48 protein-coding genes (1 of these 48 only partly in view) are annotated in these 56,412 nt (G+C 73.2%); 18 read left to right on the top strand and 30 right to left on the bottom strand.

The annotated features are described in order from the left end of the window. A protein-coding gene (locus ACN6LM_RS10400; protein WP_445065027.1) for a fatty acid desaturase family protein crosses the window boundary here: on the bottom strand, nt 1-662 show its 5' portion. The gene continues 382 nt to the left of window position 1, outside the view; the window shows 662 of its 1,044 coding nt (coding positions 1-662); it begins with the start codon at nt 660-662; the stop codon falls past the left edge of the window. 253 nt (nt 663-915) lie between these two features. On the opposite strand from ACN6LM_RS10400, the gene ACN6LM_RS10395 reads away from it, so the two are divergent. The 3 genes from ACN6LM_RS10395 to ACN6LM_RS10385 all read left to right on the top strand — a co-directional run bounded on the left by ACN6LM_RS10395 (nt 916) and on the right by ACN6LM_RS10385 (nt 5,880). Beyond that, a complete protein-coding gene (locus tag ACN6LM_RS10395; RefSeq protein WP_445065026.1) occupies nt 916-3,804 on the top strand; it encodes a DEAD/DEAH box helicase in 2,889 nt (962 codons plus the stop codon). After that, nucleotides 3,801-5,138, top strand: coding sequence for an SWIM zinc finger family protein (locus ACN6LM_RS10390; protein WP_445065025.1), 1,338 nt, complete (start codon nt 3,801-3,803; stop codon nt 5,136-5,138). Before ACN6LM_RS10395 ends, ACN6LM_RS10390 begins: the two co-directional genes overlap by 4 nt. Nucleotides 5,139-5,289: 151 nt before the next feature. Beyond that, nucleotides 5,290-5,880 carry an N-acetylmuramoyl-L-alanine amidase gene (locus tag ACN6LM_RS10385; protein ID WP_445065024.1) on the top strand — a complete coding sequence of 197 codons (591 nt, stop codon included), beginning with the start codon at nt 5,290-5,292 and terminating at the stop codon, nt 5,878-5,880. Here ACN6LM_RS10385 and ACN6LM_RS10380 read toward each other — a convergent pair. After that, complete coding sequence (locus ACN6LM_RS10380) at nt 5,858-6,397, bottom strand: helix-turn-helix domain-containing protein (RefSeq protein WP_445065023.1); 540 nt, start codon at nt 6,395-6,397, stop codon at nt 5,858-5,860. The genes ACN6LM_RS10385 and ACN6LM_RS10380 overlap by 23 nt on opposite strands. A 116-nt stretch (nt 6,398-6,513) precedes the next feature. On the opposite strand from ACN6LM_RS10380, the gene ACN6LM_RS10375 reads away from it, so the two are divergent. Both ACN6LM_RS10375 and ACN6LM_RS10370 read left to right on the top strand, forming a co-directional pair. Beyond that, nucleotides 6,514-7,743, top strand: coding sequence for a benzoate/H(+) symporter BenE family transporter (locus tag ACN6LM_RS10375; RefSeq protein WP_445065022.1), 1,230 nt, complete (start codon nt 6,514-6,516; stop codon nt 7,741-7,743). Between the two features lie 85 nt (nt 7,744-7,828). Beyond that, nucleotides 7,829-9,622, top strand: a complete 1,794-nt coding sequence (locus ACN6LM_RS10370) for an ABC transporter ATP-binding protein (RefSeq protein WP_445065021.1) — start codon at nt 7,829-7,831, stop codon at nt 9,620-9,622. Between the two features lie 36 nt (nt 9,623-9,658). Here ACN6LM_RS10370 and manD read toward each other — a convergent pair whose 3' ends face one another. Beyond that, nucleotides 9,659-10,873: a D-mannonate dehydratase ManD gene (gene manD / locus ACN6LM_RS10365; RefSeq protein WP_445065020.1), complete on the bottom strand. Its 1,215-nt coding sequence runs from the start codon at nt 10,871-10,873 to the stop codon at nt 9,659-9,661. Between the two features lie 79 nt (nt 10,874-10,952). Here manD and ACN6LM_RS10360 point away from each other — a divergent pair, with 79 nt between their 5' ends. Next, complete coding sequence (locus ACN6LM_RS10360) at nt 10,953-12,155, top strand: MFS transporter (RefSeq protein ID WP_445065057.1); 1,203 nt, start codon at nt 10,953-10,955, stop codon at nt 12,153-12,155. A 126-nt stretch (nt 12,156-12,281) separates the two neighbouring features. Further along, nucleotides 12,282-12,683, top strand: coding sequence for a hypothetical protein (locus ACN6LM_RS10355; protein WP_445065019.1), 402 nt, complete (start codon nt 12,282-12,284; stop codon nt 12,681-12,683). A 6-nt stretch (nt 12,684-12,689) separates the two neighbouring features. Here ACN6LM_RS10355 and ACN6LM_RS10350 read toward each other — a convergent pair whose 3' ends face one another. Continuing rightward, nucleotides 12,690-15,095, bottom strand: coding sequence for a glycoside hydrolase family 9 protein (locus ACN6LM_RS10350; RefSeq protein ID WP_445065018.1), 2,406 nt, complete (start codon nt 15,093-15,095; stop codon nt 12,690-12,692). 274 nt (nt 15,096-15,369) lie between these two features. Here ACN6LM_RS10350 and ACN6LM_RS10345 point away from each other — a divergent pair, with 274 nt between their 5' ends. From ACN6LM_RS10345 to ACN6LM_RS10330, 4 genes are read left to right on the top strand one after another with little or no spacing between them, the layout of a single operon-like run. Then, nucleotides 15,370-16,836, top strand: coding sequence for an APC family permease (locus tag ACN6LM_RS10345; RefSeq protein ID WP_445065017.1), 1,467 nt, complete (start codon nt 15,370-15,372; stop codon nt 16,834-16,836). Beyond that, a complete protein-coding gene (locus tag ACN6LM_RS10340) occupies nt 16,833-17,270 on the top strand; it encodes a hypothetical protein (protein WP_445065016.1) in 438 nt (145 codons plus the stop codon). Before ACN6LM_RS10345 ends, ACN6LM_RS10340 begins: the two co-directional genes overlap by 4 nt. Beyond that, nucleotides 17,270-18,625, top strand: a complete 1,356-nt coding sequence (locus ACN6LM_RS10335) for a dipeptidase (RefSeq protein WP_445065015.1) — start codon at nt 17,270-17,272, stop codon at nt 18,623-18,625. Before ACN6LM_RS10340 ends, ACN6LM_RS10335 begins: the two co-directional genes overlap by 1 nt. A 4-nt stretch (nt 18,626-18,629) precedes the next feature. After that, nucleotides 18,630-19,880 carry a threonine/serine ThrE exporter family protein gene (locus ACN6LM_RS10330; RefSeq protein ID WP_445065014.1) on the top strand — a complete coding sequence of 417 codons (1,251 nt, stop codon included), beginning with the start codon at nt 18,630-18,632 and terminating at the stop codon, nt 19,878-19,880. A gap of 20 nt (nt 19,881-19,900) precedes the next feature. On the opposite strand, the gene ACN6LM_RS10325 is transcribed toward ACN6LM_RS10330, so the two are convergent. Together ACN6LM_RS10325 and ACN6LM_RS10320 are read right to left on the bottom strand one after the other, a co-directional pair. Further along, nucleotides 19,901-21,736 carry an ATP-binding SpoIIE family protein phosphatase gene (locus ACN6LM_RS10325; RefSeq protein ID WP_445065056.1) on the bottom strand — a complete coding sequence of 612 codons (1,836 nt, stop codon included), beginning with the start codon at nt 21,734-21,736 and terminating at the stop codon, nt 19,901-19,903. A gap of 206 nt (nt 21,737-21,942) precedes the next feature. After that, nucleotides 21,943-22,104 (bottom strand): hypothetical protein, encoded by a 162-nt coding sequence (locus ACN6LM_RS10320; protein ID WP_164402861.1) that lies wholly within the window; start codon nt 22,102-22,104, stop codon nt 21,943-21,945. A gap of 199 nt (nt 22,105-22,303) precedes the next feature. Between ACN6LM_RS10320 and ACN6LM_RS10315 the strand changes: the two genes are divergently transcribed. Continuing rightward, a complete protein-coding gene (locus tag ACN6LM_RS10315) occupies nt 22,304-24,205 on the top strand; it encodes an ABC transporter ATP-binding protein (protein WP_445065013.1) in 1,902 nt (633 codons plus the stop codon). Nucleotides 24,206-24,256: 51 nt separating this feature from the next. Here ACN6LM_RS10315 and ACN6LM_RS10310 read toward each other — a convergent pair whose 3' ends face one another. After that, nucleotides 24,257-25,048 (bottom strand): PepSY domain-containing protein, encoded by a 792-nt coding sequence (locus ACN6LM_RS10310; protein ID WP_445065012.1) that lies wholly within the window; start codon nt 25,046-25,048, stop codon nt 24,257-24,259. Nucleotides 25,049-25,249: 201 nt separating this feature from the next. Here ACN6LM_RS10310 and ACN6LM_RS10305 point away from each other — a divergent pair, with 201 nt between their 5' ends. Further along, the gene (locus tag ACN6LM_RS10305) at nt 25,250-25,558 is read left to right on the top strand and encodes a hypothetical protein (RefSeq protein ID WP_445065011.1); all 309 of its coding nucleotides are present in this window, start codon (nt 25,250-25,252) and stop codon (nt 25,556-25,558) included. 51 nt (nt 25,559-25,609) lie between these two features. Here the strand turns inward: ACN6LM_RS10305 and ACN6LM_RS10300 are convergent, their stop codons facing one another. The 6 genes from ACN6LM_RS10300 to ACN6LM_RS10275 all read right to left on the bottom strand — a co-directional run bounded on the left by ACN6LM_RS10300 (nt 25,610) and on the right by ACN6LM_RS10275 (nt 32,977). Further along, the gene (locus ACN6LM_RS10300) at nt 25,610-25,804 is read right to left on the bottom strand and encodes a hypothetical protein (RefSeq protein ID WP_164402877.1); all 195 of its coding nucleotides are present in this window, start codon (nt 25,802-25,804) and stop codon (nt 25,610-25,612) included. 188 nt (nt 25,805-25,992) lie between these two features. Beyond that, the gene (locus ACN6LM_RS10295; RefSeq protein ID WP_445065010.1) at nt 25,993-27,126 is read right to left on the bottom strand and encodes an acyl-CoA dehydrogenase family protein; all 1,134 of its coding nucleotides are present in this window, start codon (nt 27,124-27,126) and stop codon (nt 25,993-25,995) included. Beyond that, entirely contained in the window at nt 27,123-28,310 is a 1,188-nt protein-coding gene (locus tag ACN6LM_RS10290; RefSeq protein WP_445065009.1) for an acyl-CoA dehydrogenase family protein, read from the bottom strand. Before ACN6LM_RS10290 ends, ACN6LM_RS10295 begins: the two co-directional genes overlap by 4 nt. After that, nucleotides 28,307-29,275: an NADPH:quinone oxidoreductase family protein gene (locus ACN6LM_RS10285; RefSeq protein WP_445065008.1), complete on the bottom strand. Its 969-nt coding sequence runs from the start codon at nt 29,273-29,275 to the stop codon at nt 28,307-28,309. The genes ACN6LM_RS10290 and ACN6LM_RS10285 overlap by 4 nt, the downstream gene beginning before the upstream one ends. Before the next feature lie 164 nt (nt 29,276-29,439). Further along, the gene (locus tag ACN6LM_RS10280) at nt 29,440-32,103 is read right to left on the bottom strand and encodes a beta-N-acetylglucosaminidase domain-containing protein (protein ID WP_445065007.1); all 2,664 of its coding nucleotides are present in this window, start codon (nt 32,101-32,103) and stop codon (nt 29,440-29,442) included. Nucleotides 32,104-32,245: 142 nt separating this feature from the next. Then, complete coding sequence (locus ACN6LM_RS10275) at nt 32,246-32,977, bottom strand: PIG-L deacetylase family protein (protein WP_445065006.1); 732 nt, start codon at nt 32,975-32,977, stop codon at nt 32,246-32,248. Nucleotides 32,978-33,117: 140 nt separating this feature from the next. Here ACN6LM_RS10275 and ACN6LM_RS10270 point away from each other — a divergent pair, with 140 nt between their 5' ends. Next, nucleotides 33,118-33,690, top strand: coding sequence for a rhodanese-like domain-containing protein (locus ACN6LM_RS10270; protein WP_445065005.1), 573 nt, complete (start codon nt 33,118-33,120; stop codon nt 33,688-33,690). 46 nt (nt 33,691-33,736) lie between these two features. On the opposite strand, the gene ACN6LM_RS10265 is transcribed toward ACN6LM_RS10270, so the two are convergent. Then, nucleotides 33,737-35,032, bottom strand: coding sequence for an alpha/beta fold hydrolase (locus ACN6LM_RS10265; protein WP_445065004.1), 1,296 nt, complete (start codon nt 35,030-35,032; stop codon nt 33,737-33,739). A 105-nt stretch (nt 35,033-35,137) separates the two neighbouring features. Between ACN6LM_RS10265 and ACN6LM_RS10260 the strand changes: the two genes are divergently transcribed. Beyond that, nucleotides 35,138-36,301 carry an ABC transporter ATP-binding protein gene (locus ACN6LM_RS10260; RefSeq protein ID WP_445065003.1) on the top strand — a complete coding sequence of 388 codons (1,164 nt, stop codon included), beginning with the start codon at nt 35,138-35,140 and terminating at the stop codon, nt 36,299-36,301. Between the two features lie 18 nt (nt 36,302-36,319). Here ACN6LM_RS10260 and ACN6LM_RS10255 read toward each other — a convergent pair whose 3' ends face one another. The 6 genes from ACN6LM_RS10255 to ACN6LM_RS10230 all read right to left on the bottom strand — a co-directional run bounded on the left by ACN6LM_RS10255 (nt 36,320) and on the right by ACN6LM_RS10230 (nt 41,276). Further along, nucleotides 36,320-37,468 (bottom strand): serine hydrolase domain-containing protein, encoded by a 1,149-nt coding sequence (locus ACN6LM_RS10255; protein WP_445065002.1) that lies wholly within the window; start codon nt 37,466-37,468, stop codon nt 36,320-36,322. Nucleotides 37,469-37,556: 88 nt separating this feature from the next. Beyond that, entirely contained in the window at nt 37,557-38,528 is a 972-nt protein-coding gene (locus tag ACN6LM_RS10250) for an ABC transporter substrate-binding protein (protein ID WP_445065001.1), read from the bottom strand. Further along, nucleotides 38,525-39,211 carry an ABC transporter permease gene (locus tag ACN6LM_RS10245; RefSeq protein WP_445065000.1) on the bottom strand — a complete coding sequence of 229 codons (687 nt, stop codon included), beginning with the start codon at nt 39,209-39,211 and terminating at the stop codon, nt 38,525-38,527. The genes ACN6LM_RS10250 and ACN6LM_RS10245 overlap by 4 nt, the downstream gene beginning before the upstream one ends. After that, the gene (locus tag ACN6LM_RS10240; RefSeq protein ID WP_445064999.1) at nt 39,208-39,885 is read right to left on the bottom strand and encodes an ABC transporter permease; all 678 of its coding nucleotides are present in this window, start codon (nt 39,883-39,885) and stop codon (nt 39,208-39,210) included. Before ACN6LM_RS10240 ends, ACN6LM_RS10245 begins: the two co-directional genes overlap by 4 nt. A gap of 71 nt (nt 39,886-39,956) precedes the next feature. Beyond that, nucleotides 39,957-40,658 carry an alpha/beta fold hydrolase gene (locus ACN6LM_RS10235; RefSeq protein ID WP_445064998.1) on the bottom strand — a complete coding sequence of 234 codons (702 nt, stop codon included), beginning with the start codon at nt 40,656-40,658 and terminating at the stop codon, nt 39,957-39,959. A gap of 9 nt (nt 40,659-40,667) precedes the next feature. Further along, nucleotides 40,668-41,276, bottom strand: a complete 609-nt coding sequence (locus ACN6LM_RS10230; RefSeq protein WP_445064997.1) for a PadR family transcriptional regulator — start codon at nt 41,274-41,276, stop codon at nt 40,668-40,670. A gap of 70 nt (nt 41,277-41,346) precedes the next feature. Here ACN6LM_RS10230 and ACN6LM_RS10225 point away from each other — a divergent pair, with 70 nt between their 5' ends. Both ACN6LM_RS10225 and ACN6LM_RS10220 read left to right on the top strand, forming a co-directional pair. Further along, entirely contained in the window at nt 41,347-41,739 is a 393-nt protein-coding gene (locus tag ACN6LM_RS10225) for a nuclear transport factor 2 family protein (protein WP_445064996.1), read from the top strand. An 82-nt stretch (nt 41,740-41,821) separates the two neighbouring features. Further along, nucleotides 41,822-43,954 (top strand): SpoIIE family protein phosphatase, encoded by a 2,133-nt coding sequence (locus tag ACN6LM_RS10220; RefSeq protein WP_445064994.1) that lies wholly within the window; start codon nt 41,822-41,824, stop codon nt 43,952-43,954. Nucleotides 43,955-43,973: 19 nt separating this feature from the next. Here ACN6LM_RS10220 and ACN6LM_RS10215 read toward each other — a convergent pair whose 3' ends face one another. The 10 genes from ACN6LM_RS10215 to ACN6LM_RS10170 are packed head-to-tail and all read right to left on the bottom strand — an operon-like array spanning nt 43,974 to nt 55,171. Further along, nucleotides 43,974-45,467 (bottom strand): ABC transporter ATP-binding protein, encoded by a 1,494-nt coding sequence (locus ACN6LM_RS10215; RefSeq protein WP_445064993.1) that lies wholly within the window; start codon nt 45,465-45,467, stop codon nt 43,974-43,976. Beyond that, nucleotides 45,464-46,342: an ABC transporter permease gene (locus ACN6LM_RS10210; RefSeq protein ID WP_445064992.1), complete on the bottom strand. Its 879-nt coding sequence runs from the start codon at nt 46,340-46,342 to the stop codon at nt 45,464-45,466. The genes ACN6LM_RS10215 and ACN6LM_RS10210 overlap by 4 nt, the downstream gene beginning before the upstream one ends. Further along, complete coding sequence (locus ACN6LM_RS10205) at nt 46,342-47,295, bottom strand: ABC transporter permease (RefSeq protein ID WP_445064991.1); 954 nt, start codon at nt 47,293-47,295, stop codon at nt 46,342-46,344. The genes ACN6LM_RS10210 and ACN6LM_RS10205 overlap by 1 nt, the downstream gene beginning before the upstream one ends. After that, nucleotides 47,292-48,875, bottom strand: coding sequence for an ABC transporter substrate-binding protein (locus tag ACN6LM_RS10200; RefSeq protein WP_445064990.1), 1,584 nt, complete (start codon nt 48,873-48,875; stop codon nt 47,292-47,294). The genes ACN6LM_RS10205 and ACN6LM_RS10200 overlap by 4 nt, the downstream gene beginning before the upstream one ends. Then, on the bottom strand, nt 48,875-49,702 hold the full coding sequence (locus ACN6LM_RS10195) for a class I SAM-dependent DNA methyltransferase (RefSeq protein WP_445064989.1): 828 nt from the start codon (nt 49,700-49,702) through the stop codon (nt 48,875-48,877). The genes ACN6LM_RS10200 and ACN6LM_RS10195 overlap by 1 nt, the downstream gene beginning before the upstream one ends. Nucleotides 49,703-49,712: 10 nt before the next feature. Then, a complete protein-coding gene (locus ACN6LM_RS10190; protein WP_445064988.1) occupies nt 49,713-50,969 on the bottom strand; it encodes an MFS transporter in 1,257 nt (418 codons plus the stop codon). Further along, on the bottom strand, nt 50,966-52,024 hold the full coding sequence (locus ACN6LM_RS10185; protein WP_445064987.1) for a mandelate racemase/muconate lactonizing enzyme family protein: 1,059 nt from the start codon (nt 52,022-52,024) through the stop codon (nt 50,966-50,968). The genes ACN6LM_RS10190 and ACN6LM_RS10185 overlap by 4 nt, the downstream gene beginning before the upstream one ends. Further along, nucleotides 52,021-53,088 carry a PLP-dependent cysteine synthase family protein gene (locus ACN6LM_RS10180; protein ID WP_445064986.1) on the bottom strand — a complete coding sequence of 356 codons (1,068 nt, stop codon included), beginning with the start codon at nt 53,086-53,088 and terminating at the stop codon, nt 52,021-52,023. Before ACN6LM_RS10180 ends, ACN6LM_RS10185 begins: the two co-directional genes overlap by 4 nt. Then, nucleotides 53,085-53,915 (bottom strand): Rossmann-like domain-containing protein, encoded by an 831-nt coding sequence (locus ACN6LM_RS10175; RefSeq protein ID WP_445065055.1) that lies wholly within the window; start codon nt 53,913-53,915, stop codon nt 53,085-53,087. The genes ACN6LM_RS10180 and ACN6LM_RS10175 overlap by 4 nt, the downstream gene beginning before the upstream one ends. Beyond that, entirely contained in the window at nt 53,915-55,171 is a 1,257-nt protein-coding gene (locus ACN6LM_RS10170; protein WP_445064985.1) for an ATP-grasp domain-containing protein, read from the bottom strand. Before ACN6LM_RS10170 ends, ACN6LM_RS10175 begins: the two co-directional genes overlap by 1 nt. 248 nt (nt 55,172-55,419) lie before the next feature. Between ACN6LM_RS10170 and ACN6LM_RS10165 the strand changes: the two genes are divergently transcribed. Then, nucleotides 55,420-56,412 (top strand): phosphoribosyltransferase (locus ACN6LM_RS10165; RefSeq protein WP_445064984.1); only part of this gene is annotated, 993 nt, incomplete at its 3' end.

Here is a 56,412-nt window from a genome sequence, read left to right as displayed (position 1 = left end):
ATGACGGTGAGGAGCAGGGCCGCGTAGAGGCCGAGGTGCGCGGTGAGCAGGAAAGCGGACAGGGTTCGCTCGCGCAGGGGCTGATGCTTCAGGTACTGGAACCCGGAGACCTTGAGCGCGATGCCTTCGAGGAGCAGCATCGGGAAGAAGAGGCGGGCCTGGTTGCGGGTGAGCCAGCGGGCGAAACCCTCACGCTGCGCGGCCTGCTTCTGGGTCCACACGAGGGCGCCGACACCGACGTCGGGGTCCTTGTCGATGTGGTTGGGATTGGCGTGGTGCCGTACGTGCTTGTCGTTCCACCACGCCTCGTTCATGCCGAGCAGCAGGTTGCCGTGGAAGAGGGCGATCACACGGCTCACCCTGCGGCTGGTGGATATCTGGGCGTGCCCCGCGTCGTGTCCCACGAACGCGGTACGGGTCCAGAGGAGCGCCAGGGGGAGGGCGAGCGGCAGCACCCACCAGGTGTTGCCCAGGAGGACGATGCCGGTGACCACGGCCGCCAGGGCGAGCAGGTTGACGGTGATACCGGCGGCGTACCAGCCGATGCGCCGTTCGAGGAGCCCTTGCGCCTTGGCGTCTCGCAGCAGCGGCGCGAAGTCGCTTCCTGGGCTTCGGGCGCCGTCACGCGTTCGTTCCGCTGCGGCAGGAATGGCCTGGGGCATGGTGTCTCCGGTCTCGAGTCCGCTCCGACCCCAGAAACGTACGGTTCACGGAGTACTTGGAGCCATGGCGCCACCACCCGAGGCATGGTGGTGCCAGCACCAGCGCGGGGTGGGGGGCCGACTGCACCGGGAACGCGCGCCCGTACCACCGCGTGGTGCACCTCACACGGAGCGGTGGCCCCGAGGCGCGCATGTTGGGGGTACCCTCGGCGACCTCGGTCGGCTAGTCAAATTTGAGGAATCTGACATCGCTGTGCACAGCCCCTCCTCCGCTTCCCTCCCCGAAATCTCCGAACTCGCCGGCTGTTCCGTGGTCTTCCTGCCCTCGGATCCCTCCCGCACCGGCCGTCTCGCCTTCTGGCGCCCCGATGGCGGCAGCCCGCCCGAAGGCCCCGGCGAGCCCGGCACGCTGACGGTCGCGGGCCCCGACGCCCTGCCGTACGAGGTGCCGGCGCGCCTCGCGTCCGTCGCCGACGGACTGCCCGTGCTCACGCGTGCGCGGGCGGCGGCGCACGCCTCCGCGGCCGTGGCGTTCTGGGGCGCGGCGGGGCTGCTCGCCCTGCAGTTCGCCGCCCGGGGCCTGCTCCTTCCGGGGCTGAGCGCGACGGACCACGACAGCTGGCGGTCCGGGCCGCTGGCCCCCGACGACCTGATGCGCGTCCGTACCCTGGCCGCCTCCATGCCGCCCACCGCGCACGCCGTGCCCGTCGACGCGGCGGCCCGGCCGCTGCTCCTGCCCGAACCGGAAAGCCTGGTACGGGCGTTCCTCGACGCGGTCGCCGACTCACTGCCCCGGACCGCCGCCGCGCCGCTCGCCGCAGGCGGCCCGGCGTTCACCGCGTGGGAGCCGCAGCGTCTGCCCGGCCTCCGCGCCTGGGCCGCCGATGTCGCCGCGGGCCACGACGCGGGGGTCCGGCTGTCGCTGCGTGTGGAGGTGACGGGGCTCGACCGGGGCGACGGACCGGGTACCGGGCCTTCGTTCCGTGTGGTGCCGCAGATCCACAGTGTCAGCGACCCTGCCGTGGTCGCCGACGCCGCCGAGGTGTGGGCGGGCGGCGGCCCGGCCGCGGAGGCGTTCGGGCAGCGCGCCCGGATGGACACCCTGCTGATGCTGCGCCGGGCCGCCCGGGCCTGGCCGACGCTCACTCCCCTGCTGTCGGCGGCCGTGCCGGACGCGGTGGAACCGGCCGACGAGGAGATCGCCGAACTCCTCGGACCCGCCGCGCGGGCGCTCGCCGCGACGGGCGTCCAGGTGCACTGGCCCCGGGAGCTGACCGCCCGCAAGCTCACGGCGCGCGCGGTGATCGGACCGGACGGCGATGAGGCGGACGGCGGCGCGCCCCGGGGGCTCGCGCGGACGGCGTCGGACGCCGCCCCGCTGCTGTCGTCCGATGCCCTGCTCACCTTCAACTGGTGGTTCGCGCTCGGTGACCAGCAGCTCAGCCGCGAGGAGCTGGACCGGCTCGCCGAGGCGGGCCGGCCGCTGGTGCGGCTGCGCGACCAGTGGGTGCTCATCGACCCCGACGAGGCGCGGCGGGCCCGGGAGACGCAGGACCGGAAGGTCTCCCCGATCGACGCGCTGGGCGCTGCGCTGACCGGTTCCGCCGAGGTGGACGGCCGACGGGTCGAGGTCCGGGCCACCGGCTGGCTGGAGCGACTGCGCGAGCGTGTCGCCGACCCTGCGCGGCCGGGCGGCGACGGGGAGCCGGCGGTCGGTCAGCCGGCCGCGCTCACCGCGACCCTGCGGGACTATCAGCTCCGGGGTCTGAACTGGCTGCACACCATGACCTCGCTCGGGCTCGGCGGCTGCCTCGCCGACGACATGGGGCTCGGCAAGACGATCACCCTGATCGCGCTGCACCTGCACCGTCGGACCCTGGATGGAGGCGCCGGACCCACGCTCGTGGTCTGCCCGACCTCACTCATGGGCAACTGGCAGCGCGAGATCGAGAAGTTCGCTCCGGGCACCCCGGTCCGCCGCTTCCACGGCGCGTCCCGCACCCTGGACGACCTGGCACCTGACGGGTTCGTGCTCACCACGTACGGGACGATGCGGCTGGACGCGGCGAAGCTCGCCGCGGCGCGGTGGGGCATGGTCGTGGCGGACGAGGCGCAGCACGTGAAGAACCCGTACTCGGCGACGGCCCGCGCGCTGCGCACCATCGGCGCCGGGGCGCGGGTGGCACTGACAGGCACCCCGGTGGAGAACAACCTCTCCGAGCTGTGGGCGATCCTCGACTGGACGACACCGGGGCTGCTGGGGCGGCTCGGCACGTTCCGCACCCGGTACGCGCGGGCGGTGGAGGGCGGGGACCCGGCGGCGGCCGAGCGGCTGGGCACGCTGGTCCGGCCGTTCCTGCTGCGCCGGCGCAAGTCGGACCCCGGCATCGCGCCGGAGCTGCCGCCGAAGACGGAGACGGACCGGGCGGTGTCGCTGACGCCCGAACAGGCGGGGCTGTACGAGGCGGTGGTGCGGGAGACGCTGGCGGCAATCGCGGAGGCCGACGGCATGGCCCGGCGCGGCCTCGTGGTGAAGCTGCTGACCTCGCTCAAGCAGATCTGCAACCACCCGGCGCAGTACCTCAAGGAGGACGAACCGCGCATCTCCGGCCGCTCGGGGAAGCTGGAACTGCTCGACGAACTCCTGGACACCATGGTGGCGGAGGGCGCCGGGGTGCTGGTCTTCACGCAGTACGTCGGCATGGCCCGGCTGCTCGAACGGCATCTGGCGGCGCGCGGCATCGGCACGCAGTTCCTGCACGGAGGAACACCGGTCGCCGCGCGGGAGGAGATGGTGAACCGGTTCCAGGCGGGCGAGGCACCGGTGTTCCTGCTGTCCCTGAAGGCCGCGGGCACGGGGCTCAACCTGACCCGGGCCGCTCATGTGGTGCACTTCGACCGCTGGTGGAACCCGGCGGTCGAGGCGCAGGCCACCGATCGCGCGTACCGGATCGGGCAGACGCAGCCGGTGCAGGTCCACCGGCTGATCGCCGAGGGGACGATCGAGGACCGGATCGCGGACATGCTCGCCCGCAAGCAGGGGCTGGCCGACGCGGTGCTGGGCTCCGGCGAGAGTGCCCTCACCGAACTCAGCGACGCTGAACTGGCCGACCTGGTGGAGCTTCGAGGGGGGACGCGATGAGGGACGGATACGAGGCCGAGGAGTTCGCCGACGGCGGCGACGAACGGGAGGACGGGGCGGCAGCGCAGGAGCGCACGTTCGCCGCCCTGCCCCCGGCACCCGGACGCGGTTTCGCCGCTTCCTGGTGGGGAAAGGCGTGGCTCAAGACGCTGGAGGACAGCGCTCTGGAACTCCGGCAGCTGAAGGCCGGGCGGCGCGTGGCCCGGGAGGGCGGGGTCGGCGCCGTGTCCGTGCGCCCCGGCCGGATCACGGCCGTGGTGCGTGAGCGGGACGGGAGCACCTACCGCAGCGATGTCCTGCTCCAGGAGCTGGACGAGGAGAAGTGGGACCGTTTCCTGGACATGGCGACCGAGCGGACAGGGCACATCGCGGCGCTGCTCGACCGCGAGATGCCGCCGCACCTGGTCGAGGACGCAGCGGCGGCCGGCGTGGATCTCCTCCCCGGGATCGGGGACCTGGAACCGCGGTGCACGTGCGAGGCATGGGACCACTGCTCGCACACCGCCGCCCTCTGCTATCAGGTGGCGCGGCTCCTGGACCAGGACCCGTTCGTGCTGCTGCTGATGCGGGGGCGCGGCGAACGGATGCTGCTGGACGGGCTCCAGGAGCGGATCGCGGTGGCGGCCGGGGCGCCGGACGTCACGGCCGGGACCGGGGAGCCGGCGCCGGAAGGGCGTCCGATCGGCGTACCGGCGGAGCAGGCGTACGCCGCCGGCTCCATCCTGCCCACGCTCCCGGCTCCTCCGGCGCTCCCGGACGAGCCGGGCCCCGCCCCCTCACTGGACACGGAGACGGACCCCGCGGCGGGGGTGGACCCGACGGCGCTGGAGATGCTGGCGCGGGACGCGGCGGCCCGGGCGCACCGGATGCTCGCCGACGCGCTGGCGCCGGGCCACGAAGGGCGCCCGGTGTCCGAGGGGCTGACGGTGCGCCAGGACGCGGTCAGGCTGGCCGCCGAGGCGCGCCCGGAACCGTGGATCGTCCACCGGCTGGCGGGCGGCGCGGGAAAGACGCGCGCCGGGCTCCCCGCCGCGGTCGCGGCCTGGCGGTACGGTGGGGCGACCGCGCTCGCCGTGCTCGACGAGGACCGGCCCCTGGACGGCGAGGCGTTGGCCCGGGCCAGGACCCGGCTGGCCGAGGCGTGGGAGGAGGACGAGGCGCCCCGGCTGCGGGCCGAGCGCAACCGCTGGACGTCGGCGGACGGTGGCCTCCAGCTCCGCTACGGACCGGACGGGCGCTGGTATCCGTACCGGAAGGAGAACGGTCAGTGGTTCCCGGCGGGTCCGTCCGACGACGATCCGGCGGCCGCCTGGGCGGAGGCGCAGGGCGCCTGACGACGCGTCGACTGCGCCTGAACACCCCTTGCATGGACAGGATTTGGGGCGCCTGCCGTCTTCCGCGACATGCGCGGCGCCCGTACGGTGGGGCCCGCACTCGGCCCCCGCCTTCCGTATCCCTGCCCCCTCTCACCCCACAGGAGTTCGCATGGAACGCAGAAGAATCCTTCAGGGCGCCGCGATCGCGGCGGCGGGAGCGCTGCTGCCCGCCTCGGTCCGCGCCACCGCCGCGACGACGGGTGCCACGGATTACCCGGCGGCGCACTGGGTTCCCGCTTCGGCATCCAACTACACGGCCTCTTCGCGCCCTTCGGCGTACCCCGTGCAGTACGTCATCATCCATGTCACCCAGGAGACGTTCTCCGAGACGGTGTCCATCTTCCAGAACCCGGCGAAGCAGGTCTCCGCGCATTATGTGGTGCGCTCGGGCGACGGGTACGTCAACCAGATGGTGCGGGAGAAGGACGTCGCCTGGCACGCGGGGAACTGGGACTACAACACCCGCAGCATCGGCATCGAGCACGAGGGGTGGGTGGACCGGCCCGCGTACTTCACCGACTCCATGTACGATCTGTCGGCCCTGCTCACGGCGAATATCTGCGACCGCTACGGCATTCCCAAGGACCGGGCCCACATCCTCGGTCACGTCGAGGTCCCGGGCACCGACCACACCGACCCGGGTCCGCACTGGGACTGGGTCCGCTACATCCGTCTGGTCAATCTCCTCGGCGCGGGCTGACCGGGCAGCGCACGAAGAGGATTCCCTGCACGTCGCCGTCGGGCGCGCTGTAGACATGGGGCACGTCGGCCCGCCACCGGGCGGAGGCCCCGGGCCCGACCGCGCGGAGGTCATCGGGCCGGCCGACGACGGCGGTTCCGGCGAGGACCATCAGGCTCTCGGACGTGCCCGGCACATGGGCCTCCGACTCCTGGACCGCAGCGGCGCGGATGGTCACCCGGAACACGTCGGTGACCGCCTCCCCGTCCTCGTACCGCTCGATCAGCACGGCGGTGACCGCGCTGCCGGAGACGCCCGCCCCGTCCGGCGACGGGTCGCTCAGTACCGCGCTGAGGGGGCGGCCGAGGGCGGTGGTGAGGGCGTACAGGGTCTCCAGCGTGGGGTTGCGCCGGCCGCTCTCCAGCTCCGAGAGTGTGCCCTTGCCGACCCCGGAGCGCCGCGACAGCTCCGAGAGCGACACGTCCATGCCGTGCCGCAGGGCCCGCAGCCTGCGCCCCACTTCCTCGTTCAGCCCCATCGCCTGCCGCCCGCTCGCCCACCTGGTTGACGGGCACCGGCCCGCCTCTCTAGTGTTCCACAAACAGAACGTTCCGTATACGGAACGCCCGGCAGCATCCCGGAAGTGGCTCACTCATGCCCGCGTTGACCCGCATACGTTCGGCCTCACCACCCTCCGCCGTGGCGGCCGGGCTGATCGCCGTGATGGTGGGGGTCACCAGCTCCGCCGCGCTGGTGTTCACCGCCGCGAAGGCGGCGGGGGCGGACGCGCGCGAGATCTCGTCCTGGATGCTGGCGCTCGGCGTCGGACTCGCCTGCACCTGTGCCGGTCTGTCGCTGCGCCACCGGGCACCGGTGGTGACCGCCTGGTCGACGCCCGGCGCGGCCCTGCTGACCACCGGTCTGAGCGGGGTGTCCATGGCGCAGGCCGTCGGCGCGTTCGTCTTCTCGGCGCTGCTCATCGTGGTGAGCGGCGCCACGGGCTGGTTCGCCCGGGTCATGAACCGCATCCCCGTGCCGCTCGCCGCCGCACTGCTCGCCGGGGTGCTGCTGAGGTTCGGCATGGACCTGTTCAGCACCATGCACCACAGCTTCGCGGTCGCGTTCCCGATGTTCGTGATCTACCTGCTGGGCCGCCGTCTGCTGCCGCGTTACGCGGTGCTGCTGGCGCTGACCGCGGGGGTGGTGGCCACCGTGTTCACCGGGGGCTGGCGGACCGGCGAGGTCCAGCTGTCCCTGGCCACCCCGGTCTTCACCGCGCCCGAGTTCGACTGGAAGGTGCTCGTCAGCGTCGGCGCGCCGCTGTTCGTCGTCACCATGGCCTCGCAGAACCTGCCAGGCGTCGCCGTGCTGCGCGGTTCCGGTTACGACGTGCCGGTGTCCCCGCTGATGACCTGGACCGGCGCGGCCAACGCCGTGCTGGCGCCGTTCGGGGCGTTCGGGATCAACCTCGCCGCCATCACGGCCGCCATCTGCACGGGCGACGAGGCGCACCCGGACCGCGACAAGCGCTATCTGGCGGCGGTGTGGGCCGGGTTCTTCTACCTGTGCGTGGGGCTCCTCGGTGCGACCGTCGCCTCGTTGCTGACCGCCATGCCGCACGAACTCGTCATGGCGATCGCCGGGATCGGGCTCCTCGCCACGATCGAGTCCTCACTGACCACCGCACTCGCCGACAAGGCGTCGCGCGAGGCGGCCGTCGTCACCTTCCTTGCCACCGCTTCCGGCGTGACGCTGCTGGGCATCGGCTCAGCTTTCTGGGGTCTGCTGGCCGGCCTCGTCACCAGCGCGATCGCCACGGTGGGGCGCCCCCGCCACAAGGAACCGGTACCCGAGCGGCGGCCCGGCGAACTCCCCGTGCGCTGACCGTCCCCGTACCGCTGAGGGGACGACCTGTCCCGTACGTGGAACGCAGTTGCCCCGGGGATCGGTCGCGGGTTGGGATGGTGCCATGCAGAAAGCGGTATCCCCACCCTCCGCCGAATCCCTGGCACCCTTCGACCATCTGGACCACCGCTACCGCGGCGAACACCCGGTCCGCACCCTCGCGCTCCTCCTCCGCCCGGACCGGGGTCGGCTGGCGCTCGCCGTCGTCCTCTTCACCGTGAAGCACAGCCCCATATGGCTGCTGCCCCTGATCACCGCCACCGTGCTGGACGTGGTGGTCCAGCACGGCCCGGAGTCCGAGCTCTGGAAGGCCACCGGCCTCCTGCTGTTCATCCTCGTTCTCAACTACCCGCTCCACCAGTGGTACGTACGGTGCCTCGGCGGCAGCATCCGCCGCATGGGCATCACCCTGCGCTCCGCGCTCTGCCGCCGGATGCAGCAACTGTCCGTCGGCTACCACGCGCGGGTCAGCTCCAGCGTGCTCCAGGCCAAGGTGGTCCGTGACGTCGAAGCCGTCGAGCAGATGGTGCAGCAGAGCGCCGACATGGGGCTCGGGGCCGTCGTGACGCTGGTCGGCGGGCTCGTCGTCATCGGCATCCGGGTCCCCTCGTTCCTCCCCGTCTTCCTGGTCGTCGTCCCCGCCGCCGGGTTCCTCGTGATGAAGCTGAGGGGCAGGCTGCGCAGCCACAACGAGTCCTTCCGGCGCGAGGTGGAACAGCTGTCGTCCCGGGTCGGTGAGATGACCACCCTCATCCCCATCACCCGCGCCCACGGCCTGGAGCGGACCGCGCTGGGGCGCGTGGACGGCTCCTTGCGGCAGGTGTTCGCCGCCGGTCTGCGCCTGGACATGCTCAACGGCCGTTTCGGCTCGCTGGCCTGGGTCCTGCTCAACACGCTCGGCGTGCTCTGTCTGACCGGGTCGGCTCTGGTGGCGTACCACGGCTGGCTGGCCGTCACCGCCGGTGACGTCGTCATGCTGAGCGCCTTCTTCACCGTCCTGACCGGCTCGGTGACCACGCTGCTCGGCCTCGCGCCCATCCTCACCAAGGGCCTCGAATCGGTCCGTTCGGCGGGCGAGGTCCTCCAGGCGCCCGACCTGGAGCACAACGCGGGCAAGGCGCAGGTGGAACAGGTCACCGGGCGCATCGACTTCGAGGCCGTCTCCTTCGCGTACGAGGACGAGCGGCCCGCTGTCGACGGGTTCACGCTCTCCGCGCGGCCCGGCGAGACGATCGCCCTGGTCGGCGCGTCGGGAGCGGGCAAGTCGACGGTTCTCAACCTGCTCATCGGGTTCATCCGGCCCACCGCGGGACGCATCCTGCTGGACGGCACCGACATGGCCGGGCTCGATCTGCGCAGCTACCGGCGGTTCCTCTCGGTCGTGCCGCAGGAGTCGATCCTCTTCGAGGGCAGCATCCGCGACAACGTCACGTACGGGCTCGGGCGCACCGACGAGGCCACGCTGCTGAGCGCTCTGGAGGACGCCAACGCCATGGAGTTCGTCCGCCGCCTGCCCCAGGGCCTGGACACCGTGGTCGGTGAGCGCGGCGCCCGGCTCTCGGGCGGCCAGAAGCAGCGGCTCGCGATCGCCCGGGCGCTGATCCGCGATCCACGGGTCCTGGTGCTCGACGAGGCCACCTCGGCGCTGGACAACCGCTCCGAGGCGCTGGTCCAGGAGGCGCTGTCCCGGCTCGTGCACGGCAGGACCGTCTTCGTCGTCGCCCACCGCCTCTCCACCATCCAGGGCGCCGACCGCATCGTGGTCATGGAGGGCGGCCGGATCGCGGAGACCGGGACGCACGAGGAGCTGCTGCGCCGGCACGGCGTGTACGCGGGCCTCCAGCCGGCGTTCCCGTGAGCCCGGAAGGGGCCCGGTCGCTCCCGGGCCCCGCGATCACCAGTCGTGGACGGTCCCGTCCCGGAGCCGGTTGACGGGCAGATAGGTCTGCTCGTACGGGTGGGCCGCCGCGAGCTCCTCGTCCAGTTCCACACCGATTCCCGGGGTCTCCCCGGGGTGCAGGAAGCCGTCGGTGAAGGTGTAGGCGTGCCGGAACACCTCCTCGGTGAGGGCGTTGTGGCCCGAGTACTCCTGGATACCGAAGTTGTGGACGGCGAAGCCGAGGTGGACGGCGGCGGCCATCCCGACCGGGGAGATGTCCTCGGGCCCGTGGATCGCGCTCTTGATCTGGTACTGGGCCGCGAAGTCGAAGAGCTTGCGCAGCGGGGTGACCCCGCCGAAGTGGGTGACCGCGCTGCGCACGTAGTCGATCAGCTGCTCGGTGATCAGCGTCTGGTAGTCGTACACCGTGTTGAAGACCTCGCCGAGCGCGAGGGGCGTCGTCGTGTGCCGGCGTACGAGCCGCAGGGCCTCCTGGTTCTCGGCGGGGGTGCAGTCCTCCAGCCAGAACGGGCGGTACGGTTCCAGGTCCTTGCCCAGCCTGGCCGCCTGCATGGGCGTGAGGCGGTGGTGGGCGTCGTGGAGGAGCGGTATCCCGGCACCGAACTCCGCCCGTACCGCTTCGAACACCGCCGGGGTGTGCCGCAGGTAGGCGTCCGTGTCCCAGTCCTCGACCAGAGGGCGCGCCTGCTGGTGCACGACGGGCGTGCCGTGCTCGTCGGTGGCGTGCACCCCGTAGACGGCTTTGAGACCGGGGATGCCCGTCTGGATGCGGACGGCGGGGTAGCCCTCGGCCAGCCGCTGACGCACGGAGTCGAGGAGTTCGGGGATGTCGCGGCCGTTGGCGTGGCCGTAGGTGGCGAGGCGGTCGCGCGAGGCGCCGCCGAGCAGCTGGTAGAGCGGCAGCCCGGCCGCCTTCGCCTTGATGTCCCACAGAGCGACGTCGACGGCGGCGATCGCGGCCATCGTGACGGGGCCGCGCCGCCAGTACGCGCCTCGGTAGAGGTACTGCCAGGTGTCCTCGATCCGGTGCGGGTCCAGACCCGTGAGCAGGGGCACCACATGGTCGGTGAGGTAGCTGACGACGGCGAGCTCCCGGCCGTTGAGCGTGGCGTCGCCGAGACCGGTGAGACCTTCGTCGGTCGTCAGTTTCAGCGTCACGAAGTTGCGGCCGGGGCTGGTGACGACGACCTGTGCGTCGGCGATCCTCATGGTGGCTCTCTTTCGGGCCGGCGGCGGGCAGCCCGTCGCCCTGACCGAGGGCCGCCCGCTGCATAGAGTGACGTGCGTGATCGTGCGTGAGGATACGGGACGGACGGGCGGGCGCCGGGCGGGCTATCCGGCGGCGGCGGTGGTCTTCGCCATCGGCATGGCCGGCACCACGCTGCCGACCCCGCTGTACGGGCTCTACCAGAAGGAGATCGGCTTCTCCGAGCTGATGGTGACCGTCGTCTTCGCCGTGTACGCGGTCGCGGTCATCTCCGTGCTCCTGGTGGCGGGCAACTACTCGGACAAGGTGGGCCGCAAGCCGGTGCTGCTGGCTGGCATGGCACTGTCCGCCGCGAGTGCGGGGTGCTTCCTGCTGGAGAGCGGGCTGCCTCTGCTCTTCGCCGGCCGGGTGCTGTCCGGCGGCGCGGCGGGGCTGCTGAGCGGTGCGGCGACGGCGGCCGTCATCGAGCTCGCGGGCCCGGGGCAGAAGGCGCGCGCCGGATTCGCCGCGACGGCCGCGAACATGGGCGGTCTGGGCTGCGGACCGCTGCTCTCCGGGGTGCTGGCCGAGTACACGCCCTGGCCGTTGTCGCTGCCGTTCTGGGTGCACCTGGGGCTGGTCGCCGTGGCCTGCCTCATCACATGGCGGCTGGCGGAGACGGTGGCCGAGCCGCGGCGGTGGCCCCGGCTCGAACCGCAGGGCGTCGGGGTGCCCGCCGAGGTGAAGGGCGTGTTCGTGCCGGCCTCGCTGGCCGCCTTCGCCGGTTTCGCGCTGCTCGGCCTGTTCACGGCGGTCGCGCCCAGTTTCGCGGCCGAGACGCTGGACGTGCACAACCTGGCGGAGACGGGCGCGGTGGTGTTCTCGGTGTTCTGCGCCTCGACGGTCGGGCAGTGGCTGGCCCCGCGCGTCGGGGCGCGGCGCGCGCTGCCGCTGGGCTGCGCCGTGCTGATCGCCGGACTGCTGCTCGTCGCCTCCTCGTTGCTGGCGAAGTCACTGGTGCTGCTCGTCCTGGGGGCCGTCTGCGGGGGCATCGGGCAGGGGCTCGCCTTCCGGGCCGCGCTGACGCTCGTGAGCGAGGCGGCCCCCGCGGACCACCGGGGCGGCACGATCTCGGCGTTCTTCGTCGTCGCCTACACGGGGATCTCCCTGCCGGTGGTGGGGGTGGGCGCGCTGGCGACCGCGGTCGGGCTGCGCGACGCCGGGCTGGTCTTCACGGGCTGCGTCATGCTGCTGGCGGCGGTGTCGGGGACGTACGCGGCTCTGCGGACGCCGCCCGAGGGCTGACGGGCGGCGAGGACACCCCGGGGACGGAACGGCCGCATTCCCCCATTCGGGCTATATTTATATTTTCTCAGCCTTTCCCTTCACTGGGCTCGGGGATCCGTTCCGACCACGAGGAAGGTGCGTCCGATGACCGCTTCCACCCGAGTCCGCCGCCTGCTGGCCGGCGCCGCCGCGACCGGTCTGCTCGCCGGCGGCACCGCCCTGGGGGCCGCCGGGACGGCGCAGGCCGCGCCGGCCCCCGCACCGGCCGCCGTATCCGCCGCGACCCACCACCACGGCCATTGCACCTGGCAGCCGGGCCACTGGCAGAAGCAGTGGGTCAAGGGCCACTGGGCGAAGCAGTGGCACAAGGGGCACTACGCCGACCACAAGGTCTGGCATCCCGGACACTACGACCGACACGGGCACTGGAAGCCCGGCCATTGGACCCACCACACCCAGTGGGTCAAGGGCCACTGGACCAAGGTCCACGTCCCCGGTCACTGGGCCACCCACTGGGTGAAGGGGCACTGGAGCTGTCACCGCTGAGCGGTCTCAGCCGCACTCCTTCCCGTTGAGCGTGAAGGAGGCCGGGTCCGCGGCCGGTGCGCCATTCGCCTGGAACCCGAACGAGGCGCTGCCGCCCGCCGGGACCGAGCCGTTGTGGCCGGCGTTCTTGACCGTGACCCGGGTGCCGCTCTGCGTGGCGGTCGCGTTCCACGCGTTGCTGACGCTCTCGGCGCCCTGGAAGTCGAAGACCAGCTGCCAGCCGTCCAGCGGCGTCGACCCGGTGTTCTTCACCGTCACATCGGCGGTGAAACCCGTGCCCCACGCCTGACTGACCCGGTAACTGACGTCACAGGCCCCCGGCTCGGGGTCGGGCGTGTCCGTCGGATCGGGCGTGTCCGTCGGGTCGGGCGTCGGGGAGGGGTCGGGGGTCGTCGTGGGGTCGGGCGTGTCCGTCGGTTCGGGGTTCGGCCCGGGATCCGTGCCGTCGGGCGCGCTCCCCCACTGGGGCGCCGAGCCCTCCAGGAGCACCATGTGCGGGGCGTCGACGGGCGTGCCGCCCGGGGTCGTCGCCGTGGACGGGTAGGACCAGTCGTTCGACGGGTCCCAGGCGCCGGCCGAGCTGATCCGGAACTGCACCTCCTTGCGGTACGCGGACTGGCCGGCCGGCGCGATGTCCGTACCCGAGCAGTCCACCGTGGCGTAGTAGACGTCGCCGGCCAGATGCGTGGGGCCCGTCACCTCGCCGCACTGGTTGTAGTTGGTGGTGAAGCTGATGTCGCCGGGTGCGACGCCCGGCTCCAGCGTGAAGTAGTAGCGCACCGAGGCGTCGGTGAGGGCGCGGGCGGGCCACGCGGACCGGTTGACCAGGTACGCCTTGATCTCGGTGAAGTTGGCGCCGGTCGCGTTCACCGACGCCTGGACGGACATCTCGGGTCCGTCCGGCTCCTCCGGCTGCGGGAAGTCCGCGAGCGGGGCTCCACCGTACTCCGCGTAGAGCCGGGCCAGCGCCCCGGTGAACGCTGCGTTGTAGTCGGTGGCGACCTCGTTGTTGACGTAGTTCGAGCGGTCGTCGGTGTACGAGTCGTTGGCGGCGCTCGGACCGCCCACCAGTGCCCCGTACAACGTGTGCCGGGTCTCCACCGGGTTGTTCATCTGGTCGGTCCACGAACCGTGGGCCGTGCGGTGGTGCGGCTTGGTCGGCGGGTTCTCGCCGAAGCCGACCACGTAACTCGATCCGCGCGGGTTGTCCCCGAGGGCGTAGTTGATCTGGCGGACCGCGAAGTCGTGGTACCGGGTCTTGCGGGTGGCGTCGCCGGTCAGCCAGTCGGAATAACTCAGCGCGGCGAAGGCGGTGTTGGCGGCGTACCTGAGCGAGCCCCAGCTGTCCAGCACGGCCTGGCCGCCCGGTGAGTAGGGCACCCGCTGCCCGTTGACGCCGACCGTCCACCAGTCCAGCCAGCGGTTCGCGTCGTCGACGTACTTCTGCTTGCCCGTCAGCTGGGCGAGCAGCACATAGGCGCCGTAGGAGGTGTCGTCCCAGGAGAGCGTCCAGCGGTAGGACCGGGTGCTGGTCTGCGGCTCGGTGGAGAGGTTGTCGTAGTACGACTCGGCCTTGGCGAGGTACGCGGTGTCGCCGGTCGCCTTGTACAGCCAGATGGCTCCCCAGACGAGCTCGTCGTTGTAGCCGCTCCAGGAGTTGTAGTAGTTCTTCGCGTCGGTGATGCAGTCGCTGTACTTGCCCCGGTAGGTGTCGGCGAAGGTGTACAGCTGCTTCGCGTGGGTGAGCAGCTTCGCCGCGTACGCCGGGTCGCTGTCGGAGAACACCATCGAGGAGGAGGCCAGGGCCGCGGCCGTCTGACCGGCCAGGTCGCTTCCGGGACAGGAGGCGTCGATCTTGTACGCCGGGCGCTTCATCGGCATCACCTCGGCGGGGCCCCACCACTTGTGGTCGTCGCCGCCGTTGCCGACCTGCCCGTACAGCACATTGGGCGAGGGGTGGGCCTTCAGGAGGTAGTCGTCCACGAAGCGCAGGTTGTTCCGCAGGTACGGCAGCTGGCCCGACGCCTGGTACGCCGCCCTCTGCTCCGTACCGCCCCAGGCGAGCATGGTCGCCGAGTAGGCCATGGGGAGGCCGAACTTCACATGGTCCCCGGCGTCGTACCAGCCGCCCGTCAGGTCCAGGCCGGCGTCCTTGCCGTCGTCCAGCGCGGAGTCGCCGCGCCAGGAGACGCGGTTGGTGTCGGGCAGCCTGCCGGACTGCTGGGCCTCGTAGAAGAGGACCGACTTCTGCAGCGCCTCGCCGTAGTCGAAGGCGGGAGCGGCCGCCGCGCCGGCCGGCAGGGACAGCGGGAGCAGGAGGCCCGCGCCGACGGTGAGTGCCAGGGCGACGGCTCCGAGGGGGCCTGGTCTTCGGGCCCGCCTTCGCAGGGCGGGGAGGGTGAGCGAGCGCAACGGACTTTCCCTTCGTCACGTCGGTGGGGGTGCCGGGTGTGTGCGGGGTGCGTGCGTGACCCCCGGGGTGTGGGAGCGCTCCCAAGGGCGTTGCTCATGAAGCCAGTTCCCGCGAGAGCTGTCAACGGTTGCGGCACGCCCACTTCATGCGGGGGCCGCCCGAAAACACCGCGTCGGCCACCCGTTCGGGTGACCGCGCGCGCGAACGGGCGGGAACCGGCCGAGGCTGGCGTTCTGAACGCCCGCACCCGTGGGATCGCGACCGGAGGTACGCATGAGCGCGATGGACATGCCGGCGGATCTGCCGAAGGACTCGGCACGCACCGCCGCCAGGGACCGGCCGGCAGCACCGAGGATCAGCTGGCTGACGCTCGCCCTGATGACCACGGCCTCGGTGGCGAGCCTGCGGGCCGCGCCGACGATGGCGGTGTACGGACTGGCCTGTGTCTTCCTCTATCTTCTGCCCGCCGTCGTGTTCCTGCTGCCGACCGCACTGGTCTCGGCGGAGCTGGCCTCGGGCTGGCCCGGCGGCGTGTACCGCTGGGTGAGCGAAGGGCTGTCCAAGCCGCTCGGATTCCTGGCCGTGTGGTGCCAGTTCGCGATGACGATCTTCTACTACCCGAGCCTCCTGGCATTCGTGGCGTCCACGATCGCGTACGTCATCGATCCCTCGCTGGCGTCCAACGGCGTGTACACCGCGATCGTGATCATGGTGCTCTACTGGACCGGCGTCTGGGTCTCGTCCCGGGGCACCAAGGCCCTGGCGGGCCTGTCCTCCTGGGGGCTCGTCATCGGCACGCTGATCCCCGGCACGGTGCTGGTCGTGCTCGGCATCGTGTTCCTCGGACAGGGGAACGGCTCCGCCGCGCCGATGACCTCGGCCCACCTGCTCCCCCAGTGGACGGGGCTCGCCAGCCTGGTGCTCATCGTCAACAACTTCCTGTCGTACTCCGGCATGGAGATGAACGCCGTGCACGTCTCCTCGCTGCGCGATCCGGCGAAGGAGTACCCGAAGTCGATGTTCCTGGCGATGGGTCTGGTACTGCTGATCTTCATCCTGCCCGCGCTCGCGATCAGCTGGGTGGTGCCGGCCAGCCAGCTGAGCCTGACGGCTGGTGTGATGCAGGCGTTCGACGCGTTCTTCGCCCACTTCCATGTCGGCTGGATGACGCCGATCGCGGCGGTGATGCTGGTGTCGGCGGCGCTCGGCGGCATGCTGACGTGGCTGGCCGGGCCGTCCAAGGGCCTGCTGGAGATCTCCCGCAGCGAGGGCTATCTGCCGCCGTACCTCCAGCGGCTCAACAAGAACGGCATCCAGCAGAACATCCTGGTCACGCAGGGCGTCGTCACCACCGTCATCGCGCTGCTGTACGCGCTGATCCCCAACGTGTCCAGCGTCTACTGGATCTTCTCCACCATCACGACGCAGGTCTACCTCATCGTCTACCTGCTGATGTTCGTGGCGGCCGTCCGGCTGCGGAAGACCCACCCGGACCACCCGCGCGGCTACCGAGTCCCCGCACTCGGCCTGCTGTGCGCGGTCGGTCTGCTGGCGTCGCTCGCGGCCCTGGCCATCGGCTTCGTGCCGCCCTCCCAGTTCGGCGGCGGCAGCGTCGGTGTGTACGTGGCCATCGTCGGTGGCGGGCTCGTCGTCCTCGGGCTGCTGATCCCGTGGCTGTTCCTGAAACTGCGCAAACCCGGCTGGCGCACGGCGGCGGCCGGTGAGGAGGCCGCGTCATGAGCCCGACCCGCTTCGCCTCCGAGCACCGCTGGCTCTACGTCGGCGCGATCGTCGTCCTGGTGGCGCTCGTGGTCGTCGGCATCGTCCGGTACGAGAAGGTCAGGACCAACAACAGGGCGACGGAGAAGGCCGGGCAGCTCGCCGACGCCGCCGAGGCGGCCGGCTACCCCCGGCCCGACGTCGGCACCATCAAGCGCACCCTGGGCGACGACGGCGGCCAGGTCTGCGAGAAACCCGGCTCCTCGCTCAAGTCCGCGCTGTGGAAGATGAGCATCTCCAACGGCGCCACCGGCCCCGGCATGCGCCCCGTGATCGGCGACACCGAGGCGATCCGGGCGGAGGCGAAGATCCTGGAGATCTACTGCCCGGACAAGCTGGACAAGATCGAGGACAAGATCGCCGACCTCAAGACCGAGAACACAGTGAGGCGCTGATGGCCACCGACGAACTCGCCGGACGCATCTCCGGCCTGATGTCCCGCGCGCGGACGGACCTGACCGAACTGGTCTCCATCCCCTCCGTCGCCGATCCCCGGCAGTACCCGGCCGAGGAGTGCGTCCGGGCCGCCCGGTGGGTGGCCGACGCCTTCACCGAGGCCGGTCTGCGGGACGTACGCCTCGTGGAGACCCCGGACGGCAGCAACGCGGTGCTCGGGCACCGCCCACCTCCGCCCGGCGCCCCGACCGTGCTGCTGTACTGCCACTACGACGTGCAGCCCCCGCTGGACGACGACGCGTGGACCACGCCGCCCTTCACACTGACCGAGCGCGACGGCCGCTGGTACGGGCGGGGCACGGCCGACTGCAAGGGCAACATCGTCATGCACCTCACCGCCCTGCGCGCGCTCGGCGACGACATCCCGGTCGGGCTGAGGTTCGTGGCCGAGGGTTCGGAGGAACAGGGCACCGGCGGCCTCGAAGCGTACGTGGCCGCGCACCCCGAGGAGTTCGCCGCGGACGCCCTGCTGGTCTGCGACACGGGCAACGCGGCCGTCGGCACCGGCACCGCCACCACGTCCCTGCGCGGCGTGGTGAACGTCGTGGTCACCGTCGACACCCTGGCCGGCGAAGTGCACTCCGGAATGTTCGGCGGACCGGCCCCCGACGCGCTGGCCGCCCTGATCCAGCTGCTCTCCACCCTGCGCGACCCCGAAACCGGGGCCACCCGCGTACGCGGCCTGGACGCCTCGGGCACCTGGGAGGGGGCGCGCTACGAGGAGTCGCAGTTCCGCGAGGACGCCGGTGTCCTCGACGGCGTGCCCCTCATCGGCACGGGCTCGGTGTCCGACCTGCTGTGGGCGCGCCCTGCCGTCACCGTCCTCGGCATCGACTGCCCGCCCGTGGTGGGCTCGTCCGCGTCGGTCCCGCCCACCGCCCGGGCCCGGGTGAGCCTGCGCATCCCGCCGGGCACCGGTCCGGAGGCCGCCCAGCGCGCGCTGACGGATCATCTGACCGGGGCCGCCCCCTGGGACGTACGCGTCGGGGTGGAACCGGAGCAGTCCGGCGCACCGTTCCGCGCGGCGACGGACGGTCCGGCGTACCGGGCGCTCGGCGAGGCGATGCGGGCGGTGTACGGCAAGCCGATGACGTACCTCGGCCAGGGCGGGTCCATCCCGCTCTGCAACGTCCTCGCGGACGCCCACCCCTCGGCCGAGATCGTCCTCATGGGCGTCGAAGAGCCGCGGTGCCTCATCCACGCGCCGAACGAGAGCGTCGACCCGACGGAGATCGAGCACATGGCCCATGTGGAGGCCCTCTTCCTCCACTCCTTCGCCCGCGCCGCGCGCTGACGAGGTGAAGGCCGGGCCGGGAGCGGACCACGGGGACGAGCACGGCGCCCTCGTCGGCTTCCTCGACGGACTGACCCGGCTCCTGCTCTCGACCAGCGGCGAGGGAGCGGAACAGGTCGAACGCTCCGTCACCTCGGCGGCCCGGGGTCTCGGCGGCACCGCCTCGGTGGCGGTGCTGCCCGACGCCGCCACGGTCGCCGTGACCTCGCACGGTCGCAGCACCGCCATCGTGGTGCGCGCGTTCCCCGAGGTCTTCCGGATGGACCGGGTGGTGGCGCTCAAGCCGCTCCTGGACGAGGTGGCGGCGGGCCGGCTGGACGTGCGGAGGGCGGGCGGCCGCCTCACCGCGATCACCCGCGCCGCTCCCCCGTACCCCTGGTGGGCGAAGCTCCTGGGGGTGGTGCTGTTCTCGGTGGGCTTCGCGCCGCTGATGCAGCCGACCTGGTACGAGGTCGGGAGCACGGCGGTCCTCGCCACGGTCGCCGCGTGCCTGGCCGTCGCGGCGGACCGGCTGCCCCGGCTGGCGAAGGTGCTGCCGCTGGTCGCGGCGGTGGCCGTCTCGCTGCTCGCCCTGGAGCTGTTCGCCCGTTCCCCCGCGCACGGCGGCCCGGTGCTGCTGATGCTTCCGGCGCTGTTCTTCTTCGTACCCGGTGACTACCTCAGCGCGGCGGCGGCCGAACTGGCCGCCGGGTACCTCACGACGGGCGCCGTGCGCCTGGTGTACGCGGTGGCGCTCCTGGTCCAGCTCTATGTGGGCGTGGTCCTGGGTCTGATCGTCACGGGCCGCCCGCGCCAGGACCTGTTCGACGTGGCGGCCGCGGCGGACCTGCCGCGCTGGGCGCTCTTCGCGAGCTGGGTCGTCTTCACCGTGGGGGCCCTGCTGGCCTTCGCCGTACCCGCCCGGCTGCTGGGCGTGCTCCTGGTGCTCGTATATCTGACGGTGGGCGTGCAGACGGGCTTCACACGGCTGCTCGGCGACGTGGGCGGCACGTTCACGGCGGCGGTCGCGCTCGGCACGGTCACGACCTGGCTGGCGCGCCGGCCGGGCGGCCCGCCCCGTCTGGTCCTGGTGCTGCCGGGATTCTTCACCCTGACGGTGGGCTCGCTCGGGATGCGAGGCCTGACGGCGCTGGCGGGCGGCTACGCGATCGAGGGCTTCCGCGACCTCACGGAACTGGTCACCCTCGTGACCGCGATCGCCACCGGGCTGCTCCTGGGCGCGGTACTGGCGCAGCGGCCGGGCGCCGCAACCTGACACGGGGCGCTCGGCAGGTCTCAGATGCCCGGCACGTCCCCACCGTCGGCCGGGGCGGCCTCGTTCAACGCGAACCAGGCGGTCTTCCCCTCCGGCTCGGGCCGTACGCCCCACTGGTCGGCGAGGATGTCCAGCAGGAGCAGGCCGCGGCCCGAGGAGGCGAGCTCGCCCGGGGTGCGCTGGTGGGGCAGCTCGTCGCCGCGGTCCATGACCTCGACCATCAGTCGGCGTGCGCCGGTCTCGCCGGACAGAGTGGCGTTGAGGGCGCCGTCCTGGTCGGTGTGCACGAGGACGTTGCCGAGGAGTTCGGTCGCCAGGAGCACGGCGGTGTCGATCTGGTCCGGGCGCGCCCAGTCGTGCAGCAGCGCCTTGAGCTCGGCGCGGGCCTCGGCCAGACCCTCGCCCTGATCCTGGCCGACGGTGAGCATCAGCCGGCGCTGGCTGACCTCGGCGCGGGCGTGGATGGCGTCGCGGCGCAGCAGCAGGAGGGCGATGTCGTCGCCGTCGCGTGCGACGGCTTCCTCCCGGGCGCCGGGGCCGGGGTCGACGACGGCCGCCATGAGCCGGTCGGCCATGCCCTCCAGGTCGTCCGCGGGACCGGGCGAGAACGCGTCGCGCACCCGCACCCAGCCGGTGTACATGTCGTGGCCGCCGTTCTCGATGAACCCGTCGGTGCACAGCATGAGGATCTCGCCCTCGTGCAGGCGCACGACGTCGACGGGGTAGTCCTCCTCGCCGGGCATGAGTCCGAGTGGCAGCCCGCCGCTCACGTGCTTGAGGACACACGTGCCGTCCGGCATGCGCAGGACGGGGTGCGGGTGGCCCGCGCGGGCGATGAGCAGGTCACCGGTGGACGGGTCGGCCTCGATGTAGAGGCAGGTCGCGAAGCGGTCCTCGTCCAGGGTGGTCAGGAAGCGGGAGGCGCGCGCCAGGACCGCGTCGGGCCCGTGCCCCTCGGCCGCGTAGGCGTGCACGGCGGTACGCAGCTGGGCCATGAGCCCCGCGGCGTGCACGTCGTGTCCCTGGACGTCGCCCATCACGACGGCCATCCGGCCGTTCGGCAGGTCGATGGTGTCGTACCAGTCACCGCCGACCATGAGGCCGCCGCCGGTCGGCACGTAACGGGTGGCGACGCTGAGCCCGGTCAGGGCCGCGCCGGCGGTGTGCATGCTGCGGCGCAGGCCCCGGGAGAGCTCCAGTTCGGCGCGGCTGGCCCGGGCCCGTTCGAGGACCTGGGCGATCATGCGTCCGGTGACGGTGAGCAGGGCGCGCTCGCTCGCCGTGAAGTCGAGGGGGGCGCGGAAGGCGGCCAGCCAGACCCCGACGACCCGGCCGGCGGTGACCAGGGGCAGGAAGGCCCACGCCTCGCGGCCCTTGCGTGCGGACAGGTGCCAGGTCGCCGGGAATCGACGGCGGTACTCCTGGGGGGAGCCCAGGTAGACGGCGCGCCCGGTCCTGGCCACCTCGGCTGCCGGGTAGCCGGTGTTCATGGGCATACGGAAGCCGCGGCCCGCGCCGCCGGGCCGGAATCCGTACTGCCCGATCGCGGTGAGGTTGCCCTCGGCGCTGCCGAAGACGCACTGGCCGTCCAGCGGGAAATCGGGGGCGTACAGGCCGGCGGCGAGTCTCAGGGCCTCGTCGAGCGTGTCGGCGGCGGCGACCGCGTGTCCGGCGGAGAGCAGCAGGGAGTCGCGGCGTCTGGCCTCTTCCGGCGTTCCGTCGCCCCGGGTCCCGCTGTCGAGGCCCGAGGGGAGCGCCGGGCCGGGGCCCGGTGCCTGCATCCGGTTCAGCGCCTCGATCTGGTCCAGTTCGGCCTCGGACGCGTCGGTCGGTGGCTCATGCCGTTCACCACCCATCCGGCTTCCCTTCGTCCCGATGTCGTCGGCGGCTGTTCGTTCCATGCTCCGACGGGAGAGCCGGGTCCGCAGGGCGAGACGTCCCCGCGCCGCCGCCGGAGTGTGCCGGGCGGGTGGTGCGGGCGGGGCCGTCCGCGCGGGCCTGCCGGGGTCTCCGACGGGCGGGGAAGCGCTCGGACGCAAGCCCTGACGGGACGGTTCGTGGGCTAGCGGTACGCCGGTGACCTGCGGATATCGCTGAAGTCGATGGCCCGGTCGGCCTCCCGCATGGTCTCTTCAGCCACCCGGCGCACCTCGGCCGGTACATCCCCGTGCTCCTCCACGAGACCGGCGTAGATCGGTGCGTCGGTACTGTCTGTGAAACTCACGTCGAACTGCCTCAATCGGTCGTGTCTGCCGTGGTCCGGCCGGAAACAGGGGCCGATTCTACGCAGGTCCGACGCCGAGCCCGCACGGGGCACCGGAAGTTTGACCTCAAGTTCGATTGAGCTTCTAACGTTCTCCGCACACCCCGGTCCGCACCGCCGCCGGGGCCGTACCGATCCGTCCTGCCCCGGAGGCACCCGTATGAGCATGGAAGTCACCGCGTGGTCGTCGCTGCACAGCGCGATCAACGCGCAAGCGGACCGCCGCCCCTTCTCCCGGGCCACCGTGCGCCGGATCGCCGAGTTCGCCCGTCCGCGCCGGCGCCAGCTCTACCGGTTCCTGCTGCTCAGCGTGGTCACCGCGCTGCTGGCCGTGGCGACGCCCATGCTGGCGGGCCGGGTGGTCGACGCCATCGTGCAGGGCAAGGAGAGCGGCACGGTCGTCCGTCTCGCCCTGGTGATCGCCGTGATCGCCGTGGCGGAGGCGGGGCTCGGGCTGCTGACCCGGCTGCTGTCGGCCACGCTGGGCGAGGGGCTGATCCTGGACCTGCGCACGGCGGTCTTCGACCATGTGCAGCGGATGCCGGTCGCCTTCTTCACCCGGACCCGGACGGGGGCGCTGGTGAGCCGGCTCAACAACGACGTGATCGGCGCGCAGCGGGCGTTCAGCAACACGCTGTCGGGAGTGGTCTCCAATGTGGTGACGCTGGTGCTGACACTCGCGGTGATGCTGACGATCTCCTGGCAGATCACGCTGCTCGCGCTGGTGCTGCTGCCGGTGTTCGTCGTACCGGCCCGGCGGATGGGTTCGCGGATGGCGCGCATGCAACGCGAGGCGGCAGCGCACAACGCGGCGATGAGCACCCAGATGACCGAGCGGTTCTCGGCGCCGGGCGCGACCCTGGTGAAGCTCTTCGGCCGGCCCGCCGACGAGTCCGCCGAGTTCGCGGCGCGGGCGGGCCGGGTACGGGACATCGGCATCCGTACGGCGATGGCGCAGTCCACGTTCATCACGGCGCTGACCCTGGTGTCCGCGCTGGCCCTGGCCCTCGTCTACGGGCTGGGCGGCTACTACGCGCTGCACGGCAGCCTGGAACCGGGCGCGGTCGTGACGCTGGCGCTGCTGCTCACCCGGCTCTACGCCCCGCTGACGGCGCTGGCGGGTGCCCGGGTCGAGGTGATGAGCGCGCTGGTGAGCTTCGAGCGGGTCTTCGAGATCCTGGACCTGAAGCCGCTGATCGCCGAGAAGCCGGACGCCCGTACGGTGCCCGAGGGGCCGGTGTCCGTGGAGTTCGACGGGGTCTCCTTCGGCTACCCGTCCGCCGACAAGGTGTCGCTGGCCTCGCTGGAAGAGGTCGCGACGCTGGACTCCCGGGGCGGCACGCGGGTGCTGCACGACGTCTCGTTCCGGGCCGAGCCCGGCCACATGGTCGCGCTGGTCGGCTCGTCGGGCGCGGGCAAGTCGACCATCGCCCAGCTGCTGCCCCGGCTCTACGACACCGACGAGGGAGCCGTCCGGCTGAACGGCGTCGACGTACGGGATCTCACCGCCGCATCGGTGCGTGAAACGCTCGGCATGGTCACGCAGGACGGGCATCTCTTCCACGATTCGGTGCGCGCGAACCTCCTGCTGGCCAGGCCCGGTGCCACCGAGGACGAGATCTGGGACGCGCTGCGGCGCTCCCGGCTCGACGGTCTGGTGGCGTCGCTGCCCGACGGACTCGACACGGTCGTGGGCGAGCGCGGCTACCGGCTCTCCGGCGGTGAGCGGCAGCGGCTGACGATCGCCCGGCTGCTCCTGGCCCGGCAGCGGGTGGTCATCCTGGACGAGGCGACCGCGCACCTCGACTCCACGTCCGAGGCGGTCGTGCAGGAGGCCCTGGCCGAGGCTCTGGAGGGGCGCACCGCCCTGGTGATCGCGCACCGGCTGTCGACGGTCCGGGCCGCCGATCTCATCCTGGTCGTGGAGGAGGGCCGGGTGGTGGAACGGGGTACGCACACCGCGCTGCTGGAGGCGGGGGGCCGGTACGAGGAGCTGTACCGGACGCAGTTCGCCTCGCCGGACGCGGCGGGCGATCAGCAGGAGCCCGCGGCCTCGGCCTGACACGAACGCCCCCGGTCCGTGCGGACCGGGGGCGTTCGGAGCGGGGGGACGTCAGTCGCTGTCCGTCTCCTCGTGCGTGACGGAGCCGTTCGACGCGTCGATGTCGAAGGTGGTCTTGTTCCAGTCCTTGGTGACGACATCGGTCTTCCAGACGAGGACGTCCTTGTCGTTGTCGTCCAGGTCCAGGGACGTCACCGTGCCCTTCTTCTTCGCCAGCGCGGCCTTCGCCGCCTGCTGCGGCGTCTGCTTGGCCTCGGCCAACCGCTTGACCGTCTTGGCCTTGTCCGCGGTGTCCTGGCCGGAGTCCTCGGAGGAGCTGACCACCTTGCCCGAGACCGCGTCGATGCGGACCTTGTGCTTCGCCCCGCTCTTGGCGGCGACGGTCGCGACCCACTGCGGTCCGGCACCCGGTGTGGCGCTGCCGGTCGGCGAGGGGCTGCCGGTGGGCGACGGGCTGCCCGTCGGCGAGGGGCTCGCGCTCTCGTCGTCGTCCGCGTCCTGCGGGCCCTTGAGTTCGAGCTCGACGAGCTTGCTGCCCTGCACCGCGCCCTCGGCCGTGGTGATGGCCTTGTCGTAGGTGATCTTGGTGGCGGAGATCAGCTCCTTGCGTTCCTTCTGGTCCTCGGTCATCTGCCCCGGGGAGGCGCTGGGGGACGGACTCTTCGTGGCCTCGGGCACGGCGCGGGCCGCCTCCGAGGTCTTCGTGCTCGCGGAGGTGCTGCCGCTGTCCTGGCCGCAGCCGGTCAGCAGGGCGGCGGTGACCACGACGCAGGCGACCCCGGCGGCGCGCACGCGGTGGGCACGGAGGAATCCGGTGTTCTTGGAGGGGGAGTCACATGTCATGCCCGCATGCTTAACCGCCGCGCGGCTCCGGCATGTGGAATGACCGGGCAGTGTCACCCGATCGACCGCGATCCCGCCCCGGCTCCGCGTGTCGGCGGGGATCGGGGGGATTTCGTGCACGCCGGGCGAAGATGCGACGACAGTGCGAATTCCCTGGTGACGCGGGTCGCGATCCGGCCGTATCGGTGCGAGCCTGAATGCATGACCTGGGCGTCCTGGACAACACGCGGAGTGTATTCGGGGCACGGCGGCGTGCTCACCGAGGAGGTCGGGCCGCTGTCCGGTGACCTGACCATCCATACCACTTGGGCCGAGGGCACGGCGCAGATCACCGTGCAGTACACCGATGCGGCCGACTGGTTCACCATGGCGGGCAGTCCCGTGCCCTGTCCGTCGGAGGAAGCGAGCCGGGCCCTGCACGCGGCCGCCGTCGAGGCGGTCCGGCGGGGTTCGGCGGCGACGGTTCCCGTGCCGCAACCCGGCCCCGAACAGGCAGCGGGCTCCGAGTGACCGGGCCCGTACGGGTGCGGGACCGGTCGCCGGGATGCGTCGCGCGCGCGGTCAGGGGCGGATGCCGCTGACGACGTCGGCGGTGGCGGTGATGCCGTCCTGGATCGTGGGGGCCATGCTGGTGCCCGCGAGGAGGAATCCGAGCATTCCGCACACCAGCGCGTGCGAGAGCTTCATTCCGCCGTGGCGGAGGAACACCACCGCGAGAATCAGCAGAAGCAGCACCACTGAGATCGAGACTGCCATGGCCAACCTCCTCCGCCGCCGCGCCTGATGTGCGGCATTCGGCGTCAGTGTGGCGCAGGGCGCGGGACGACCGGCGTATCGGCGTGTCCGCCAAACGGGTAGGTCTTGGGTCGGGGCCGCCGAGGCGGGGAAGAGGGGAGCCCCGCAGGGGGGCGCGGGTCCTCCCGCGCCCCCCTGCGGGAGAAACCTCAGGGCGCCGGCAGTTCCATGAGCGCGGCGACGGTGTCCCGGTGGCGTCCCGCCGTGCCGTACGCGGTCGCGTCGGCCTTGGCCCGCTTCAGGTAGAGGTGCGCGGGGTGCTCCCACGTCATCCCGATCCCGCCGTGCAACTGCACGCACTCCTCGGCGGCGTGGACCGCGACCTTCGAGCAGTACGCCTGCGCGACGGCCACGGCCAACGGCGTGTCGGGGCTGCCGGTGGCCAGGGCGTCGGCCGCGTTCCGCGCGGCGGCCCTGGCCGAGACGACCTCCAGCCAGAGGTGCGCCATGCGGTGTTTGAGCGCCTGGAAGGAGCCGATGGGCCGGTTGAACTGGTGGCGCTCCCGGGTGTGTCGCACCGTCTCGGTCAGGCACCACTCGGCGAGTCCCAGCTGTTCGGACGCGAGCAGCCCGGCCCCGGCCAGCAGCCCGCGGTCCGTCGCGCGCCGTCCGGCCCCGGCGTCCGCGAGGCGGGTCCCGGTGGCGCCGTCGAGCGTGACGGTGGCGAGCGGGCGGGTGAGGTCGAGCGCGACGAGCGGTTCGACCCGGACGCCGGGCGCGTCCGTGGCGACGGCGTACAGGCCGTCGGCCGCGGGGACCAGGAGCACGTCGGCGGCGGCCGCGTCGGCGACGGGGCCGAGCGTCCCCTCCAGGGCACCGGTCGCGGCGGACGCCCGCACGCGCGCCGCGTCCGCCGAAGCGGCCGCGAACGGCACGGCCACCACCGCGACCCTGCGTCCCTCGGCGAGTGCGGAGAGGAGTTCGGCGGCCGGCCCGTCCTGCGCGCCGAGCGCCAGCAACGTCTCGGTGGCGACGACGGAGCTGGTCAGGAACGGTGCGGGCGCGACGCTGCGGCCCAACTCCTCCAGGACGACGGCGGCCTCGCGGTGTGTGGCCCCCTGGCCGCCCAGCTCCTCGGGTACGAGAAGTCCGGCCGCGCCGATGCCGGTGGCGAGCGCCTTCCACAGCTGCGGGTCGTACGGCGTGTCGGACTCGGTGCGGGCGATCACCGACGGCGCGGCGGCCCGGTCCGCGAGCAGGGAGCGGACCGCGGCGCGCAGGTCCTCCTCGGCCTCGGAGTAGAGGAGGTCGGGTGCGTGGCCGGCTTCGTGCTGTGCGGTCATCGGGAGAGGTCCTTCCAGGCGACGTCCTTGTCGTTGCGGGGCTCGGAGGGGAGACCGAGGACCCGCTCGGCGACGATGTTGAGCAGCACCTCGCTCGTACCGCCCTCGATCGAGTTGCCCTTGGACCGGAGGTAGCGGTAGCCGGCGTCGCGGCCGGTGAAGTCGACCAGTTCGGGCCGCCGCATGGTCCAGTCGCTGTACAGCAGGCCCTCGTCGCCGAGGAGTTCCACTTCGAGGCCGCTGATCTCCTGGTTGAGCCGGGCGAAGGCGAGCTTCATCCCGGAGCCCTCGGGGCCGGGCTGGCCTGCGACGAGCTGCTGGCGCAGCCGCTCACCGGTGAGCCGGGCGACCTCCGCCTCGACCCACAGGGTGAGCAGGCGCTGGTGCAGGTCGTGGGTGCGCAGCTCGGGGCGTTCGCGCCAGGTCCTGGCGACCGGGCCGATCATGCCGCCCTCGCGGGGGATGCGGGAGCCGCCGATGGACACCCGCTCGTTCATGAGGGTGGTCTGGGCGACCTTCCAGCCCTCGCCGACGGGCCCCAGCCGGTGGCTGTCGGGAATGCGCACCCCGGTGAGGAAGACCTCGTTGAACTCGGCCTCGCCGGTGATCTGACGGAGTGGCCGGACCTCGACGCCGGGGTCGGTCATGTCGCAGATGAAGTAGCTGATGCCGCGGTGTTTGGGCGCGTCGGGGTCGGTCCGGGCGATGAGGATCGCCCAGCGCGCGAGGTGGGCGCTGGAGGTCCACACCTTCTGCCCGTCGACCACCCAGTCCCCGCCGTCGCGCACCGCGCGCGTACCGAGGGCGGCGAGGTCGGAGCCCGCGCCGGGTTCGCTGAAGAGCTGGCACCAGACCTCCTCGCCCACCCAGAGGGGGCGCAGGAACCGCTTCTTCTGCTCGTCGGTGCCGAAGCCGAGGATGGTCGGGGCCGCCATGCCGAGGCCGATTCCGATGCGGCGCGGGTCGTTGTCGGGGGCGCCGGCGGCGGCGAGCTCGGCGTCGACCACGGGCTGGAGGGAGCGCGGGGCGTCCAGGCCGCCGAGCCCGGCCGGGTAGTGCACCCAGGCGAGTCCGGCGTCGAAGCGCGCCTTGAGGAAGTCGGTGCGCTCGGTCGTCGCCGGGGGGTGCGCGGCGAGCAGTTCGCGGGTGCGGCGGCGCAGTCCGGCGGCGTCGGGTGCGGTCATCGGGCGGCTCCTGACGGGAGGACGACGATGCGGCCGGTGCTGGTGCCGTCGGCGACGCGCTGGACCGCGGACGCCGCCTCGTCCATCGCGGCCCGCTCGCTGATCAGCGGCTTGATGACGCCTTCGGCCGCGAGCCGGGTCAGCTCCCGGTGGCAGTCGCGCACGGCCTGCGGGTCCTTGGTGTTGTAGAGGCCCCAGTGGAGCCCGAGAACGGAGTAGTTCTTCACGAGGGCGTGGTTGAGCGCGGGGGTGGGAATCGTGCCGGAGGCGAAGCCGACGACGACGACGCGCCCCTCGAAGGCGATGCACTTCACGGACTTGGCGTAGGCGTCCCCGCCGACCGGGTCGTAGACGACGTCGGCGCCCCGGCCGCCGGTGAACTCCTTGACCGCCGCGACGATGTCCTCGCTGCGCCGGTCGATGACCAGGTCGCAGCCGAGCGCGGCGGCGGTCTTCGCCTTCTCCGGTCCGCCGGCCACGCCGATGACGGTGGCGCCGGCGGCCTTGCCGAGCTGGACGGCGGCGCTCCCGACCCCGCCCGCGGCGGCGTGTACGAGCAGGGTCTCCCCCGCCTGCAGCCGGGCGCGCCGGTGGAGCCCGAACCAGCCGGTCTGGTAGCCGATGTGCAGGGCCGCGGCCTCCGCGTCGTCCAGGGAGTCCGGAGCGTCCAGCAGGGCCGCCTCGTCGGCGACGACGTACTGGGCGAGGCCGCCGTGCGGCAGGGCGGGGGTCGCGAGCACCCGGCGTCCGTCCTCGGTGCGGCCGCAGATCTCGACGCCCGGGGTGAACGGCAGCGGGGGCCGTACCTGGTACTGGCCCCGGCAGAGCAGCGCGTCGGGGAAGTTGATGTTCGCCGCGAGCACCTCGACACTCACCTGCCCGCCGCCGGGCACCGGCCGGTCCGTCTCCTCCAGCCGCATCACCTCGCTCGGCTCGCCGTTCCGGTGCACTCGCCATGCCTGCATGAGGGGCCTCCACAACACTGTCGGCATTACCACTGCTCCGGCGCATACTAAGCGGTCGCTTGCCCCTCTGGGAACAACCTGCGGACAACGGTCCCGGACACGGCCGTGCGCCCGGCCCCGCCGCGAGGAGTGCGGGGCGCCGGGCGCACGGCCGTACGCGGGGGCTACCTGCCCACGACCACCTCGGCGACCTGCGGCGCCGTCGTCCCGCCCCGCCAGGCCAGGCGTACCGCGTCGGCGGTGCTCCCCGGGGTGTCGATGGCGGTGTATGCGCCGCTCAGCGCGCCCACGGTGCGCCAGTCGCCGTCCGCCATACGTAGCTGGACGTCGGCCGTGCCCTCGGAGCCGGACGGCCGCAGCACCGTCACCGAGCCGACCGGCCGCGCCGCGAGGAGGTCCACCTCCAGCGACTCACCGTTCCCGGCCGCTCGCGCGCCCCGGTACACGGTGCCCGGGTCCCCGTCGGCCGCCGCGCGCAGCGAGGAGCCGTCGGCGGCGGGCGGGTTGCCGGTGACCGCGCCGTCCGTGGTCGCCACCTGGAACTCGCGGACGACGACCCAGCTGCTCTGCCCGGCGGTCGCCCGGGCGCGCACGTAGCGCGCCTTCGTCCCGGCGGGCGGGGCCGCCGTGACGTCGGGCCTGCCGGAGAAGTCCGCGAGCTTCTGCCAGTTCCTGCCGTCCTCCGAGTACTCCAGGACACCCTCGTGGAGGTAGTCGTCGGTGCTGCCCGGCTTGGCCATGGCGAGCGTGACGGAGCCGATGGCCCGGGACTCGCCCAGGTCGACGGTCAGCTGGTCCCCGGCCGCGGGCGCCCCGTCGCTCCAGAAGTACGTGGAGTCGTCGCCGTCGAGCATCCGGGCCACGGTGTTGCTCTGGTACGTACCCAGGCTGGTCGAGGCCGCGGGCCTGCCGCTGACACCGAGGAGCCGGTCGTACTCGGCGGTGGCGGCGTCGGTGAACCCGTCCAGCTGCCCGTCGCCGACCAGCACCGGCACCTTGCGCCCGTCGAGCCCGGTGTACGTGAACGAGGCGGCGCGCTCCACCAGTGCGGGCAGCTGCTGCCGGAGCTCCCACGCCTGGGCGCCCTTCCCTGCGCGGGCGGCCTCCACCATGCGCAGGGCGGTGCGCGTGGCCGTCGCCCAGGACTCGGTGGCGTCCAGCCAGGGGCCGGCGTCCGCGATGAAGCCCCGGTCGGGCAGCGCCGCGCGCAGCCGGGCGGGGGCCGCGCCCAGCGAGGCCAGGACGGAGTCGAGCCGCCCCGCGTCCCCGGACTCCCAGTAGCGCGCGAAGGCGGCGGACAGCTCCGGCGCCTTGGCGGTGTTGAGCGCGGAGCTGTAGTTGACGTCCGCGAAGGCCCGCAGCGCCTTCGCGGTCCGGGCGTCGCCGCCCGCGTACTCCTCGATGCCCTTGCCCCAGGACTCGCGCGGGTCGTAGGCGGCGTCGTTCCACGCGTAGTCCGCGACGGTGTACAGCGAGAGCTTCGACGCGTACGGCTGGATCATCGGGTTGGCGGTGATGCCGGCCAGCCGCCCGGGCAGTCCCTTCTCCCGGCCGTTGAAGGGGCCGAGCAGCAGCCGGTCGGTGGCGTAGTCGTTGACCGGGTAGTTGTCCCAGGTCAGGATCGGATGCCCGAACACCTTCCGAGCGGCGTCCGCCTGAGCGACCGTCATGGTGGGGGCGACGACGCCGACCCCGGTCCACTCGACCAGCACATCGGGGTCGAGCTGTTCGGACAGGGCCGTCTTGTACGCCGACGAGCTGACGTTGTAGTACTCGGTCGGGACCATCTGGAGCGGCTGGGCGCCGGGATGGGTGGCGATGAACTCCTGGTTGACCCGGTTGAGGAGATGGGCCTGGGCGGCACCGGCCGCGCCGCCGCCGGTTCCCCACTTCGCCTTGTCGGCGTCGCAGTTCCAGTTGGTGTAGCTGATGTCGTCCAGTGGCACCGCGAAGGTGCGGACGCCGATGTCCCACATCGTCCGGAACTTGTCCACGAGCGCCTTCGCGTCCGCGTCGGAGCTGTAGCACACCGAGAGGCCGGGTGAGAGGGCGTAGGTGAACTCGACGTGCCGCAGGGCCGCCCGGTCGGCGAGGTCCTTGATCTCGGCCAGCCGGTCGGCGGGGTAGGGGTCGCGCCACTTGGCCCGGAGGTAATCGTCGTCCTTGGGCGAGTACACGTAGATGTTCATCTTGTGCTCGCCGTAGTAGTCGAGCTGGTCGAGGCGGGCCTCGTGCGACCAGGGGGTGCCGTAGAAGCCCTCGATGACCCCGCGCAGCGCGGTGCCGGGCCAGTCGCGCACGGCGAGTCCGGCGACCTTGCCGCCCGGGTGTTTGCTGTGCGGCAGGACCTGGCGCAGGGTCTGCGCCGCGTAGTAGGTGCCGGTGGCGTCCTTGCCGGCAAGGACGATCCGGCCGGCGCCGATCCCGAGGACATAGCCCTCCGCGGGCAGTGCGGCGGGCCCGTCGAGCTTCTGCGCGGCGAGGGCGGCGGCGTCACCGGCGTACACGGTGAGCCGGCCTGGGGCCGGGCGCTTCGCACGGACGACGTGCTGGGCGCCCGCCTCGCGCAGGGCCGTCTCCACCACGTCGAGCGTGGGCCCGTCGGCCGTCCCGCCGGCGACGAGGGTGACGGTGGGGGTGACGACCACCCGGTCCGGGCGGGGCTCGGCGGACTGCGGGGCCGGGGTGATCGCAGGTGTGTCCTGGGCCTTGGCCGGTGCGGGCGGGGCGTCGTCCGCTCGGGCGGACGGCCCGGCGGCCAGCAGGCCGCCGGCGAGCAGGGTCGCCGCGGCGGTGAGTGCGGTGATGCGGGGCGGGCGAGGCGTCACAGATCCTCCATTGGTCACTCAAGTCACCAGAGTCGCGCAACACAACGTGACTGAATTCAACATCCTGGCGCTGACATGTCAATGGTCTGGACAACATCAATGCGTGGACCTGCGGTTTTACGGCCGACTGCCCCCTGTGCGACTACCGGGCGAAGAGCTCGAACGGGACCGCCGGACGTCCGCCGAAGCGTTCGGCGGCGGCCTCGGCGTTGCCGGTGAGGAAGGTGCGGCAGTAGGTCTCGGGATCCTCGTCCGTGAGGACTTCGATGTACGTGCGGTGGGCCAGGAGGGACCGCACGGACCGTTCCAGGCCGGCGGTCGCGTCCACCGCGTGGGTGGGCGTGGACGACCCCGCCACAGCCACCCAGCGCACCCCGTCCCACGGGGCGAGGCCCCGCTCCCCCAGCTCCGGGAAGATCCAGCGGTTGCCCGCGTCGGCCGCGGCGTCGAGCGTGGCGCGGCCGACGGCGCGGTGGTCGGGCGTGTTCCACGCGACACCACCCCAGGTGTCACGATGGTTGAGCGTGATCACCAGCTCGGGACGGTACCGGCGGATGGCCGCCGCGATGTCCCGACGGAGCGGGACCCCGTACTCGACCACGCCGTCCCGGTGGTCCAGGAACTCGACACGGGAGACGCCGACGGCCGCCGCGCTCGCACGCTGCTCCCGCTCGCGCAGGGGCCCGCACTCCTCCGGTTCCAGGGTGTCGATACCGGCCTCACCCCTGGTCGCGAGGAGATACGTGATCTCGCGTCCGGCGTCGGTCCAGCCGGCCACCGCTGCCGCACATCCGTACTCCAGGTCGTCGGGGTGGGCGACCACGGCGAGCGCGCGCCGCCAGTCCTCGGGCATGGGCTTCAGCTGCTCGGTCATATCCGCAGGCTAACCGGCAAGGCGGGGGGTGAGACCCGTGACACGACCGGCTTCGATACCCAGGGGGGTATCCTTGGCCGTCCGGGGCAGGAGAGAGCGAGATCTCTCCCGCACCCCGGTGAACGAAAGGAACACAGCTCGTGACCAGCCCCGTATCCCTCTCCCCCGCCCAGGCGGCCGCCCGGCTCACGGAGTTCACCGTGATCGACGTACGCGCACCCGGTGAGTACGCGGCCGGGCACGTGCCGGGGGCGCTGAACATACCCCTCGACCGGCTCGACCAGGCGCTGCCCGCGCTCAAGTCCGCCTCCGCCCGCGGCGCGCTGCTCATGGTCTGCGCCTCGGGCAATCGCTCCACGCGGGCCTGCGGCATCCTGTCCGCGGCCGACATCGACGCGGCGACGCTCAGCGGCGGCACCTCCGCCTGGGAGAGCGAGGGCCACGGCCTGGAGCGTCCGGTGGGCGCGCGGGCCACCTGGCCGATGGAGCGCCAGGTCCGGCTGGCGGCCGGCTCGCTCGTGGTGGCCGGGCTGCTGGCCGGCCTCAGGTACCCCGCCGCGCGCTGGCTGTCCGCCGGTGTCGGCTCCGGGCTCGTCTTCTCCGCCGTCACCGACACCTGCGGGATGGGGGCGGCGCTGTCGAAGCTCCCGCACAACCGCGCGCCGCGCTCGGCGCCGAGCCTGAACGCGACGCTGGACGCCCTCCAGGGCTGAGACCTCGCGGGGCCGGCCCCCTGCGGCCGGCCCCGGACGGTGTGCGTCAGACCTCGTCGCGGACCAGCGCGAGCAGCCGGTCCAGTACCCGGGGCCCGCCCGCGCGCAGCCCGTCGTGCTCGAACTCGTCGGTCACCCAGGTGCGCAGCCCCCGGATCGCGGCGGCGGTGCGCAGCGCGTGGGCGGTGTCCACGTACATGTCGTCGTGGTAGACGGCGGCGGCCACCGGGACCTCGTTGGCGGCCAGGCGCTCGGGGTCGTACAGCGGCTCCCAGTCGGTGCGGGCGGCGAGGAGCTCGGCCGTCTCGCGCAGCGGGCGGAGCGCGGGGTCCACCTCGAAGTGCCACGGGTGGATGGACTCACCCGTGAACAGGACCGGTCCGTCGCCCGCGAGGGCTGTCGCGGCGTCGAACCGCGGGAACTCGGCGCGTACCCGCTCGGCCGCCCAGTCCGTGGGGCGCCCGCCCTGGCCGTAGATGGCCTCGTGCATGAGGGCGTACAGGGGGTGCCCGGCGAACGAGGTCGCCGCGCGCACGGCCTCCTGGAAGGTGTCGGACAGCTCGGTGCCGTGCGGTGTGCGGACGAAGGCGTTCTCCAGGAGGTAGTGCAGCTGGTGGCTGCCGCTGCCGCCGCCGAGCATGATGCCGAGGGACTGGAAGCTCTCGGCCGTCAGCCGGTGCCCGCCGCTCTCGGTGCGGTGCTCCACGAGGTGAGCGGTGATCTCCCGGGCGCGTTCGACATCCTGCGGGTAGCGGGCGTAGTGCGCGGCGACCTTCCGTGCGATGCGGGGGTACGCGGCCCGGTAGACGTCGTCCGCGTGGGCGTCGAGGGAGGGCAGACCGCCGGTGATCAGGACGGTGTCCAGCCCCTCGGGGGCGGCCGAGAGGTACCGGACGGCGCAGAAACCGCCGAAGGACTGGCCGAGAACGGTCCACGGCGCGCCGCCGGTCAGCCGCGGGCGGATGAACTCGCAGTCCCGCACGATGCTGTCCGCGCGGAAGTGGCCGAGGTAGTCGGCCTGCTCGCGCGGCCCGCCCCGCAGCGGCAGGGTCTGCCGGTTGGCCGGGGTGGACAGGCCGGTGCCGCGCTGGTCGAGCAGGAGCACCCGGAATTCCCGCACCGCCCGCCCGAGCCATGCCTCGGCTCCGGTGAAGCGCCGGGCGCCGAAGCCGGGCCCGCCCTCCAGGTACAGCAGCCAGGGCAGCTCCTGGCCGGCCTTGGACGCGGCCACGACCTCCCTACCGAAGACCTCGATCCGCTCACCGCCGGGGTCGGCGTGGTCGAGCGGGACGGTGAAGCGATGGTCGGTGAGGACGAGGCCGGGCTGCCGGTAGCTGTTCAAGGGTGCTCCTGGATCGGACGGTTCCCGGACAGTTCAGCACACCGGTGTGCCCCGGACGGTCGCGGCCCGTGTGCGGCCGGGGCACCCGGCTCCTACCGTGCTCTCATGATCCGGTTCGAGCAGGTCGGCAAGGTCTATCCGGACGGCACGACCGCGGTCGACGCGCTGTCCTTCGAGGTCGCCGAGGGAGAACTGGTCACCCTGGTGGGCCCTTCGGGCTGCGGCAAGACGACCACGATGATGATGGTGAACCGGCTGATCGAACCCACCTCGGGCCGCATCCTCGTGGACGGCCGGGACATCGCGAAGACCGACCCGGTGAAGCTGCGCCGCGGCATCGGCTACGTCATCCAGCAGGTGGGGCTCTTTCCGCACCGGACGGTCCTCGACAACACCGCGACCGTGCCGGCGCTCGTCGGCTGGAAGCGATCGAGGGCCCGGGAGCGGGCGGCCGAGCTGCTGGATCTGGTGGGCCTCGACCCGTCGGTGTACGGCTCCCGCTACCCCGCGCAGCTCTCCGGCGGCCAGCGCCAGCGCGTCGGCGTGGCGCGGGCGCTCGCCGCCGACCCGCCGGTGCTCCTGATGGACGAGCCGTTCGGCGCGGTGGACCCGGTGGTGCGCGAGCGGCTGCAGAACGAATTCCTGAAGCTCCAGTCGAGGGTGAGGAAGACGGTTCTGATGGTCACCCACGACATCGAGGAGGCGGTGCGGATGGGTGACCGCATCGCCGTGTACGGGCAGGGGCGCATCGAGCAGTTCGACACGCCGGCCGCGGTGCTCGGGGCGCCCGCGACCCCTTACGTGGCGGAGTTCGTCGGCGCGGACCGCGGGCTGAAGCGGCTGTCGGTCACCGCGATCGAACCGGCCGACCTGGAGCAGCCGCCGGTGGCCCGCCTGGACGAACCGGCGGAAGTGGCGGCGGCCCGGCTCGGCGCGGCCGGCGCGCGCTGGGCGGTCGTGCTGAACGGGGCGGGCGAGCTGCACGGCTGGGTGGCGGCGGACGCGCTGCGGATCGCCGGGGACCAGGGGACGGTGGGCGAGCTGGCTCGCCGGATGGACGCGTGGGTGCCGGTGGGCGCGCCGTTGAAGCGGGCGTTCAGCGAGATGCTCCAGCGGGACGCGGGGTGGATCGCGGTGCTGGACGGGGCGCGGTTCCTCGGCGTGCTGACCCCGGCGAAGCTCCACGAGGCCCTGCGGCGCTCGGTGGACGCGGACGCGCAGGGCGTGGGGCGCGACGAGGTGGGGTTCGACTCGGTGGCGGATGCCTGAGGCCGCCCCGGTGGCCGGTCAGGCGTCCGCGGCGTACCGCCAGAAGTCGCGCATCGTCCGCGGCGGCGTGGGGCCGGTCAGTTCCACCTGGGTGAGCATGATCGCGACCGTGCCCGTGGCCGGGACGATGTGCGCCGTGGTGCCGGTGCCGCCGACCCAGCCGTAGCGTCCCGGCACGTTCCACGGGGCGGTCCTGTCGATGTCCACCGCGCCGCCGAAACCCCAGCCCTGTCCCTCGGTGAACAGCCCGCTCGCCTCGCGCTGTGCGGGGGTCAGGTGGTCCGTCGTCATCTGCCGCACGGACGCGGGAGACAGGAGGCGCCGGCCCTCCACCATGCCTTCGCCGAGCAGCATGCGGGCGAAGGCGTACAGGTCGTCCGCGGTGGAGACCAGTCCGCCGGCGCCGGACGGGAAGTCCGGCATGCCGCTCCACTGCCCGGCCGGGGTGTCGATCAGCTCCAACCCGCCGTCCGCGGTGGGCCTGTACAGCGCGGTGAAGCGGCCGAGCTTGTCCGCCGGGACCGCGAAGCCGGTGTCGTTCATGCCGAGCGGGGCGAAGATCCGCTCGGCGAAGAACTCCGGCAGTGACTGACCGGCGACCCGGGCGATGAGCACGCCAAGGATGTCGGAGCAGGTGTTGTACAGCCACTCCCGGCCCGGCTGGGAGAGCAGTGGGATGCGCGAGAGCGTCTCCATCCAGGCGTCCGGGGGAAGGACTCCGCGCTGCAGCGGCGAGCCCTGCTTCAGCTCGCCGAAGAGGGGGCGGACGGCGGGCAGCGAGAAGTCGGACGGGAATCCGTACCCGGCGCGCGACGTCATGAGGTCGAGGAGGGTGATGGGGCGGGAGGCCGGGACCACGTCGTCCACCGGGCCGTCCGGGGTGCGCACGACGACGGGTGCCGCCAGCTCGGGCAGCCAGGGGGCGACCGGGTCGGCCGGCGCGATCCGCCCGTCCTCCACCAGCATCATGGCTGCGGCGGCCGTGACCGGCTTGGTGAGCGAGGCGATCCGGAAGACCGAGTCCCGGGCCATCGGCGCGCCGTCGTCCGTGCCCGCGCTGCCCGCCGCCACCACGTCCGCGTGACCGCCGCGCGCCACGAGGCCCACGGCGCCGGGGACCGAACCGTCGCGGACCTGTTTGCCGAGAACTTCGCGCAGGGTGCTCATCGCTCCGCCTTCTCCGATGGGTGGTGTCGGCATACTGACCGGTGCGGCGGCGCGGATTCATCGGTCCACGCCGGGCGGCTCCGCGGTCTCAGTCCTTCTCGCCGGGGAGCAGGTGCTCGGAGCGCAGGTAGGCGCGGGCCACGTCCTCGGGGAGCCGTCGCCAGCTGTCGACCTGCTCGTTCAGCCGGGCCAGGTCGGCGGTGGTGAGGACGGTGTTCAGCTTGCCGAGGGCCTTGCGCACGCCTTCGCCGCCGGCGCGGGCCCGGTTGACGACGGGGACGAGGTAGTCGGCGTTCTGGAGGTGCTTGTCGTCGGCGAGGAGGACGAGCCCGAAGTCGTCCAGGGTGGCGTCGGTGGTGGTGGTCAGCACCATCTGGTCGCGGCCGCTCTGCACGGCCTGCTTGGCCTGCGTGGTGCCGACTCCCTTGGGGTCGACGGCGGTGATGTCGATGCCGTACGTCTTCTTCAGCCCGGGGGCGCAGTACGGGCGCTGGACGCACTCGTCGCCGGCCGCGAGGCGTACGGGCAGTCCCGAGCGGCCGAGGTCGCTGAGCGTCCTGAGGTGGTGCTCGCGGGCGTAGGCGGCGGTGACGGCGAACGCGTTCTGGTCGACGGCCTTGCCGGGGTCGAGGACGGTGAGCCCGCGTGGCGTGGCCAGGGCGCGCAGGGCCTTCATCGTGGCGGCGAGGTCGGGCGAGCCGACGGGGGCGGCGTCGGCGCCGTGCTCCTTGGCGTTCAGCCAGTCGGCGAAGGTGGCCGCGTATTCGGGGACCACGTCGATCTGGCCGTTCTCGAGGGCGGGTTCGTAGATCTCCCGGTTGGTGACGGAGATGATCCCGGTGGAGTATCCGGCGCGGTCCAGCAGCAGGGCGTACATCTGGGCGAGGAGGTCGCTCTCGGTGAACCCGGCTGAGCCGATGGTCAGGTGCTTGCTGTCGCCGGGCGGGGCGGTGACCGCGCCCTGGTTCTCCAGCGTAGGTCCGGTGGTGCAGGCGGTGGCAGCCAGCAGCAGGAGCGCGGCGAGCGGGCGGCCCGCCCGGACGCGGGCTCCGGCCCTCATGCGGCCTCCTCCGCCGCGCGCAGCCCGAACCGCCGCGGTGCGAACCGCTGGGCCGCTTCGAAGACCCCCTCGACGACCAGCGCGAACGCGGCGACCAGGACCGCTCCGGCGACCACCTGCGGGGTGGAGGCGAGGTTGAACCCGGCGGTGATGATGCGGCCGAGCCCTCCGCCGCCCGCGAGGGCCGCGATGGTGGCCGTGGCGACGAGCTGGACGGCGGCGATGCGCACTCCGGTGAGGATGAGGGGCAGGGCGAGTGGCACCTCGACCTGGAGAAGCAGTTGGCGGCCCGTCATGCCCATGCCCCGGGCGGCCCGGACGACGTCCCGGTCGACCTCGCGCATGCCGACGTACGCGTTGGTGAGCAGCGGGGGCACGGCGAACAGGACCAGCGCCACCACCGTCGGGCCCTCGCCCCAGCGGCCGACCGGGGTGAGCAGGAGCAGCACCAGGACGGCGAAGGTGGGCACGGCGCGCCCGACGTTGGAGATGTTGACGGCGAGGGCGCCGCCCCGGCCGAGGTGGCCGAGGAGCAGCGCGACGGGCAGCGCGATGAGGCAGCTGATCAGCAGGCAGACAGCGGTGAGGTAGAGGTGCTGGCCGAGCCGGGCCCAGATGCCGTCCTGGCCGTGCCAGTGCGCGGCGGTGGTGAGCCAGGACCAGGCGTCCGCCAGGGTGTTCACGACCGGCTCCTCGTCCACGGGGTGAGCAGGCGTTGCAGCAGCAGAAGCAGCAGGTCGGCGGCGACGGCGATGACGACGCACAGGACGGACGCGGTGAGCACCTGGGCCTTGAAATAGGTGTTCATCCCGGCGTAGATGAGGTTGCCGAGGCCGCCGTAGCCGACGATCGCCCCGATGGTGACCAGGGAGACCGCGGAGACGGTCGCGATGCGCAGCCCGGCCATCGCGGCGGGCAGGGCGAGCGGGAGCTCCACGGCGACGAGCAGCCGGACAGGTCCGTAGCCCATGCCGCGCGCTGCCTGCCGGGTCTCCTCCGGGACGGCGCGCAGCCCGGCGAGGACGTTGCGTACGAGCAGGGTCAGCGAGTAGAGGACGAGGCCCGCGACGACGAGCGAGGCCGAGAGCCCGTACACCGGCAGCAGCAGCGAGAACATGGCGAGCGACGGGATGGTGTAGAGGATCGTCGTCACGCCGAGCACGGGCCCGGCGGCCCAGTGCCAGCGTCGTGCGGCGAGGGCGAGCGGTAGGGCGAGGACGAGCCCGATGAGCACGGACACCGCGGTGAGCTGCACATGTTGCAACGCCGCTTCCCAGAGGATGTGGCGTCGGCTGCTGAGGTAGGCGCCGCAGACCCACTCATTGCGCGCGAGGCAGTCGTCGGGGGGCGCGGTCACCCGTCCATTGCAGCCCGCACGGCCGGGACGCGCGCGTCCGGGTCGTCCGATCGGGCCACCGCGCCCACGGGTCAGGAGGCGGCGGCGGCCTTGTCGAGGATCGCGGCCAGTTCGTCCGGGCGGGAGAACATCGGCCAGTGGCCGGTGTCCATGGTGATCAGCTCCCACCGCTCGCTCGTCAGCAGCCGGGCCACGTCCTCGCCCGGTTCCGGTCCGTCGAGGAGGCACTTGATGTACGTCGTCGGCAAGTCGCCGAGCGGGCGGTCCAGGACGGCCGGGTCGGCAAGGGCGGCGCCGGGGTGTGGCGTCGCGCCCTTCCGGAACCGTGCGATCTGCTCGCCGGTCAGCTCCTGGCCCTCGAATTCATCGGCTTCCGGTACGGCCCAGAGGCCGCCGTTCGCGTCGAGCTGCTCCTGGAGCGCGGCCGGCCCCTGCCACCACGCGGAGACGAACGACTCGCCGTCGGCGGGGACGGAGGCGTCCACGAAGACGACTCGGGCCGGCCGGTCGCCCAGACGCTCGGCGGCCTGTCCCACCGGGATTCCGGAGTAGCTGTGGCCGACCAGGACGACGTCGCGCAGGTCCAGGCGTTCCACTTCCGCGACGATGTCGGTCACATGGGTCTGCCGGCCGACCGGCCGGTCCCGTTCACGGCCGAGCCCGGACAGGGTCAGCGGGTGGGCGCCGTGCCCGGCCGCGCGCAGCGCCGGCACCACCTCGTCCCACGCGGACTGGTCCAGCCAGGCACCTGCCACCAGTACGAAATCAGTCATGCCCGGACCCTAGCGGTGAGGTCCGACAACCCCGTCGGACCGCGTCGCGCCGCTCATCGCCCGTGCGTGCGAACGGAGTTCCAGGATCTCCAGGACGCGCCCGCCCCAGCGCAGGTTCTCCTCCTCGAAGGACCGGCCGCGCATCAGGGTGAGATAGGGGCCGACCCGGTCGGTCTCCGCGAGGAACGCCGCCTCGTCGCGGCCATCGAGCAGGCGCAGGCGAAGCCGTTCGTAGCGGGCGAGCTTGGCGCGCGCCCACTCCATGCGCTCCTCGACCGAAGCGCGTACCGCTTCGGCGTCGCCGACGTCCACGGCCTGGATCATGACGAGCAGTTCGTCCCGGATGGCCGTGGGCCGTGGCGCCTCGGCGGTGAACGCGCCGAGCGTGTCGCGGCCGGCCGGTGTCAGCGTGAAGAGCCGCTTGTTCGGCCGGCGTACCTGCTCGACCACACGCGCCTCGATCAGACCGTCGTCGGCGAGCCGGTCCAGTTCACGGTAGAGCTGCTGCGGGGTGGCCGACCAGAAGTTCGCCACCGAGACGTCGAAGACCTTCGCCAGGTCGTAGCCGGACGCCTCGCCTTCGAGCAGGGCTGCCAGGACCGCGTACTTGAGGGACATCTGGACACGCTAGCACCCATGTGACTAATGTCGTTCGCACCTATTCAACAAATTGACTATGGAGGCCGGGATGCTCGCTTTCCGCAAGGCGGTCGAGGCGCACGATCCGGCGGCGGCCGAGGCCGCGCTGGCCGACGACGTCGTCTTCACCAGCCCGGTGGCGTTCAAGCCCTACTTGGGCAAACCGGTCACGGCCGCGATCCTGCGGGCCGTCTCGGAGGTGTTCGCGGACTTCCGCTACGTACGGGAGATGGCGAGCCCTGACGGGCGGGACCACGCACTCGTCTTCACCGCGAAGGTCGGCGACCGGGAGATCACCGGTTGCGACTTCCTGCATCTGGACGAAAAGGGCCTGATCGACGACCTCATGGTGATGGTCCGCCCCCTGTCGGCCGCGCAGGCTCTGGCCGCGGAGATGGGGGCACGGTTCGAGCGGATCAGCCGGGAAGCGGCGGCGGGCTGACCGGCCCGGCGGGCGACAGAAGGTGCGTCGGGGCGGGAGCCATCGCGGTGTCCGGCGCACGGCGTGGGCGTATTGTCCGGTTATGGGCAATGTCGGACCCGCCATGGACTCGGCGGAGGAGCGGCTGGACGCGACGGTGGCGTGCGCCGTGCGGGAGACGGGCGCCGCCGTGGCGATGCTCTACCTGCTGCCGCCCGGCGGTTCGACGCTCCGGCTGGCCGTGCTCGCCGGGATTCCGGCGGAGATCGCGGACCCCTGGCTCCGGGTGCCGCTCTCCGCACCGATGCCGGTGTCGGACGCGGTGAAGGACCGGCATCTGGTGTGGCTGGGCAGCCAGGAGGAACTGGCCAGGCGGTATCCGCGCCCCGCACTCGTCCTGCCGTACCGGTTCGCGCTGGCCGCCGCGCCCCTCGCCGACGGGACCGGTGTGCACGGCGGACTCGTCCTGCTGTGGCCCGGCTCCCACCCGGTGCAGCTGACGCCGCAGGAGCGTGATGCGGTCGGCCACTGCTGCCGCGACGCCGCGCGGGTGCTCCACGAGGCACGGGAGCGGGGCCACCCGGTGGACGCGGGAACGGCACCGCGGGTGCTCCCCCCGGCCACCGCTCCACCGCCCGCCCACACCGAGGCGGTCGCCGCGGCGGACTTCGTGGCCCGGCTGCCGGGCGGCTGCTGCACCCTCGACATGCACGGGAGGATCACCTATCTCACGGAGACCGGTGCCGACCTCGTCGGGGGGCGCGTCGAGGACCTGGTGGGGACGCTGCCGTGGGAGTCGCTGCGCTGGATGGCCGACCCGCTGTTCGAGGACCAGTACCGGGGCGCGATCATCAGCCGGGAGCCGATGTCCTTCGTCGCCCTGCGGCCTCCGGACCAGTGGCTGTCCTTCCGTCTCTACCCCGACGCGTCCGGGATCAGCGTGTACATCACCCCGGTCACCGGCCCGCACGCCTCGCCGCTCCCCAGCGCCACGGGCGCCGCAGCCTCGCCGAGCGCCCCGGGGCGTGCGGTCGCGCTCTATCACCTGATGCACCTGGCAGCGACGCTCACCGAGGCCGTCGGCATCCAGGACGTGGTCGAGCTGATCGCCGAACAGCTGGTGCCCGCCTTCCGCATCCAGGCGCTCGCCGTGCTGACCGTCGCGGAGGGGCGGTTGCGCATCGAGGGGCACCGGGGCTTCAGCGACGGGCTGATGGAGTGCTTCGAGGGCGCGCCCCTGGCGTCCGGAGCCCCCGTCGCGCAGGTACTGAGCACGGGCGTGCCCGCCTTCTACCGGACCTTCGACGAGTTCCGGCACGCCTTCCGGCCCGCGTCCCTTCAGGAGGGCCTGGCCGCCTGGGCGTTCCTGCCCCTGTTCGCCTCCGGGCGCCCCGTCGGCACGCTGGTGTTCGGATACGACCGGACGCGCCCCTTCGAACCGGAGGAGCGGGCGCTCCTCACCTCGATCGCCGGACTCATCGCCCAGGCGCTGGACCGGGCCCGCCTGTACGACACCAAGGAGCAGCTGGCCCACAGCCTCCAGGCCCATCTGCTCCCCCACACCCTGCCCCGCATCCGCGGACTCGACGTGGCCGCCCGCTACCTGCCCGCCACCCGGGGCATGGGCATCGGCGGCGACTTCTACGACGTCATCCCGCTCGACGCCACCACGGCCGCCGCGGCCATCGGCGACGTGCAGGGCCACAACGTGACGGCCGCCGCGCTGATGGGGCAGGTACGCACGGCGGTGCACGCCTCCGCCGGCGCACCACCCGCCGAGGTCCTGTCGCGCACCAACCGGCTGCTCGCCGACCTCGACGCCGACCTGTTCACCAGCTGCCTCTACGTCCATCTGGATCTGGCGGGCCACCGAGCCGTCCTGGCCACGGCCGGCCACCCGCCGCCGCTGCTGCGCCACCCCGGCGGGGACACGGAGGTACTGCGGTTGCCGCCGGGCCTGCTGCTCGGCATCGACCGGGACGCCCGCTACCCGACGACCGAGATCCCGCTGCCGCCGGGTGCCGCGCTCGCGCTGTACACGGACGGGCTCGTGGAGGTGCCGGGCACCGATCTCGACCGGTCCACGGCGGCGCTCGCCGACCAGTTCGGCCGGCACACCGGCCGCCCGATGGAGGCCGTCGCCGACCACCTGGTCCAGTACGCGAAGGACGTCACACCGGGCAGCGACGACATCGCGCTGCTCCTCATCGAGGCACTGAGGGGCGCGGGCGGCTGAGACGCCGGCCCCGGACACTTCAGCCGGCCGCACCGAACGACCGTTCCGCCGCCACGAGTTCCCCGGTGCACGGATGCTCCGGCGTGCCCAGCACCCGCCCCGCCGCGCCCGCCTCCACGATGCGGCCGTCGTCCATCACCGCGATCCGGTCCGCCCGGGCCGCCGTCGCCAGGTCGTGGGTGATCAGGACCAGCGCGTCGGTGTGCCCCGAGCGCAGCAGCCCGCCGAGCAGGCCGAGCACCGCGTCCCGGGACAGCGGATCGAGCCCGGAGGTGATCTCGTCGCACACCAGGACCCGGGGGCGGGCGAGCACCGCGCGGGCCAGGGCCGCGCGCTGGAGTTCGCCGCCGGAGAGGCGGGCGGGCGGGCGCGCCGCCTCCGTCTCCGGGAGCCCGAGGGCGCCCAGCAGCGCGAGCGCCTCGCGCCTCGCCCCGGCCGGGTCCGCTCCGCGAAGGCGCACCGCCGTCCGCGCGACCTGGTCGAGTACGGGGCGGTACGCGTCGAAGGCCGCCTTCGCGTCCTGGAACACGTACTGCACGGCGGCCAGCTGACTCCGGGACCGGTCGCGCAGCCCGGCCGGCAGGGGCTCCCCGTCGAGGAGCACGTCCCCGTCCTGGCGGGGATGCAGACCGGCCAGGCAGCGGGCAAGGGTCGTCTTGCCGCTCCCGGACCGGCCCACGACGGCCAGGCATTCTCCGGTGTGGACGGCGAGCGACACGCGGTCGAGCACGGGCGCCCGGCCGTGACGCGCGACGAGGGAACGCACGTCGAGCACCACGCCGTCCCGCCCCGCACCGCCCAGAGGCGCCCGGTCCCGCGCGTCCGCCGGCCCCGTGTCCCGCACCCGGCCCTCCCGCAGGACCACCACCTCGTCGGCCAGCGCCCGGACGACGTCCGCGTCATGGCTGAGCAGGAGTACGGCGATCCCCTGCCGGGCCACCGCGGCCAGCAGGTCCACGACACCGCGCTTCGTCAGCGGGTCCTGACCGGTGGTCGGCTCGTCGGCGACGACGGCACGCGCGCCGAGCAGCAGCACCTGGGCGAGCACGACGCGCTGCTGCTGGCCCCCGGAAAGCTGGTGCGGGTAGCGGCGCAGCAGCCGTCCGTCCGCCGGCAGCCGTACGCGGGCGAGTGCGTCGAGCACGCGTTCCCGCGCCGCCGCCCGGCGCCCCGGCCGGGGCAGGTGCCGGACCCGGTCCCGGGCGATGTCCAGGAGCAACGCGCCGATGCGGCGGGCCGGGTTGAGCGCGGCCGCCGGGTGCTGCGGTACGTAGCCGATCAGGCCCTCCGGGGCCCGTACGCTGCCGGTCACCCGCGCTCCGGGCGGATACTCGCCGAGCAGGGCGAGCCCCGTGGTCGTCTTGCCGCTGCCCGATCCGCCGGTCAGCGCGGTGATCCGGCCGGGCCGCAGGCTGAGGTCCACACCGTCGAGCACGGCGCGCCCGGCGACCTCCACCCGCAGCCCCTCGATCACGGCGACCGGCTCGCGCGCGGCGGTTCGTAGAGGTGTCATCGGTGCTTCTCCGTGCGGTGCGGGCGGATGAGCGCGGCGTCGGCGAGCAGGTTGCCGCCCATGGTGAGTGCGACGATCAGCAGGGCGGGTACCACCGCCGCCCACGGCTGCACGGACAGGCCGGTGCGGTTGCGGTCCACCATCACGGCCCAGTCGGCCGCGTCCGGGGCGACGCCCACGCCGAGGAAGGCGGCGGTGGCCACGAGGTACACCGCGCCGGTGAGGCGTACGCCGGTGTCCGCGGCGAGCGTGCGGCCGATGGACCGCCCGACGTAGCCGAGGGCCAGGCGTGCCCAGCTCTCGCCCTGCATGCGCAGCGCCTCGACGGCGGGGCGCGAGGCGGCTTCCGCCCCGGCGGCCCGTACGATCCTGGCCGCGTCCGGGATGCCGGCGAACGCGACCACGGCCGCGAGCCCGGCCGGGCCCGGCCGCACGGCGGCGGACACCAGCAGGACGACGAGCAGGGACGGCACGGAGAGCAGGACGTCCAGGGGGCGCATCAGCAGTTCCTCCAGCCAGGCCCGGCGGGTGAGGGCGCAGGCGAAGCCGACGGGCAGCGCCACCGCATAGGTCAGGGCCGTGGCCGAGACGGCGACGATGACGACGGACCGGCCGCCGAGCAGGACTTCGCGGAACACGTCGCGGCCGGTGAAGTCGGTGCCGAGCCAGTGGCCCGCTCCGGTGGTCAGCGAGGTACCGCGCGGTCCCGCCTCGCCGGCGAACAGCGGCCCGGCCAGGGCGATGAGGAGCGGCACTCCGAGGACGACGAGGCCGGGGACGAACCGCCTGGCCCCCTGGCCCCGGGCGGCCTCGCGCGGCCGGCCGACGACGATCCTCTTCAGCCCGCGCCGGGATCGGGCCGGCGCCACGGCCATCACGCGGCCACCTCCGTCCTGGGGGCGAGGCGTTGGGTGACCAGGTCGGCGCCCAGATTGAGCAGGACAGTGACCAGGCCGAACACCACCGCGAGCCCTTGCACCGTGGGCAGATCACGTTCCGCGACCGCGTTCATCAGGACGGTGCCGAGCCCGGGGACCACGAACAGGGCCTCCACCACGACCACCCCGCACAGCAGCCAGTCGACCGTGCGGGCCAGTTGCTGGGCGGCCGGGGTGAGGGCGTTGGGGAGGGCGTGCGCGTAACGGACGCGGGTGCGGGAGATGCCGCAGCGGTACGCCTGTGCCACGTACGGGGAGGCCAGCGCGTCGAGCATGCCGGCGCGGACGAGCCGGGCGAGGGAGCAGACCGGGCGCGCGAGCAGGACCAGGACGGGCAGGACGAGCGCGGCGGGGTGGGAGGAGAGCTCGGTGCCGTACCCCACGGCGGTCGGCGGGAACCAGCCGAACCGCAGGGCGAAGACGGTGACCAGCAGGGCTCCCAGCGCGAATTCGGGAACGGCGTACAGGGTGAGCAGCACCGCGCTGATGGTCCGGTCCACCGCTCCTCCCTCGCGCCGGGCCGCCAGCACGCCGAGGCCGACCCCGGCCGGGACCAGCAGCAGGACCGTCGGTACGGCGAGCAGCAGGGTGGGGCCGATCCCGTCGGCGAGCGCGGCGGCGACCGGTCGCCCCGAGGTGAGTGAGGTGCCGAGGTCGCCGTGGAGGAGGCCGGCCGTCCAGTCCAGCAGGCGTTCGTGGGCGGGCCGGTCCAGGTGCATGGCCGTACGGACGGCTTCGATGCGTGCGGGGTCGGGCTGGTCGCCGGCGAGGGCGACGGCGGCGTCGCCGGGCAGGGCCTCGGTGGCGGCGAAGACGAGCAGGACCACGGCGGCGGTCTGCGCGCCACCGAGGAGCAGCCGGCGCGCCGTCCGGCGTCCGGTCGCGTTCACGCCAGCCACACCTTGTCGAAGCGGGCCCAGTCGAGGGTGTTGGCGGGGGCCTTCCGCTCGATGCCCCGGACGTTGCGGGCGGTTCCGAGGATCCAGTCGGCGAAGCCCCAGATGAGGAACGGCCCCTCGGTGTACAGGCGGCGCTGCATGCGGGCGTAGACGTCGGCGCGCTGCTCCGGGTCCTTCGTGGACTGCGCCTGCCGGTACAGGGCGTCGAAGTCCTGGTAGCGCCAGTGGGTCGCGTTGGTGGTCGAGTCGGTGAGCAGGCGCTGCGAGAGGTGCGCCTCGATGGGCATCGCGCCGGAGCGGTAGCAGCACAGGGTGCCCGCGTCGAGGATGTCCTTCCAGTACGTGTCCTTGCTGCCTGTCCGTACGCGGACGGTGATGCCGGCCTTCGCGGCCTGGTCGCGGAAGACGGCGGCGGCCTCGGTGAAGCCGGTGGCGACCGGTGAGGTGTCCAGGGTGATCCGCAGGTCGTCGGCGCCCGCCTCCTTCAGCAGCCGCCGGGCGCGGCCGAGGTCCTGCTCGCGCTGGGGGAGGCCGTCGGCGTAGTACTCGTACCCCTTGCCGAAGAGGTCGTTGCCGATCTCTCCGGCGCCGGAGAGGGCGCTGCGGACGAGCTCCGCGCGGTCGGCGACGAGGAACAGCGCGCGGCGGACGCGTGGGTCGTCGAAGGGCGGCCGGTCGGTCTTCATGGCGAAGGACTGCATGGCGCTGCCGCGCAGCCGGACGATGGTCACGCGCCCGCCGTGCTCGTGGGCGCGGGCGGTGGCGGGGTTCAATTCGTGGGCGTACTCCACCTGGCCGCCCAGCAGGGCGTTGACGCGGGCGGACTCCTCGTCGGCGACGACGAATTCCAGTTCGTCCAGGTGCGGCGCGCCCTCCCAGTAGGCGTCGTTGCGGCGCAGCAGGGTGGAGCGGCCCGGTGCGAAGGAGACCAGGCGGAACGGTCCGCTGCCGACGGGTGCGTGGTCGAAGTCGCCCTCGCGCGCGGACGCCGGGATGATGTACGCGCCGAACGCGGCCATGACGTTGGGGAATTCGGCGGTCGGGCGCTTGAGGACGAACTCCACGGTCCGCTCGTCCGGGGCCCGGCTGGCGGCCAGGTCGATCGGTTCGAGCGAGGCCCTGGCACGGAAGGCGCGCTTCGGGTCGGCTATCCGGCGGTAGCTGTGCAGGACGTCGGCGGCCGTTACGGGTGTCCCGTCGTGGAAGACCGCGGCGCGCAGGGAGACCTTCCACCGCTTCAGGGTGGCGTCCGGTTCCCACGAGGCGGCGAGGCGGGGCCGGGCGGAGAGGTCGGCGCCGTAGTCGGCGAGCTTGTCGTAGAGGGCCTTGGCGCGGGCCGCGTCGGCGAAGAGGTTGCTCAGGTGCGGGTCCAGGGTCTCGCTCGCCCCTCCCCCGGCGAAGGCGGCCCTCAGCCGGCCGCCGCGCTTCGGGGTGCCCGCTTCCTCCTTCGCGTCGGAGGTGCCGGGGGTGCTCGCGCACCCGGAAAGGGCGAGGGCTGCGGCCGCTCCGACGGCTCCCGAGGCGATCAGGAAGCCCCGGCGGTGCGGGCCGGGGAGGTGGTCGTCATGCATCACGGTCGTCCTTGCTGTGCGGTGGGTTGCGGGGCCGGGCTCGGGCGCCGGCGCCGGGCGATGAGGTGGAGCCGGTCGCCGGCCGTCGTGCCCGCCGGGACCGCGCCTTCGCGCCAGGCGGGTTCGGTACGGGGGCCGGGCCCGTCGTGCAGGGCCAGTACCTCGAATCCGGCCTCGCTGACAGTGCGGTGCAGCTCCTCGGGCAGCAGCAGGCGCCAGGCCGAGCGCTGTTCGACCGGGGGCGAGCCGTCGTCTGCGGCCCAGGTGCGGGAGCGGTGCAGGAGGCGTCCGGCGGTGTCCACGCGGAGCCGGGTGACGGAGCGGTAGGTGACGCCCTCATGGGTGAACGCATGGGTGGCGGGGGCGTCGTCGCGGTGCGCGCGGTCGAGGAAGTAGGCGCCGTTGCGCATCTCGGCGACGAGCAGGCCGCCGGGGGTGAGTGCCCGGTGGCAGGAGGCGAGGCATCCGTCGAGTTCGGCGCCGGTCCGGCAGTACAGCAGGGCGCTGTCCAGGCAGACCACGGCGTCGAAGCGCCCCGCCCCCAGGTCGAAGCGGCGCAGGTCCGCACGTTGATAGCGGGAGCCGGGGTGGTGCCGTGCGGCGTACCGGAGCATCGCCTCGGAGAGGTCGGCGCCCGTCACCGTGCGGCCGGCCGTGTGCAGGTGGGCGGCGTCGCGGCCGGTGCCGCAGCCGATGTCCAGGACGCGGGCGCCGCAGCCGTGGGTGCGCAGGCACTCCTCGGTCCAGCGTCCGGCGAGCCGTTCGGCGTCGGGGAAGCGCGCCTCGTACAGGGCCGGGTTGTCGGTGAGCAGGTTCCTGTCCTTCATCGCGGCCCCCTCACGCCCGGGCCGGCAGGGGTGCCGGCCCGACGGGCAGTGCCCCGGTGCGGTGCAGCCGGGCGACGGCGGCCGCCGAGGCGAGCCCGAGGCCGGCACAGCACGCCCACGGCAGCCACTCGGCACCCGTGCGCGCGCCGGTGTCCATCGCCCAGCCGACGGCGGCGTTGCCCAGGGCGGCCGCGATGCCGGAGACCACGTAGAAGACGCCGAAGTAGGTCCCGGTGAGCCGGGACCGGCCGAAGCCGGGCACCAGTTCCATCACGAAGGGCTGGGCGATCATGAGGCCGGTCTGGAGGAGCAGGGCGCCGATCAGTACCGGGGCCATGCGCAGCACGATGCCGGGCAGGCCCACCGCGCCCGGTCCCGAGGTCACGAGCAGGGGCGGCACGAAGGCCGCGGCCATGAGCGCGAGGCCGCCGCTGATCCAGCCCGCCCGGCTGCCGCGGCGTTTCAGCGCCCGGGTGATGCGCAGCTGGAGCGCGAGCCCGGCGAGCGTCGCGACGACGAGGACGGGTCCGGCCGCTCCGTCCCATCCGGTGGCCCGACGGGCGCCCTCGGGCAGCAGCAGATAGAGCTGGCTCTCCAGCGCGACCATGGCCACCATGGCCAGGGCGAACGCCATGAACGCCCGGTTCCCCACGACTTCGCGCCAGTCGGCCAGCACGCTCTCCTGAGCGGGGGCTACCTGTCCGGCCGGCAGCAGCAGGGCCTGGGCGACGGTCAGGAGCGCGAAGAGCCCGGCCGCCGTCAGGGCCGCGGCCCGGAAGTCGACGAGAAGCAGCGCGCTGCCGAGCAGGGGGCCGACAAGGGCCCCGGTCGTCGCGAACACGTTGAACAGGGCGAATGCCTCGGCCTTGCGCTCACCCGCCTCCTGGGCGAGGTAGGCGCGGACGGCCGGGTTGAACAGGGCGCCGGCCAGCCCGCTGAGCACCGAGGCCGCCAGCAGCACCGCCGTGCCGTCGCCCAGGGCGAACAGGCCGAAGCCCACGGTCCGCAGTGCGCAGCCGGTGATGATCACGCCCCGGGCGCCCAGCCGGTCCGCCGCCGAGCCGCCGATGACGAAGAGCCCCTGCTGGCTGAGGTTGCGTATGCCGAGCACGGTGCCGACGGCGGCGGCGGACATGCCGAGGTCGCGGCTCAGATGGACGGCGAGGTAGGGGATGAGCAGGTAGAAGCCCGTGTTCACACCGAGTTGGTTGACCAGCAGCAGGCGGACGGCCGGGCTGAAGTCGCGTATCTCGCGCCAGGGCGTCACGGTCCCACCTCTGCCGGGGCGGGCTCCGGGCTCGGATGTACGCCGAGTCCCGGCCGCGCGTTGGCGCGTACGGTGCCGTCGTCGCCCCCGATCCCGGTCCAGGGGTCGTGGGCGAGCAGGAGATGGCCGTCCAGGTCGGTCCACCGGGCGCGGTCGGCGAGGTGGACGGCGGGGGCGATGCCGAGTGAACTGGCGGTGAGGCAGCCGAGCATGAGGTCGGTGCCGCTTCCGGCGATCAGGCCGGCGATGCGCAGGGCCGCGCCGGGCCCGCCGCACTTGGCGAGCTTGACGTTGATGCCGTGGACGCGGCCGGCGAGGCGGCGGACGTCCTCGAAGGAGACCGCGTCCTCGTCCGCGACGACCGGCAGCGGTGAGTGCGCGGCGAGCCGGGCCAGACCTTCCGGGTCCCCCGGTGCGACGGGCTGTTCGACGGCTTCGACGCCCAGTTCGGCGAACCGCCCGAGCAGCCGGGGCGCGGCGGACCGGCTCCAGCCGCCGTTCGGGTCGAGCAGCAGGCGTGCGCCGGGGGCGGCGGCGCGGACCGCGCGGACCCGCGCGATGTCGTCCTCGGCGTCCGCCGATCCTGCCTTGACCTTGAGGACGGTGAATCCCCGCTGCGCGAGACGGGCGGCGAGGGCGGCGGCCCGGGAGGGCGCGGTGATCCCGATGGTCCGGGCGGTCACGGCCGTGGGCGGGGCGGCGGCGCCGAGGAGCCGGTGCACGGGCTCACCGGCGCGCTTGCCGACGAGGTCGAGCAGCGCGGACTCCACGGCGGCCGTGACCGCCGGGGGCGTTCCGGTGGCGTCCTCGGGGAGCGCCGCGAGGGCGGTCTCCGGGTCGGGGAAACCGGCGAGTGCTTGGGCGGACCGGTGCAGCCACCGGCGCAGGGCCCCGGCGTCCAGCCCGTAGTACACGCTGGTGACGGCCTCGCCGTGGCCGTGGAGACCCTGGTGCCCGACGGACAGCCGGACGGCGTGCCGGGCGGTCGTGGTGGACCGGGAGATCCGCAGCGGCTCGGCGAGCCGGAGCTCCACGGTGCTGAGGGCGCATTTCATCGGGGCTCCTGGGGAACGGTGACCGTGGTGCAGCGGGTCCAGCCCGTGGCCTCCACCGCGCCGGGGTGGGAGATCTCCACGGGGCGGGTCGCGGGGGCACCCGTGCGGAGGCCGTGCAGGGCGTTGAAGCCGTCGTCGAAGACGCTGCCGAGATAGCGGTGCGGTCCGTCGGGGAAGACGGTGGCCACGACCGCGCCCGGGTGCGCGCGGGCTGCCCAGGCGGCGACGAGGGCGACCGCCCCGGTGCTCCAGCCGCCGCTGACGAAGTTGCCCCGGGCGAGTCTGCGGCAGCTGTCGGCGGCCTCGGCCGGGCCGACCCAGTGGACCTCGTCGAAACGGTCGTGGGCGACGTTGCGGGGGTGGATGCTGCTGCCGAGGCCGCGCATGAGCCGGGGGCGGGCGGGCTGGCCGAAGATGGCCGAGCCGGTGGAGTCGACGCCGATCAGCCGCAGCGCGGGCCAGTGCCGGCGCAGTGGGGCGGCGATGCCGGCGCTGTGCCCGCCGGTGCCGACGCTGCACACCAGGACGTCCACCCGGTCGAGCCGGCCGGCGATCTCGGCGGCGAGCGAGGCGTAACCGGCGGTGTTGTCGGGGTTGTTGTACTGGTCGGGCCAGTAGGCGTCCGGCAGGGCGGTCCGCAGCTCACGGAGCCGGGCGAGCCGGGCCGCCTGCCAGCCGCCGCGCCCGGCCGGGCGGTCGACCAGTTCGAGCCGCGCGCCGTGGGCGCGGAGCAACTGCCGCATGGACGGTTCGAGTTCGCTGTCGCCCACCAGGATCACGGGGTGGCCGAGCGCCTGGCCCGCGAAGGCCAGGCCGATGCCGAGTGTGCCGGACGTCGACTCCACGACCGGTGCGCCGGGACGGAGTTCGCCGCGTTCCTCGGCTCTTTCGAGCATCGAGACGGCGGCTCGTGCCTTCATGCCGCCCACCCCGAAGCCTTCGAGCTTGGCCCAGAACCCGGGGTGCGGACAGGGCAGGGGCACGGTGATGCGGGCGAGCGGGGTGCGCCCGACGAGGCCGAGCAGTTCGCGGTTGCCTGCGGGGCGCAGGAGTGCCGTGGTCACCGGGTGCCTCCGTACTGGTGGATGGTGCCGGGGCCGCCGTCGAGCCAGAAGAAGGGGTACGGCTCCGCGGACACGGCGGTGACCCCGGAGCCGATGAGCCGGGGCAGCACCGCGCTGCCCGTCTGGGCGAACATCACGAGCGGCTTGCCGTGCCGCAGGGCGTGGGTCCTGAAGTGCTCGAAGCTGCCGTTGCCGAGGGTCATCCCGGAGGCGAGGACGGCGTCGCAGCGGCTGAGCAGGTCCGCGGCATCCCTGCGTACCGGCTCGTCCCACTCCGTGGTGCCGCCCTTCAGATCGCAGGGCACGTACCGCAGTCCGCGCTCACGCAGCGCTTCCAGGAGCGAGTTGACGACGCCGACGACGAGCACGGTGCGGCCGGGCGGGAGGCCGAGGAGGCCGACGACGGCGCGCGCCCTGGCCCGCGACCTCTCCAGCGAGCCCCCTGCGGGCAGCGGCACCGGCCGGGCACCCGAGGCGGGGCCGTGCGGCAGGACGTGCATGAGGAAGGCGTCGAGCGCGGCGATCCGTACCGGCCGCAGCGGGTGGGCGAGCAGCGTGGCGGCATCGGTGCCGACGCACTCGTCGGCCGCGCCGTCCGGCAGCTCACCCGGTTCGACCGCGCAGGAGCCGACGGCGGCGCCGATACGCAGGCTCAGGACCTCGTTGCGGTAGCCGCCGGCCCGCCCTGCATGCCTGACGGACTGGCGGGTGGTGAAGGCGGTGCTGACGCGGAGGGTCCTCGGGTCGTGCCCGTACCCGCCGGCCAGGACGCGGGAGACGAGCTCGTCGCACGAGCCGGGGGCCGGGGAGGTGGCGGTGTGCGCGATCACCGGGACACCACCCGGGGGCGAAGGCCCGCCAGCAGCGCTTCCACGCGGGCTCGGGCGCCCGGGCCGTCGGTGTCGCCCGCCATCACATGCCCGAGGTATCCGTTGTTGCTGCCCTCGGCGGTGACCCGGGTGCCGGGCGCGGCGAGACTGAGCTCCAGCACGTCGTCGGCCTCGCCGACCGCGACGCCGCCGTCGATGCCGTCCAGCACTCCCCCGGTGCCGGGCACCAGGAAGCCGATGGCGGCGCTGCGCAGGCCGGTGTCGTGCGGCCGCAGATCCGGCTCCTCGCCGAGCGCCACGCTCACACAGGCGGCGGCGAGGTCGATGCCGGTCACATGGCGGACGAGTTCGGTGATGCGGTTGCCGGCCGGGCGGGGGTTGACCTCCACCACGCGGGGTCCTTCGGGGGTCAGTTTGATCTCGGTGTGCGCCACCACGCCGTCCAGGCCCAGTGCCTCGATCGCCCGGACCGCCGTGTCCCGGGCGGCGCGGGCGTCCGCTGCGGTGAGGGCCGCCGGGAACATGTGGCCGGTCTCCACGAAGGCCGGTGCGCCGCCGATGCTCTTGTCGGTCACCCCGATCACCCGGGTCCGCCCCCGGTGCGTGACGGTCTCGACGCTGACCTCGGGACCGTGCAGCAGCTCTTCCAGCAGGATGACGGGAGAACGCCGCTGTCCCCGTGCGTTGACCGGGAAATCGGCGAGGGCGCGGTGGGCGTCGGCGAGCTGGGCCTCGTCGTCCACACGGCGCACCAGCATGCCCGCGCACAGGTCGACCGGCTTCACGACCAGCGGCAGCCCGATCCGTGCCGCCGCCTCGGCGGTGCCGGCCCAGTCGGCACAGACCGCGTAGCGCGGTCCGGGCACTCCGGCACGGGCGAGGACGTCCCGGGTGGCGTCCTTGCGGCAGGCGTTCTCCATCGCCTCGGGGACGGGGCCGGGCAGGCCCAGGCGGGCCGCGATACGGGCGGCCACCGGCAGGTAGTAGTCGCAGGAGGAGACCACGGCGTCGAAATGCAGGGCCTGGTGGGCCCGTTCGGCGAACGGCAGCAGGCGGTCGGGGTCGTTGGTGGGGGCCGTCAGCACGTTCCGGGCCGAGAGCAGCGGGTGCCGGGTGCCCTCCGGTGCCGAGCGCAGGTAGTGGTGCAGATCGCGGGTGAGGAAGGTGTACTCGTGCCCGCCCTCCCTGATCGCTCTCGGCAAGAGTCTGCTCATCGACCCGACCCAGCTCTCGACCATCAGCAGATGAGCCACAACTCCCCCTCTTCGACGCACGGTTGCGTGATTCCGGGCACGCACCGGCCAGCGGCCGGCAGCTTGGGCGCCCGACCCCGCATACGTTAACGACAATCGTTTTCATTGTCATCCAGGTGCCGGGATCCCGTATGTTTCCGCCGATTTGCACGGGCCAGGCAAGCGCGGTTGATTGGAATGAGGTACGTGCGTCACCCGGCGACTGACGGGTGGGCGCCGTGCGTGGACCTCGATGTGGGGTGAGTCCCGTGCTGTTCGCCGACCGTCCCGACGCGGGCCGGCGGCTCGCCGAAGCCCTCCGCCCTCTCGCGCAGAGCGATCCCGTCGTGCTGGGCCTCCCCCGCGGCGGCGTGCCGGTGGCCTTCCGCGTTGCGCAGGATCTCGGCGCCCCGCTGGACGTCATCGTGGTCCGCAAACTGGGCGTCCCGCGCCACCCGGAACTGGGCTTCGGGGCCATCGGGGAAGGCGGCGTCCGGGTCATCAGCGAGGACATCGTGCGCCGGGCCGGCGTGTCGGACTCCGACATCGCGGCGGTCCAGGAAGCGGAGGAGACCGAACTGCGGCGCCGGGCCCGGGAGTTCCGAGGCGACAGGCCGCGCGTCCCGCTCGCCGGGCGCACCGTGGTCCTCGTGGACGACGGGATCGCCACCGGCGCGACCGCACTCGCCGCCTGCGCGGTGGCCCGGGCGCAGGGCGCCGCACACGTGGTGCTGGCGGTGCCGGTCGCGCCGCCGTCCGCCGCGGCCCGGCTGCGGGGGGAGGCGGACGAACTGGTCTGCCTGTCGTCGCCGGCCGGGTTCTCGGCGGTCGGCGAGTGGTACCGGGACTTCGGCCAGACGCCGGACGAGGAGGTCGTCGCGCTCCTGGCCCGGGCCGCGCGGCAGAACGGGCCCCGGCTGGCCAGCGACGTGCTGGTGGAGGCCGGCGGGGTCGACCTGCCCGGCACCCTGACCCCGGCCGGCGGCTCCGGGGCGCTCGTGCTCTTCGCCCACGGGTCCGGCAGCAGTCGGCGCAGCCCGCGCAACCGGTCGGTCGCGGCGGCGCTGAACCGGGCCGGCCTCGGCACGCTGCTGTTCGACCTGCTCACCGCGGACGAGGAGGCGGAGGGCGGCCATGTCTTCGACATCTCGGCCCTCGCCGGCCGCCTGGTGGACGCCGCCGCCTGGGTGCGGGGCCGCGCGCCCGGGCCCCTCGGCGTGTTCGGTGCGAGCACGGGCGCGGCCGCCGCGCTCCAGGCGGCG

Source organism: Streptomyces sp. SAS_281 (assembly GCF_052542855.1).
Note: the sequence above shows the minus strand (reverse complement) of the source record. Positions and strands in the feature narration are given on the sequence as shown.

What these genes read in the sequence shown, in the direction of transcription:
- ACN6LM_RS10390 (WP_445065025.1), top strand. Translation starts at nt 3,801, where the DNA reads ATGAGGGACGGATACGAGGCCGAGGAGTTCGCCGACGGCGGCGACGAA.
- ACN6LM_RS10385 (WP_445065024.1), top strand. Translation starts at nt 5,290, where the DNA reads ATGGAACGCAGAAGAATCCTTCAGGGCGCCGCGATCGCGGCGGCGGGA.
- ACN6LM_RS10380 (WP_445065023.1), bottom strand. Translation starts at nt 6,397, where the DNA reads ATGGGGCTGAACGAGGAAGTGGGGCGCAGGCTGCGGGCCCTGCGGCAC.
- ACN6LM_RS10375 (WP_445065022.1), top strand. Translation starts at nt 6,514, where the DNA reads ATGCCCGCGTTGACCCGCATACGTTCGGCCTCACCACCCTCCGCCGTG.
- ACN6LM_RS10370 (WP_445065021.1), top strand. Translation starts at nt 7,829, where the DNA reads ATGCAGAAAGCGGTATCCCCACCCTCCGCCGAATCCCTGGCACCCTTC.
- manD (WP_445065020.1), bottom strand. Translation starts at nt 10,873, where the DNA reads ATGAGGATCGCCGACGCACAGGTCGTCGTCACCAGCCCCGGCCGCAAC.
- ACN6LM_RS10355 (WP_445065019.1), top strand. Translation starts at nt 12,282, where the DNA reads ATGACCGCTTCCACCCGAGTCCGCCGCCTGCTGGCCGGCGCCGCCGCG.
- ACN6LM_RS10345 (WP_445065017.1), top strand. Translation starts at nt 15,370, where the DNA reads ATGAGCGCGATGGACATGCCGGCGGATCTGCCGAAGGACTCGGCACGC.
- ACN6LM_RS10340 (WP_445065016.1), top strand. Translation starts at nt 16,833, where the DNA reads ATGAGCCCGACCCGCTTCGCCTCCGAGCACCGCTGGCTCTACGTCGGC.
- ACN6LM_RS10335 (WP_445065015.1), top strand. Translation starts at nt 17,270, where the DNA reads ATGGCCACCGACGAACTCGCCGGACGCATCTCCGGCCTGATGTCCCGC.
- ACN6LM_RS10325 (WP_445065056.1), bottom strand. Translation starts at nt 21,736, where the DNA reads ATGGGTGGTGAACGGCATGAGCCACCGACCGACGCGTCCGAGGCCGAA.
- ACN6LM_RS10315 (WP_445065013.1), top strand. Translation starts at nt 22,304, where the DNA reads ATGAGCATGGAAGTCACCGCGTGGTCGTCGCTGCACAGCGCGATCAAC.
- ACN6LM_RS10310 (WP_445065012.1), bottom strand. Translation starts at nt 25,048, where the DNA reads ATGACATGTGACTCCCCCTCCAAGAACACCGGATTCCTCCGTGCCCAC.
- ACN6LM_RS10305 (WP_445065011.1), top strand. Translation starts at nt 25,250, where the DNA reads ATGACCTGGGCGTCCTGGACAACACGCGGAGTGTATTCGGGGCACGGC.
- ACN6LM_RS10300 (WP_164402877.1), bottom strand. Translation starts at nt 25,804, where the DNA reads ATGGCAGTCTCGATCTCAGTGGTGCTGCTTCTGCTGATTCTCGCGGTG.
- ACN6LM_RS10295 (WP_445065010.1), bottom strand. Translation starts at nt 27,126, where the DNA reads ATGACCGCACAGCACGAAGCCGGCCACGCACCCGACCTCCTCTACTCC.
- ACN6LM_RS10290 (WP_445065009.1), bottom strand. Translation starts at nt 28,310, where the DNA reads ATGACCGCACCCGACGCCGCCGGACTGCGCCGCCGCACCCGCGAACTG.
- ACN6LM_RS10285 (WP_445065008.1), bottom strand. Translation starts at nt 29,275, where the DNA reads ATGCAGGCATGGCGAGTGCACCGGAACGGCGAGCCGAGCGAGGTGATG.
- ACN6LM_RS10275 (WP_445065006.1), bottom strand. Translation starts at nt 32,977, where the DNA reads ATGACCGAGCAGCTGAAGCCCATGCCCGAGGACTGGCGGCGCGCGCTC.
- ACN6LM_RS10260 (WP_445065003.1), top strand. Translation starts at nt 35,138, where the DNA reads ATGATCCGGTTCGAGCAGGTCGGCAAGGTCTATCCGGACGGCACGACC.
- ACN6LM_RS10255 (WP_445065002.1), bottom strand. Translation starts at nt 37,468, where the DNA reads ATGAGCACCCTGCGCGAAGTTCTCGGCAAACAGGTCCGCGACGGTTCG.
- ACN6LM_RS10250 (WP_445065001.1), bottom strand. Translation starts at nt 38,528, where the DNA reads ATGAGGGCCGGAGCCCGCGTCCGGGCGGGCCGCCCGCTCGCCGCGCTC.
- ACN6LM_RS10235 (WP_445064998.1), bottom strand. Translation starts at nt 40,658, where the DNA reads ATGACTGATTTCGTACTGGTGGCAGGTGCCTGGCTGGACCAGTCCGCG.
- ACN6LM_RS10230 (WP_445064997.1), bottom strand. Translation starts at nt 41,276, where the DNA reads ATGTCCCTCAAGTACGCGGTCCTGGCAGCCCTGCTCGAAGGCGAGGCG.
- ACN6LM_RS10225 (WP_445064996.1), top strand. Translation starts at nt 41,347, where the DNA reads ATGCTCGCTTTCCGCAAGGCGGTCGAGGCGCACGATCCGGCGGCGGCC.
- ACN6LM_RS10220 (WP_445064994.1), top strand. Translation starts at nt 41,822, where the DNA reads ATGGGCAATGTCGGACCCGCCATGGACTCGGCGGAGGAGCGGCTGGAC.
- ACN6LM_RS10215 (WP_445064993.1), bottom strand. Translation starts at nt 45,467, where the DNA reads ATGACACCTCTACGAACCGCCGCGCGCGAGCCGGTCGCCGTGATCGAG.
- ACN6LM_RS10210 (WP_445064992.1), bottom strand. Translation starts at nt 46,342, where the DNA reads ATGGCCGTGGCGCCGGCCCGATCCCGGCGCGGGCTGAAGAGGATCGTC.
- ACN6LM_RS10200 (WP_445064990.1), bottom strand. Translation starts at nt 48,875, where the DNA reads ATGCATGACGACCACCTCCCCGGCCCGCACCGCCGGGGCTTCCTGATC.
- ACN6LM_RS10195 (WP_445064989.1), bottom strand. Translation starts at nt 49,702, where the DNA reads ATGAAGGACAGGAACCTGCTCACCGACAACCCGGCCCTGTACGAGGCG.
- ACN6LM_RS10185 (WP_445064987.1), bottom strand. Translation starts at nt 52,024, where the DNA reads ATGAAATGCGCCCTCAGCACCGTGGAGCTCCGGCTCGCCGAGCCGCTG.